At 63.9% G+C, this 45,055-nt stretch carries 40 protein-coding genes and 2 pseudogenes (1 of these 42 only partly in view); 25 read left to right on the top strand and 17 right to left on the bottom strand.

The features are described 5' to 3' along the window. On the top strand, positions 1-2,926 hold a 2,926-nt coding region (locus tag AC2FNY_RS14085), incomplete at its 5' end, for an Ig-like domain-containing protein (RefSeq protein ID WP_496802851.1). Positions 2,927-3,006: 80 nt separating this feature from the next. Here AC2FNY_RS14085 and metG read toward each other — a convergent pair. The 3 genes from metG to AC2FNY_RS14070 all read right to left on the bottom strand — a co-directional run bounded on the left by metG (position 3,007) and on the right by AC2FNY_RS14070 (position 7,343). Next, the gene (metG, locus tag AC2FNY_RS14080; protein ID WP_496802850.1) at positions 3,007-4,725 is read right to left on the bottom strand and encodes a methionine--tRNA ligase; all 1,719 of its coding nucleotides are present in this window, start codon (positions 4,723-4,725) and stop codon (positions 3,007-3,009) included. Between the two features lie 75 nt (positions 4,726-4,800). Next, the gene (locus AC2FNY_RS14075) at positions 4,801-6,033 is read right to left on the bottom strand and encodes an MFS transporter (protein ID WP_496802849.1); all 1,233 of its coding nucleotides are present in this window, start codon (positions 6,031-6,033) and stop codon (positions 4,801-4,803) included. Between the two features lie 95 nt (positions 6,034-6,128). Then, the gene (locus AC2FNY_RS14070) at positions 6,129-7,343 is read right to left on the bottom strand and encodes an MFS transporter (RefSeq protein ID WP_234162953.1); all 1,215 of its coding nucleotides are present in this window, start codon (positions 7,341-7,343) and stop codon (positions 6,129-6,131) included. A gap of 196 nt (positions 7,344-7,539) precedes the next feature. Between AC2FNY_RS14070 and AC2FNY_RS14065 the strand changes: the two genes are divergently transcribed. Next, positions 7,540-9,003: a tyrosinase family protein gene (locus tag AC2FNY_RS14065; protein WP_496802848.1), complete on the top strand. Its 1,464-nt coding sequence runs from the start codon at positions 7,540-7,542 to the stop codon at positions 9,001-9,003. Positions 9,004-9,008: 5 nt separating this feature from the next. Next, the gene (locus tag AC2FNY_RS14060) at positions 9,009-9,770 is read left to right on the top strand and encodes a copper chaperone (RefSeq protein WP_496802847.1); all 762 of its coding nucleotides are present in this window, start codon (positions 9,009-9,011) and stop codon (positions 9,768-9,770) included. Between the two features lie 172 nt (positions 9,771-9,942). Here AC2FNY_RS14060 and AC2FNY_RS14055 read toward each other — a convergent pair whose 3' ends face one another. After that, positions 9,943-10,245, bottom strand: a complete 303-nt coding sequence (locus tag AC2FNY_RS14055; RefSeq protein WP_234137883.1) for a DUF6476 family protein — start codon at positions 10,243-10,245, stop codon at positions 9,943-9,945. Here AC2FNY_RS14055 and AC2FNY_RS14050 point away from each other — a divergent pair. Further along, entirely contained in the window at positions 10,244-11,272 is a 1,029-nt protein-coding gene (locus AC2FNY_RS14050) for an RluA family pseudouridine synthase (protein ID WP_496802846.1), read from the top strand. The genes AC2FNY_RS14055 and AC2FNY_RS14050 overlap by 2 nt on opposite strands. A 150-nt stretch (positions 11,273-11,422) precedes the next feature. Beyond that, entirely contained in the window at positions 11,423-12,319 is an 897-nt protein-coding gene (gene rpoH, locus AC2FNY_RS14045; RefSeq protein ID WP_234137885.1) for an RNA polymerase sigma factor RpoH, read from the top strand. A 132-nt stretch (positions 12,320-12,451) separates the two neighbouring features. Here the strand turns inward: rpoH and AC2FNY_RS14040 are convergent, their stop codons facing one another. Next, entirely contained in the window at positions 12,452-13,630 is a 1,179-nt protein-coding gene (locus AC2FNY_RS14040; RefSeq protein WP_496802845.1) for a dipeptidase, read from the bottom strand. Positions 13,631-13,769: 139 nt separating this feature from the next. Between AC2FNY_RS14040 and AC2FNY_RS14035 the strand changes: the two are divergent. Beyond that, a pseudogene (locus AC2FNY_RS14035) lies at positions 13,770-13,964 on the top strand (TraR/DksA family transcriptional regulator); the annotation flags it as partial. A 102-nt stretch (positions 13,965-14,066) separates the two neighbouring features. Further along, entirely contained in the window at positions 14,067-14,954 is an 888-nt protein-coding gene (locus tag AC2FNY_RS14030; protein WP_496802844.1) for a hypothetical protein, read from the top strand. A gap of 183 nt (positions 14,955-15,137) precedes the next feature. Here AC2FNY_RS14030 and AC2FNY_RS14025 read toward each other — a convergent pair whose 3' ends face one another. The 3 genes from AC2FNY_RS14025 to AC2FNY_RS14015 all read right to left on the bottom strand — a co-directional run bounded on the left by AC2FNY_RS14025 (position 15,138) and on the right by AC2FNY_RS14015 (position 18,346). Further along, the gene (locus tag AC2FNY_RS14025; RefSeq protein WP_496802843.1) at positions 15,138-16,958 is read right to left on the bottom strand and encodes a M3 family oligoendopeptidase; all 1,821 of its coding nucleotides are present in this window, start codon (positions 16,956-16,958) and stop codon (positions 15,138-15,140) included. A gap of 135 nt (positions 16,959-17,093) precedes the next feature. Continuing rightward, the gene (locus tag AC2FNY_RS14020) at positions 17,094-18,056 is read right to left on the bottom strand and encodes an alpha/beta hydrolase (RefSeq protein WP_496802842.1); all 963 of its coding nucleotides are present in this window, start codon (positions 18,054-18,056) and stop codon (positions 17,094-17,096) included. Then, complete coding sequence (locus AC2FNY_RS14015; protein ID WP_234137890.1) at positions 18,056-18,346, bottom strand: SCP2 sterol-binding domain-containing protein; 291 nt, start codon at positions 18,344-18,346, stop codon at positions 18,056-18,058. The genes AC2FNY_RS14020 and AC2FNY_RS14015 overlap by 1 nt, the downstream gene beginning before the upstream one ends. A gap of 79 nt (positions 18,347-18,425) precedes the next feature. On the opposite strand from AC2FNY_RS14015, the gene AC2FNY_RS14010 reads away from it, so the two are divergent. The 6 genes and pseudogenes from AC2FNY_RS14010 (at position 18,426) to AC2FNY_RS13985 (ending at position 24,344) form a co-directional block, all read left to right on the top strand. Continuing rightward, positions 18,426-18,995 carry a tetratricopeptide repeat protein gene (locus AC2FNY_RS14010; RefSeq protein ID WP_234137891.1) on the top strand — a complete coding sequence of 190 codons (570 nt, stop codon included), beginning with the start codon at positions 18,426-18,428 and terminating at the stop codon, positions 18,993-18,995. Between the two features lie 33 nt (positions 18,996-19,028). Further along, on the top strand, positions 19,029-21,875 hold the full coding sequence (locus tag AC2FNY_RS14005; protein ID WP_234137892.1) for a helicase-related protein: 2,847 nt from the start codon (positions 19,029-19,031) through the stop codon (positions 21,873-21,875). Between the two features lie 6 nt (positions 21,876-21,881). Further along, positions 21,882-22,172 (top strand): annotated as a pseudogene (locus AC2FNY_RS14000) (RNA-binding S4 domain-containing protein); the annotation flags it as partial. A 147-nt stretch (positions 22,173-22,319) separates the two neighbouring features. Then, entirely contained in the window at positions 22,320-22,658 is a 339-nt protein-coding gene (gene fdxA, locus AC2FNY_RS13995) for a ferredoxin FdxA (RefSeq protein WP_234137893.1), read from the top strand. Positions 22,659-22,946: 288 nt separating this feature from the next. Next, positions 22,947-23,456, top strand: coding sequence for a CarD family transcriptional regulator (locus AC2FNY_RS13990; RefSeq protein WP_234137894.1), 510 nt, complete (start codon positions 22,947-22,949; stop codon positions 23,454-23,456). 114 nt (positions 23,457-23,570) lie between these two features. Continuing rightward, the gene (locus AC2FNY_RS13985; protein ID WP_234137895.1) at positions 23,571-24,344 is read left to right on the top strand and encodes an ion channel; all 774 of its coding nucleotides are present in this window, start codon (positions 23,571-23,573) and stop codon (positions 24,342-24,344) included. An 11-nt stretch (positions 24,345-24,355) separates the two neighbouring features. Here AC2FNY_RS13985 and cobS read toward each other — a convergent pair whose 3' ends face one another. Further along, positions 24,356-25,120 (bottom strand): adenosylcobinamide-GDP ribazoletransferase, encoded by a 765-nt coding sequence (gene cobS, locus AC2FNY_RS13980; protein WP_496802841.1) that lies wholly within the window; start codon positions 25,118-25,120, stop codon positions 24,356-24,358. 78 nt (positions 25,121-25,198) lie between these two features. Between cobS and cobT the strand changes: the two genes are divergently transcribed. Continuing rightward, entirely contained in the window at positions 25,199-26,209 is a 1,011-nt protein-coding gene (cobT, locus tag AC2FNY_RS13975) for a nicotinate-nucleotide--dimethylbenzimidazole phosphoribosyltransferase (RefSeq protein ID WP_496802840.1), read from the top strand. Between the two features lie 27 nt (positions 26,210-26,236). Here cobT and AC2FNY_RS13970 read toward each other — a convergent pair whose 3' ends face one another. Continuing rightward, entirely contained in the window at positions 26,237-28,117 is a 1,881-nt protein-coding gene (locus tag AC2FNY_RS13970; protein WP_496802839.1) for a monovalent cation:proton antiporter-2 (CPA2) family protein, read from the bottom strand. Between the two features lie 19 nt (positions 28,118-28,136). After that, positions 28,137-28,592, bottom strand: a complete 456-nt coding sequence (locus AC2FNY_RS13965) for an Lrp/AsnC family transcriptional regulator (RefSeq protein ID WP_164129369.1) — start codon at positions 28,590-28,592, stop codon at positions 28,137-28,139. Between the two features lie 144 nt (positions 28,593-28,736). On the opposite strand from AC2FNY_RS13965, the gene hppD reads away from it, so the two are divergent. The 4 genes from hppD (at position 28,737) to AC2FNY_RS13945 (ending at position 34,368) form a co-directional block, all read left to right on the top strand. After that, positions 28,737-29,837, top strand: coding sequence for a 4-hydroxyphenylpyruvate dioxygenase (hppD, locus tag AC2FNY_RS13960; protein ID WP_496802838.1), 1,101 nt, complete (start codon positions 28,737-28,739; stop codon positions 29,835-29,837). Positions 29,838-30,194: 357 nt separating this feature from the next. Continuing rightward, positions 30,195-30,650, top strand: a complete 456-nt coding sequence (locus tag AC2FNY_RS13955; RefSeq protein WP_496802852.1) for an LEPR-XLL domain-containing protein — start codon at positions 30,195-30,197, stop codon at positions 30,648-30,650. A 1,717-nt stretch (positions 30,651-32,367) separates the two neighbouring features. Beyond that, entirely contained in the window at positions 32,368-33,066 is a 699-nt protein-coding gene (locus AC2FNY_RS13950; protein WP_234237901.1) for an SIMPL domain-containing protein, read from the top strand. Positions 33,067-33,150: 84 nt separating this feature from the next. Then, on the top strand, positions 33,151-34,368 hold the full coding sequence (locus tag AC2FNY_RS13945; RefSeq protein ID WP_496802837.1) for an MFS transporter: 1,218 nt from the start codon (positions 33,151-33,153) through the stop codon (positions 34,366-34,368). 34 nt (positions 34,369-34,402) lie between these two features. Here the strand turns inward: AC2FNY_RS13945 and AC2FNY_RS13940 are convergent, their stop codons facing one another. Both AC2FNY_RS13940 and AC2FNY_RS13935 read right to left on the bottom strand, forming a co-directional pair. After that, positions 34,403-35,695, bottom strand: a complete 1,293-nt coding sequence (locus AC2FNY_RS13940; protein ID WP_234137903.1) for an O-acetylhomoserine aminocarboxypropyltransferase/cysteine synthase family protein — start codon at positions 35,693-35,695, stop codon at positions 34,403-34,405. A gap of 204 nt (positions 35,696-35,899) precedes the next feature. Further along, a complete protein-coding gene (locus AC2FNY_RS13935; protein WP_496802836.1) occupies positions 35,900-36,298 on the bottom strand; it encodes a rhodanese-like domain-containing protein in 399 nt (132 codons plus the stop codon). A gap of 114 nt (positions 36,299-36,412) precedes the next feature. Between AC2FNY_RS13935 and AC2FNY_RS13930 the strand changes: the two genes are divergently transcribed. Next, entirely contained in the window at positions 36,413-37,459 is a 1,047-nt protein-coding gene (locus AC2FNY_RS13930) for an aldo/keto reductase (RefSeq protein WP_496802835.1), read from the top strand. Positions 37,460-37,541: 82 nt separating this feature from the next. Here AC2FNY_RS13930 and AC2FNY_RS13925 read toward each other — a convergent pair whose 3' ends face one another. Further along, a complete protein-coding gene (locus AC2FNY_RS13925) occupies positions 37,542-38,528 on the bottom strand; it encodes a GlxA family transcriptional regulator (protein ID WP_496802834.1) in 987 nt (328 codons plus the stop codon). Positions 38,529-38,661: 133 nt separating this feature from the next. Between AC2FNY_RS13925 and bcoG the strand changes: the two genes are divergently transcribed. The 3 genes from bcoG (at position 38,662) to AC2FNY_RS13910 (ending at position 41,892) form a co-directional block, all read left to right on the top strand. Then, positions 38,662-39,579, top strand: a complete 918-nt coding sequence (gene bcoG / locus AC2FNY_RS13920) for a 3-dehydrocarnitine:acetyl-CoA trimethylamine transferase BcoG (RefSeq protein ID WP_234137907.1) — start codon at positions 38,662-38,664, stop codon at positions 39,577-39,579. A gap of 91 nt (positions 39,580-39,670) precedes the next feature. Beyond that, a complete protein-coding gene (locus AC2FNY_RS13915; RefSeq protein ID WP_496802833.1) occupies positions 39,671-41,134 on the top strand; it encodes a carnitine 3-dehydrogenase in 1,464 nt (487 codons plus the stop codon). Beyond that, entirely contained in the window at positions 41,131-41,892 is a 762-nt protein-coding gene (locus AC2FNY_RS13910) for an SDR family oxidoreductase (protein ID WP_496802832.1), read from the top strand. The genes AC2FNY_RS13915 and AC2FNY_RS13910 overlap by 4 nt, the downstream gene beginning before the upstream one ends. A gap of 149 nt (positions 41,893-42,041) precedes the next feature. Here the strand turns inward: AC2FNY_RS13910 and AC2FNY_RS13905 are convergent, their stop codons facing one another. The 3 genes from AC2FNY_RS13905 to AC2FNY_RS13895 form a co-directional block, all read right to left on the bottom strand. Next, positions 42,042-42,608 carry a hemerythrin domain-containing protein gene (locus tag AC2FNY_RS13905; protein ID WP_234166860.1) on the bottom strand — a complete coding sequence of 189 codons (567 nt, stop codon included), beginning with the start codon at positions 42,606-42,608 and terminating at the stop codon, positions 42,042-42,044. 72 nt (positions 42,609-42,680) lie between these two features. Continuing rightward, a complete protein-coding gene (locus AC2FNY_RS13900; protein WP_044028080.1) occupies positions 42,681-42,863 on the bottom strand; it encodes a hypothetical protein in 183 nt (60 codons plus the stop codon). An 87-nt stretch (positions 42,864-42,950) separates the two neighbouring features. Beyond that, positions 42,951-43,814: a helix-turn-helix domain-containing protein gene (locus AC2FNY_RS13895; protein WP_234166859.1), complete on the bottom strand. Its 864-nt coding sequence runs from the start codon at positions 43,812-43,814 to the stop codon at positions 42,951-42,953. A gap of 104 nt (positions 43,815-43,918) precedes the next feature. Between AC2FNY_RS13895 and AC2FNY_RS13890 the strand changes: the two genes are divergently transcribed. The 3 genes in view from AC2FNY_RS13890 to AC2FNY_RS13880 are tightly spaced (at most 20 nt apart) and all read left to right on the top strand, a layout consistent with a single transcriptional unit that may run on beyond the window. Then, the gene (locus AC2FNY_RS13890; protein WP_234137913.1) at positions 43,919-44,122 is read left to right on the top strand and encodes a DUF2061 domain-containing protein; all 204 of its coding nucleotides are present in this window, start codon (positions 43,919-43,921) and stop codon (positions 44,120-44,122) included. Next, on the top strand, positions 44,115-45,017 hold the full coding sequence (locus AC2FNY_RS13885; RefSeq protein ID WP_496802831.1) for a fatty acid desaturase: 903 nt from the start codon (positions 44,115-44,117) through the stop codon (positions 45,015-45,017). The genes AC2FNY_RS13890 and AC2FNY_RS13885 overlap by 8 nt, the downstream gene beginning before the upstream one ends. Before the next feature lie 20 nt (positions 45,018-45,037). Further along, positions 45,038-45,055: the start of an EamA family transporter gene (locus AC2FNY_RS13880; RefSeq protein ID WP_234137915.1), read on the top strand. 885 nt of this gene lie beyond the right edge of the window; 18 of the gene's 903 nt are visible here — the first part of the coding sequence; its start codon is at positions 45,038-45,040; its stop codon lies off the right edge, out of view.

Genomic DNA, 45,055 nt, shown 5'->3' with positions numbered 1-45,055 from the left:
GCTGAGCTATACGCCGGATGCGAATTTCAACGGGACCGACACGTTCACCTACACGGTGAGCGACGGCAATGGCGGTGCCGACACGGCAACGGTGACGGTGACGGTGACGGGTGTGAACGACGCACCGGTTGTTGCTTCGACCATCAATGTGCAGACAAATTCTGAGGATGACGGTTTTGCGGGCATAGTTGCCCCGGACTTTTTCCAATTGAACAATCGCGCCAATGATGTCGACGATGACGACGATCCAAGCACGCTCACGTACCAGTACAGCAATTTCTCGACGACGGCATTCGAGGTCACGACAGGTGGATTGCAGCTCAATATTGCCGGTAATTTCGATCATTTGGCTGTGGGAGAGTCTACGCAGGCTACAGCTACGGTGGTCGCAACAGACAGTCACGGTGCGCAGTCAAACGAAGGCACGCTGATATGGACTATCACCGGCGTCAACGATGATCCGACACTGGCGGCGGGTACTCTGCTGGCCACAGAGGACGGGGGCGCCGTTAGTCTGAATCTTGCCACCCTTGGGGACGATGTCGATAGCGACGATGACGCAAACAGCTTGACCTATGCGGTGACGGGGCAACCTTCGGAGGGAAGCGCCACGGTCAATGGCACGATGCTGACGTTCGACCCAGGCGACGATTTCCAAGATCTTGCCGTTGGGGAGACGCAGCAGGTCAGCATTCAGGTCACGGCAACGGATTCGCACGATGCGACGGCAGTGAACAATGTGACGGTAACGGTGACTGGTGTGAACGACGCACCCGTTGCGACGAATTTCGCGACCACTGTGACCGAGGATTCCGGGGCAAACGCGATCAATGTCTTCAGCAATGTGTCTGATGTGGACGGTGACGATCTGGAGATTGTCTCCGTCAGCACCGCGGGCAGCGGGACGGTCGTTGTCATGAATAACGGCACACCTGGCGACACTACAGATGATTTCATCACGTATCAGCCGAGCGCTGATTTCAATGGTATCGAGAGCATCTCCTACACGGTGAGTGACGGCAACGGCGGCAGCGACACCGGTACGATAACCGTCACGGTCGAGGCGGTGAACGATCCGCCCGTTGCGAATGACGACACTTTCAACGGGACCGAAGATCAGCCGATCACCGGCTCGGTGCTGACCAACGACACGGACGACGGCGACATCAATCCGGCGCCGCTGGTGGTGAGTTCGTACACACAGCCAGGGAATGGTACAGTTACGGTCGCTTCAAACGGAAGCTTTACATATACGCCCAGCCAGAACTTTAGCGGGCAGGACAGCTTTACCTATACTGTTGTCGATGGGGTCGGTGCGACGGATACAGCCACTGTCATACTGAATTTGGCGGAGGCGAACGATGATCCGGTGGCCAAGTCCGACTTTGGCATAACCGACCAGGGCGAAGCGGTCACGATCAACGTCGTTGCAAATGACGAGGACGAGGAAGGCGATACGCTGACGGTCACATCGGTCGGCGGTGCATCGAACGGTACCGTGTCGTTTAGCGGGGGAACGGTAACCTATACGCCAAACGCAAATTTTGACTATGGCGTTGACAGCTTCACTTATACTGTTAGCGATGGAAATGGCGGTACGGACAGTTCGACCGTTACCGTTCTGGTGGAGCAGGACGTATCGACGCTGCCAACCGGACTTCCGGTTTCGATCACATTCAACCCCGAGACGCCCGGGGAACCGCCTGGATCGTTTTTTGTGAACGTCATTCCTGTCTCGTCGAATTCCATCAATCTCGTCATTGCGATGGATAGTTCCGGCAGTATTACCCTGAGTGGCTGGAACGATATGAAGGAGGCCGTCGAAGGGGCGCTGAGTGAGTTGAAGTCGCAGTTCGACAACTCGATTACGGATGTGAATGTCAGTCTGATATCATACAGCAGCGGCGTTCAGCAGTCGGCAACCTACGATTTGGTTGATCAATACTCTTCGCTGATCACCGCATTGGACGGACTACCTTTCCAGGCAGGCAATACCAACTGGGAAGCGGCATTTGACGCGTCGAAAGCTTTCTTTGTCGCGCAGAGCGACGGCGTCAACATTCTGTATTTCATAACTGACGGGAACCCGGTGCCGACGAACCAAGAGTGGCAAGAGGCGCTTTCGGAACTGAATGCCAGCGTTTCCGTTGATATCGAAGCCTTTGCAATCGGTCCGCAGGTCGATTTGGGGAATCTCAATCAGGTCGATTCAGATGGAAGCGCGACGACGGTCACCAGCCCATCGGCTCTTGCGACCGCGTTTTCGGAAACGCCGCTGTTTAATGCCCAGTTGGTCGATTTTTCGCTCGAGCTTTATGTTGACGGAACGGATCTGGGAGAGATCGCAGATGAAGACAGCGATGCCGTCTCCAGCAACGGTTTGAACTATACGGTTACCTTGGAGGACGTTCCCGGGATCGACGATATGTTGGGAGAGATCAATGTCTTCACAGCAACTGCTATTTTCGATCTGGACGGGGTAGTTGAAACCACCAGTGATCGTATAGAGCTGTTTGCCGGTGGAGTTATTCAAGCTGAGCCTGAAGCCGGGGCTAGCTCGGGGTCTGCGGTTGCAGCCTATGTCGACATGTCCGCTGTGTCGGAACCCGGCCTGTTGCCGTCAGATGACACCGTGCCTGTGTTTGATGGGGGCTCTCCGCAGGGATTTGGAAAGGTGGAAGAAACCTCTGAGTTAGAGCCAAGTGTGCTGGCCGGCTTGATCGAAGACGGGAATGACGATCTGCTGGCTGCTTTGGAGTTGCCAGGGCAAAATTCAGAGGTTGGAGGCACCGTGAACGGCGCTGACAATCAAACGTCTGCGACGACACCATCCGGCCCCGATGTTTTTGCCGGGCTTGCCGATATCGGACTATTCGACACTCTCGGCCTCGATCACGAGCTTGCGGGAGCGGCAGCCACTGCCTGAGCCGGAATTGCCGCCCATGGCCTCAAGTGCCGATCCGCCCGTTTCCGGGCGGATCGTGACTAATGAGCAGCGTGCGCGGTTTAGCTCCGCACCCCTGAGAAACGCTGTTGCCAGCCCTCGCGATCCTCATCACTGATCTTGGCGAACAGGACCTCGGGTACCGTGAAGGCGTGACCCGGCGCCAGCACGTTCAGCGCGGCTGCGATATCCTCGGGCCAGCTGTCATCGCCAGTCTGCATCGCCTCAAGCATCCGCGCCGAGGCGGCGGGGATAAAGGGCGCGCTGAGCACCGCATAGAGGCGGATCAGGTTGAGACCCAGCCGCACTTGTGCGGCCGCCTGCACCGGATCGGTCTTGAACAGGGTCCAGGGCGCCGCACTTTGCAGGTATTCGTTACCTGCGGCCCAGATCGCGCGCAGCTCCTGCGCCGACTTACGGACCTCCATCGCCTCCATATGCCCCTCATAGGCGCGCACCCGGGTGGTCAGTTCCGCGATCAGCGCCTCTTCCTGCGGGCCGTATGCGCCACCCTCGGGCACCTCCTCGCCGAATTTCGAGCGGCAGAACTTGGTGATGCGGCTGACGAAATTGCCCAGCACATCGGCCAGATCCTTGTTCACGCTGGCCTGGAAGTTCTCCCAGGTGAATTCGCTGTCGCTGTTTTCCGGCGCATGGGACAGGAGCCACCAGCGCCAATAGTCGGCGGGCAGGATCTCCAGCGCCTGATCCATGAACACGCCACGGCCCTGCGAGGTCGAGAACTGGCCGCCGTCGTAATTCAGGTAGTTGAAAGATTTCAGGTGGTCGACCATCTTCCACGGCTCGCCCGAGCCGATCAGGGTGGCCGGAAAGCTCAGCGTGTGGAAGGGCACGTTGTCCTTGCCCATGAACTGCACATAGCGCACGTCATCCGCGCCCTTGTCGGTGCGCCACCAGCGTTCCCATTCCGCGTCGCTCTTGCCATGCGCCTCGGCCCATTCGCCGGCGCAGGCGATGTATTCGATGGGCGCGTCGAACCAGACATAGAAGACCTTGCCCTCCATCCCCGGCCAGTCCTGCTCGCCCTTCTTGACCGGGATGCCCCAGTCCAGATCGCGGGTGATGCCGCGATCCTGCAAGCCGTCGCCGTCATGCAGCCATTTCTTGGCGATCGAGGTGGTCAGCACCGGCCAGTCGGTTTTCGAGTCGATCCAGGCGTCGAGCTGATCCTTGAGCGCCGATTGCCGCAGGTAGAGGTGCTTGGTCTCGCGCACCTCCAGATCGGTGGAACCGGAGATGGCCGAGCGCGGCTCGATCAGGTCGGTCGGGTCCAGCTGCTTGGTGCAGTTCTCGCACTGGTCGCCGCGCGCCTTGTCGTAACCGCAATTGGGGCAGGTGCCCTCGATATAGCGGTCGGGCAGGAACCGGCCATCGGCATTGGAATAGACCTGCCGCTCGCTCACTTCGCGTATCAGGTCGTTCTCGGCCAGTTTGCCCGCGAAATGCTGGGTCAGCTTGTGGTTCTGCGGGCTGGACGAGCGCCCGAAATGATCGAAGCTCAGGCCAAAGCGCCGGGCGATATCGGCCTGCACCTCGTGCATCTCGGCGCAATATTCGGCCACCGGCTTGCCCGCCTTGGCGGCGGCCAGTTCGGCGGGGGTGCCGTGCTCGTCGGTTGCGCAGAGGAACATCACCTCGTTGCCCCGGCCACGCTGGTAGCGCGCATAGAGATCGGCGGGCAGCTGCGAGCCCACCAGATTGCCGAGGTGCTTGATCCCGTTGATATAAGGGATCGCCGAGGTGATCAGAATACGTGCCATTGTCCCACTTCCGCGAAAATCGTCTGCGGTTCCTTTAACCCAGCCGCGCAGGGGGAGAAATCCCCCTTTTCGCCCTTACCGTTCCTCGCGCTCTTCACGCGAACGTTTCTGGAGCCGACCGATCGTGAACGAGGTGCGCGGCGCGAAGACATAGTTGGTGCGTGCCTCGGGCGTGGGGCGGGCCCGCATCCGGGTCAGGCCAAAGCCGATCAGGAACAGATGCGCGACCGCGATCAGGGCGAACAGGGCGGGCGGGCCAAAGCCTTCGATCAGGGTCGATGCCAGATAGGGTGCCGCGATGGCCCCCAGCGCGTACCAGAACATCAGCGCCGCCGACAGCTCGACCCGCTGTTCCGAGGTGGCAAAGTCATTGGCATGCGCCGCCGAGATCGAGAAGATCGGGAACGAGGTAAAGCCGAACAGCCCGGCCGCCAGCATAACGCCCAAGGTGCCGGTGCCGCCCGCCGCCGCAATCACGGCACAGGACCCCATCGCCGCGACAGAGATCCAGATCAACACCCAGCGGCGGTCGTATTTGTCGGCCAGCCAGCCAATGGGATATTGCGCGGCAACCCCGCCCAGCACAAAGGCGGCCAGGAAAAACGCGATCTGATTCACCGCCAGCCCCACTTCTTGGCCATAAAGCGGCCCAACCATGCGGAACGAGGCAGAGCTGACCGCCGAAACGATCACCCCGGCCACCGCCAGTGGCGAACAGAACCAGGCCAGGCCAGGGCGCAGGCGCGGGGCATCGGGGGTCTCGGGCTGGCTGGCCTTGGTCAGGGTCAGCGGCAACAGCGCGGCGCAACACAGCACCGCCAGCAGGTTGTACGAGACATAATGGGCTGGTGGCAGCACCGCGATGATCAGCTGCGCACAGAGCGAGGCGCCGGAATCCGCGATCCGGTAGGTGCCCATGGCGCGGCCGCGGATCTCGTTGGTCAGCTTGGCGTTCAGCCAGGCCTCGATCACCGTATAGCAGCCCGCGACACAGATACCTGACGCGATCCGCATCACCGCCCAGGCATAGGGATCCTCGGTCAGGGTATGGCCGATCAGGCCCATCGCCCCCAATGCGGTGCAGGCGGCAAAGGCGCGCGAATGCCCGACCGACCCCATAAGGCGGGGCGCCCACCAGCAGCCAATGAAGAAGCCAAAGAAATGCGCCGAGCCCAGCATACCGATCTGGGCCTTGGAAAACTCTAGCGTGATGCCCGAAATCGCATCCAGCGGGCCAACGCCACCGGTCGAGAGCTGCAACAGGATGACCGAGAGAAACAGGGCGGCAAAGGAAATGACTGTACGCATGGGATCGGGTGATATCCGGGCAGGGGACCTTGGTCTGTCGATTTACCGACGATTCGCCGTCGGATACGAGTGCAAATGCCCCTTCTGTTCCGGTTTCAGGCCGGAACCGCCTGACCACGGGGCCGCGAGCGGAGCATGAGCCACAGGATGATCGCGATGTTCAGCCCGTTCCAGATGATGCCGTTGACGAAAGCCAACGTGTAACTGCTGGTGACGTCGTAGATCCAGCCCGACATCCAGCCGCCCAGGGCCATGCCGAGGATGGTCATCATCATCACGAAACCCACGCGTGCGCCCGCCTCGCGCGGGGGCAGATATTCGCGCACCACCAGCGCATAGCTGGGTACGATGCCCCCCTGGGCCAGTCCGAACAGGGTGCTGACCACGTAGAGCGGCACCAGCCCGTCATAGGGCAGGAACAGGAACAATGCCGCGCATTGCAGGACCGAGCCCGCCAGCAGCGTCATCACCCCGCCCAGCCGGTCGGCGACCAGGCCCGAAATCACCCGGCTGACCACACCACCCAAGAGCATCAGCGACAGCATCTCGGCCCCCACCGCCGGGCCGTATCCCAGCCCGACGCAATAGGCGACGATATGGACCTGGGGCATCGACATCGCCACACAACAGCCGATGCCGGCAATGCCCAGCAGGTATTGCAGCGCGCGCGGGCTCAGCCCGGCGCTGCGCGCGTTCAGCTGGGCGGTGGCGGCGGCGGTGCCATGCGCCTCTTCGGGAAGGCGGCGGCGCAGGACCAGCGACAGCGGGATCACCGCGACCAGCGTCACCACGGCAAGCGTCAGATAGACCGCCTGCCAGCCCCGTTCGGCCAGCACATCGGCCAGCAGGGTGGGCCAGACCGCGCCCGACAGGTAGTTGCCGCTGGCCACCAGCGCCACGGCGATGCCGCGCCGGCGCAGGAACCAGTGCGAGATATCGGCGATCAGCGGCCCGAAGCCGACTGCCGTGCCCAGCCCCAGCAACAGATGCGCCGCCGAGAGCCACAGGATCGTGGGCGCCAGCGTGGCCAGCAGATAGCTGAGCGCGCTGAGCAGCGCCGCCCCGATCAGCGCCCAGGTCACGCCCAGCCGGTCCACCAGCCGGCCCAGCCACAGATTGCCCAGCGCAAAGCCGATCATGGTCAGCGTATAGGGCATCGAGGCCTCGGCCCGCCCGGCACCGAACTCGGTCTCGACCGCGGGCATCACCACGATCACCGCCCACATGCCCACATTGGCCACCGTGGCGATGGCCAGGGTGATCAGCAGGCGGAACCAGGAATAGGCGCTGTCGTGAACCGGGTGAGTCATACCGGCACGCTAGGGGCGGTTGCACGCCAAGACCAGTGACAAAATCGGGATCGGTGCGGTCGCAACCGGGCGAAACGCAACAGGTGAGAATCCCGGCAACCTGTGGTAGCATTTCGACATTGATATCGTCCCCGGCTCTATCCCGCCGGAACACCGCACTTTGAATACTCACTTTTCAGCAGACGGAGGCACAGATATGGCCGGAACGCGCAAGGACATCGCCAAACTGAACGGACCCTGGTCCGACGAGATGCTCTGGTACGCCCGCGCGGTGCGCGCATTGCAGGGGCGGGCACCCGCCGACCGCACCAGCTGGTGGTATCTGGCCGCCATTCACGGCATCGACATTCCCGGCTGGGTGCAACAGGGCATCGTGCCTTCGGCCGGCTCGCTGCCGCCGCAGGGCGAGCAGGACCTGATCTTCAACCAGTGCCAGCATGCGGGCTGGTTCTTTCTGCCCTGGCATCGGGGCTATCTGGCCGCGTTCGAGGCCATTCTGGATGCCTGGATATCGGCCCAGCCCGGCGGCCCGCAGGATTGGGCGCTGCCCTATTGGAACTATCTTTCGGACAGCAATCCGAACGGCCGGGCGATTCCGCAGGAATTTCTTGACCCGACCCTGCCAGATGGCAGCGCCAACCCGCTGTCACAGGTGCGCCGCAATGGCATGCAGGTGCTGGGGCCGCGGCCCTGGTTTCCGGGCGATATCAGCCTGTCGGCGCAAACCCGCAGCCTGCCCTTTACCGCCGCGCCGGGGACCGAGGGTTATGGCGGCGCGATCAGCGGTTTTGCCCAGCAGGGCAGCCTGACCGGCGCGGTCGAGGGCGATCCGCATAACCGTGTCCACGTGATGGTGGGCGGGGTGCAACCGGTGGCGGGTTGGATGAGCGACCCGGATTATGCCGCGCTCGACCCGATCTTCTGGATGCATCATTGCAATATCGACCGGTTCTGGGCGGCGTGGATGAGCAACCCGGCCAACCAGCAAGAGGCAAGCGGCGCCTGGTCGAACGGGCCGTTTCCGCGCCAGTTCCTGATGCCGAACCCGGCAGGCGGCGGCGATGTGTTCCTGCCCGGCCAGACCCTGCCCGGTGGCCCGCTGGCCCCCGTTTATGATAGCCTGCATGATGGCACCGGTATTGCCCAGGCGGTGGCCGGTGGCCCGGTGACGGAGGGAGCGATGATCACGTCCAGACAGGCGGGTGGCTCGGCGCTTCTGGGCTCGAACTCTGCGCCGCTGACGGTGGCGGCCACCCCGGCCGCGACCGAGATCGCCATCCCGGCCAGGGCCGCGACCGAGTTTGCCGCGCCGCCGGGCCTGGGGCCCGAGCCGCGTCTTTACCTCAACCTCGAAGGGGTGCGCGGAGCGGCGGCGGCCGGTGTGCTGCAAGTGCATCTGCGGTTGCCGGGCGAGGGCGGCGGGCTGCGGCTGGCCGATACCGTGGCGCTGTTCGGGTTGGGCAAGGCCAGTTCCACCGAGGGCGTGCACGCGGGCAACGGCCTGTCGTTGGCCATCGACATCACTGACCTCGCGCGCGAGATACAGATGGCGGCCCCCGGCGCGCTGGAGCGGCTGTCGGTCGAGTTGAGTCAGCCCGGAGCACCCGAAACAGAGATCACGGTCGAGCGGGTCAGCCTTTACAGGCAGGAAATGGGATGATTCCCGTGCCATTGCGTGCTGTCGCGGCGCATCTGCGGTTGGGGCCGATGCCCTGGCTGCTGGCTCTGGCCGTAACCGCGCTGGGCATGTCGCTCTTGCTGCCCGCCGGGCATGGGCTGGTCGAGCTGTGTGGTCGGCTGTCGCTGGCCCTGCTCGCCGATCCCGCGGCGCGGGCGTTGCTGCTGCCCGCGCCGGGGCTGTTGGCCGGGGGGTGGGTTCTGATGGTGCTGGCGATGATGCCGCCGCTGGTCTCGGCGCCGCTGGCGCATCTGTGGCAGACCACCGCACATGCCGGGCGCTGGGCAGCGGTTGCGCCTTTTGCGTTGGCCTATCTGGCGGTCTGGAGCTTGGCGGGGCTGGTGCTGTTGCCGCTGGCGCTGCTACTGGCCAGCGGCCCGGCGGCCTTGCCACTCTTGCTGGGCGCGGCGCTGATCTGGAGCGCTTCACCCACAGCGCAGGCGGCACGCAACCGCTGTCACCGGATGCGTTGGCTGCCCGCGGGGCGAATCCGTGCGGCCCGCGCCGCGCTGGATTACGGGCTGGCGCATGGCGGCGCCTGCCTGGGCGCGTGCTGGCCATGGATGCTGGTGCCCCTTGCGGTGCAGGGCGGACATGGCGCGGCAATGGTGCTGGTGGCTGTCTTTCTGCTGGTCGAGCGGGCCATGCCAGCGGCACCCGCCCTGTGGAGGGTGCCGCCCGGCATTGTCGCGTTGTACGGTCTTGCGCCGTCTCGACCGCGCCATCTCACCGGTCTGCGCCGGTTTTGACCTGGCCTTTGTGTCGGGCGGGTTCGAAGGGATACCCCCTCCGCCTCGAACCCGTCCGTGAGTGAGTGGTGGATGTCACCTGAGCTTTACACTAGCACAGGCCGCGGCACGTGTCGGCGTGCAGGGGTATAGGCTTTTATACAAAAGTATAGGTATTTCAGGTGACCTGGCGTCAGTTCGTCGTGACCGTCTGGCGCAGCTTGCCGGTGGTCTTGTCAAAGATCAGGATGCGCTCGTCCTCGGTGACCACGGCGAACCAGTTGCTGCCGATGGTGACCGCCACGGCGCGGGCGCCGTCGGGAAGCTCGACCTGATCGGGCAGGGTGGGGGTTCGGTCGCTCAGACGGATGACAATCAGCGCGAATGTCACTAGAACCCCGCCAATCATCACCGCGGTCAATGCCATGACCATGCGCCGCAGCAGTTTCAGTTGCGGGGTTTCCTGCGGTATCTCGGGATCGGAAGGGGCGGTCATGGATAAGGCCAGGCTGGAATTTGTCATCTCGGCGGCACCGCCGCCCCGCCTTGATAAGGCGCTTTCGCGGGATGTGCCAGAGGAGGCGGCGCTGTCGCGCACCCGGTTGGCGCGTCTGATCGCCGAGGGTGCGGTCAGTATCGACGGGCAGGTGGTCACCGACCCCAAGGCGCGCGTCGCCGAGGGCGCGCAGGTGGCGATCACCCTGACCGAAGCCGAGGAAAGCCATATCGCGCCCGAGGCGATCCCGCTGGTGGTGGTCTATGAGGATGACGACCTGATCGTGATCGACAAGCCCGCCGGCATGGTGGTGCACCCGGCGCCGGGCACGCCCTCGGGCACGCTGGTCAATGCGTTGCTGGCCCATTGCGGTGACAACCTGTCGGGGGTGGGTGGGGTGAAACGGCCCGGTATCGTGCACCGGATCGACAAGGACACGAGCGGCCTTCTGGTGGTGGCCAAGAGCGATGCCGCCCATCACGGTCTGGCCGCGCAGTTTGCCGCCCACAGCGCCGAGCGGCATTACACCGCGCTGTGCTACGGGGTGCCCGATGGCAGCGATCCGCGCCTGCGCGGCGTCAAGGGCGCCAGCTTCGAACCGGGCAACATCCTGCGCCTGACCACGCAGCTGACTCGTCACCCGACCGACCGCCAGAGGCAGGCGGTCGTGTTCCATGGCGGTCGCCACGCTGTGACGCGGGCGCGTGTGGTCGAGAGCTTTGGGCAGCCCGCTGCCGTGTCGCTGATCGACTGCTGGCTGGAAACCGGGCGGACCCATCAGATTCGGGTCCATATGGCCCATGCCGGACACGGGCTGCTGGGCGATCCGGTCTATGGCGGGCGGCGCAAACTGTCCCCACGCGCGCTGTCACCCGAAGCGGTCGAGGCCATCGGCGCCTTTCCGCGCCAGGCGCTGCATGCCGCCGTGCTAGGGTTTGAGCACCCGTTGAGTGGTGAAAAATTGAATTTTTCCGCACCTTTGCCGGATGATCTTGAAAGGCTGCTTGAAGTGCTGCGGCGGAGCTGAAACACTTTGCACGGCAAGGTGATGGGCGAGGTCTCACATTTTCTTAATCGAAGCTTAATTTCGGTATCGTAGCCCTTGACCCTTGAATGGGCAAAATAGGCGACCCATATCCTATGTTAAGTCCTTAAACATTTGGGAGGGACATTGATCATGGCGAATTACACCACCCTGCCGGCCCCCACGCCCGAAGGCGGTCTGAACCGCTATATGCAGGAAATCCGCAAGTTCCCGCTGCTGGAGCCGGAAGAGGAATACATGCTGGCCAAGCGCTGGGTCGAGGAACAGGATGCCGAGTCCGCCCACAAGATGGTCACCAGCCATCTGCGTCTGGCCGCCAAGATCGCCATGGGCTATCGCGGCTATGGCCTGCCCCAGGCCGAGGTGATTTCCGAGGCGAACGTAGGCCTGATGCAGGCGGTGAAACGGTTCGACCCCGAAAAGGGGTTCCGCCTGGCGACCTATGCCATGTGGTGGATCCGCGCCGCGATCCAGGAGTATATCCTGCGCTCGTGGTCGCTGGTGAAACTGGGCACCACCAGTGCGCAGAAAAAGCTGTTCTTCAACCTGCGCAAGGCCAAGGCCCGTATCGGCGCACTGGAAGAGGGCGATCTGCGCCCCGAGAACGTCGCCCGCATCGCCCATGACCTGGGTGTGAGCGAGGATGACGTGATCAGCATGAACCGGCGCATGTCCGGCGGCGATGCCTCGCTGAATGCCACCGTCGGATCCGAAGGCGAGGGCACGATGCAATGGCAGGACTGGCTGGAGGACGAAGACGCCGACCAGGCCGCCGATTACGAGGCGCGCGACGAGCTGGAGGCGCGGCGCGAATTGCTGGCCTCGGCGCTGGATGTGCTGAACGAGCGTGAAAAGGACGTGCTGACCCAGCGGCGGCTGATGGACCAGACCGTGACGCTGGAGGATCTGAGCGCGCAATACAATGTCAGCCGCGAACGTATCCGTCAGATCGAGGTGCGCGCCTTTGAAAAGCTGCAAAAGCGCATGCGCGAGCTGGCCCGCGAAAAGGGCATGCTGATCCCGGCCTGACCGGCCTGCGGGTGAGTATTTATGGCGGAATGAAGAGAGGGGCCCGGCGGGGCCCTTCTTGTTGCGCGCATTTCAAAGAAGGCGCGAGATCGCCATGCGCTGCGGCGACCGGGCCCGCGCGCCCGTCAGGAATTACCGCAGCCGGGCGCGCAGGACGCGGACCATGTTGTCGCCCATCACCTTGCGGATCTGATCCTCGCTCACGCCCGCATCCAGAAGGGCGGAGGTGAGCGCGGCCAGTTCCGAGGTGTCAAAGGCGGTTTCCACCGAACCGTCATAGTCGGAGCCCAGCGAGACATGATCGGCGCCCACTGTCTCGATCGCCTTGACGATCATTTTGGCGATACCGGTGGGGGTGATGTCGTCACAGGCGACCTCGGCCCAGTAGCCCATGCCGATCACCCCGCCGGTGGCGGCAATCTCGCGCATCAGCTCGTCGGGATAGTTGCGTTTGACCGGGCAATGGCCGTGCAGCCCGCCATGGCTGACCACCAGCGGCATGTCGGTCATCGCCAGCACGTCGCGCGCCACCTGCTGGCTGGAATGGGCCAGGTCGATCACCACCGGACGGCGGGCCAGTTCGGCCACTACGGCGCGGCCGAATTCGGTCAGGCCGGTATCGGCCTCGCCATGCAGCGAGCCGCCCAGCTCGTTGTCGAAGAAATGTTGCAGCCCATAGACCCGGTGCCCGGCGTCAAAGATCGGGTCGAGATTGGCCAGATCACCCTCGAGCGGATGCGCGCCCTCGATCCCCAGGATGCCGCCCACCACCGCCTCGCCGCGCGCCTTGGCGGCGAGCACTTCTTCCAGATCGGCGGCGGTCTTGATGATCTTGAGGCGGCCACCGGCGGCGGCCTCGACCTTGTGCAGTTTTTCCGCCTGCCAGATCGCCCGTTCGCGCAGGCTGGTCCAGGTGCGCAGCGGCCAGAGTTGGCCCACCGCCAGCAGGGTGATGTTGTCGAACGCCTCGGCCGAGTTGCTGTCATAGTTCTGCCCGGCGGGCGATTTGGTAACTGCGGTAAACACTTGTAGCGCCACGTTGCCCTCGATCAGGCGAGGAACATCGACCTGGCCGCGGGTGCCGCGCTGGCTCAGATCGCGGCTCCAGAGCAGCGGATCGGCATGCCAGTCGCCCACGATCAGGTTCCTGTGCAGGGCGGCGGCGCGGTCGCTCACCGGATAGGGGGCATGGTCGATCACGTTGTTGGACGTGTCCTCGACATATGCAGGCAGAAAGCCGAAGAACACGACCGCCCCGGCAATCGCCGCCAGCACCAGCAGTCGCACCGCCCATTTCAGAACCTTCCGCATGATCAACTCTCCCTGATGCGATCTGGCGCCAGCCTAAGCGTCGAATATGTCAGGGCAAAGACTGACCCTGCGTCTAGCCGGGCAGAGTTGCATCGTCACGTGGCCGCGCTAGGATGATGGTCCCAAGGGAGGAGCGATCATGGCCGGAGGCTGGGCCCGCGTCGGCGCGGTGAGCGAACAGATCGAGGCGTCGATTTCCGACGAGCTGGCGCGGCTGAAGGCGCGCAAGACGCCGGTGGGCGAAAGCCTGACCCATTGCGCCGAATGCGAGGAGGAAATCCCCGAACCGCGCCGAAAGGCGATCCCGGGGGTGAAACTATGCCTCGACTGCCAATGAATCTGGACGGATAAAAGCACAATTTCCAAAAGTGCTTGATCCGAAGACCTACTGGGACGACACTTCCATCTACGACAGCCTGATCGGAGAAGGTTAGCAATGAGAAGACTACTAGAGAATATTTTATTTTTTATTGTTCTGACATTTTCTTGCATCGGCATTGCTTCGACACCAGCGATTTCCGCAGACTACAAAGATTGGCCAAGCAACATTAAGCCGAGCGAAGATCGGGATGTATTGTTCAGTGGTGACGGCATTGAGATAACAAATTCGCCAGAAAGCTGCAAAGGCGGACGCATATGGAGTCGGCAATATATTCTAGTCGTGACAGAGGCTCCGCTACCGAAGGAAATCGTGACATCAAAACATTTGCTCTTTGGCCCTGTAAACGAAGCATGGGTCAAATCGAGAACAATGTGCGGATGGTTCGGTCAGCCGATTAGGTCTCCGGAGTCACCTGAATACGCCATCGCATTTTTCGCACCTTCGGGAAATGGGTACACCAGGTATGCCGGCGGAAATTTTTACGTGGATACTCAGCAAATCAGTCGCAAGCTGAAGTTGATGGAGTACAAAGAGCAGGCGGCGGCCGCCGATCAGGACGTGATTATCTCCAATATCTTAAAGTCAATTAATGAATCTGGAAAAAGACAATTCGCCATCAGGGGCGTTACAGAGCATTTGAGAAAACAATCCGCAGCGATGCTAGAAGCTTGGTGTGCGACTCTTCCCAGAGAAATTCAGCTTAGGGTTGGGCAATACATCGTTCCAAAATTTGAAATCGACAAGTGTGTGATGAGGGGGAAGCACTATCCACTTTATTTCTTTCACTGGAGCGCAGAAACTTTTGTCGAATCGTGCGATTCTAAACTTGAGTCATGTGCGTATACTTTCTCGATAGTTTGTAACGGCGACGAAAAGGGTGGGGGCCGTTCTGAGTATTGTCAGGCCCCACCACCTCTGCGGCAAACGATAGCGCTACGATGATTGAGGTGGCGCTCGGAATCGGTCGCTCTTGTCACCGGATGATAAGCCACCCACAATCAAGCTATTGATGGGGACAAAACCCCTCACCAAAACCTTTGCGGTTTTGGCAGGGCTTTGTCTTGCGGGCTTCGTCTGTTCTGAGCCGCACCACAGGCATCTTCTCCCTGTGGCGCGGGCTGGGCATCAGCCCTCCATCGCTTCCAGCTCGTCGATCATGTCCGAGATCATGCTCAGGCCCTTGTCCCAGAATTTTGGGTCGCTGGCATCCAGGCCAAAGGGCGCCAGAAGCTCTTTGTGGTGCTTGGAACCGCCCGCCTTCAGCATGTCGAAATACTTTTCTTCGAACCCTTCGGCGCCCTCGGCGTAGACCGAGTAGAGCGCGTTCACCAGCCCGTCGCCGAATGCATAGGCATAGACGTAAAAGGGCGAGTGCACGAAATGCGGGATATAGGCCCAGAAGCTTTCATAGCCTTCCATGAAGTCGAATGCAGGCCCAAGGCTTTCGCCCTGCACGCTCATCCACAACGCGCCGATATCCTCGGGCGTGAGTTCCCCCTGACGGCGGGCGGCGTGCAGCTTGCATTCAAAGTCATAAAACGCGATCTGGCGCACCACCGTGTTGATCATGTCCTCGACCTTGCCCGCCAGCAGCACCTTGCGCTGTTCCTGGGTCTCGGCCTTTTCCAGCATCTTGCGGAAGGTCAGCATCTCGCCAAACACGCTTGCGGTCTCGGCGAGCGTCAGCGGGGTCGAGGAGAGCATTTCGCCCTGACCGGCGGCCAGCACCTGATGCACGCCATGACCCAGCTCATGCGCCAGCGTCATCACATCGCGCGGCTTGCCCAGATAGTTGAGCATCACATAGGGGTGCACCTCGGTCACGGTGGGATGGGCAAAGGCACCCGGCGCCTTGCCGGGTTTCACGCCCGCGTCGATCCACCCCTTGGAGAAGAAGGGCGCGGCGATCTCGCCCATGCGCGGGTCAAAGGCGTCATAGGCCTCCATCACCATGCGCTCGGCCTGGGCCCAGGGGATGGTGCGGGTGTCTTCCATCGGCAGCGGCGCGTTGCGGTCCCAGACCTGCATGCGGTCCAGCCCCAACCATTTGCGTTTCAACTCGTAATAGCGGTGGCTCAGCTTGGGATAGGCGGCAACCACCGCCTCGCGCAGGGCCTCGACCACCTCGGGTTCGACGTCGTTGGACAGATGACGGCCGGTCTGGGCGCTGGGCATCTTGCGCCAGCGGTCGATCACTTCCTTTTCCTTGGCGGCGGTGTTGTGGACGCGGGCGAAGGTCTTGATGTTCTCGCCAAAGACGCGCGCCAGTTCGTGGGCGGCGGCCTCGCGCTTGCTCCGGTCCTGTTCGGTCAGCAGGTTCAGCGTGCCCTCGATGTTCAGCTCTTCGCCGTCGATGTCAAAGGTGAGCCCGGCGATGGTCTCGTCGAACAGCCGCTCCCAGGCGTCGCCCACCACGCCCAGATCGTGCAGGAAGCGTTCCAGTTCATCGCTCAGCTGATAGGGTTTCATTGCACGGATGCGGCGGAACACGGGCGCATAGCGGGCCAATTCTTCGTTTTCTGGAAAGCGGGCGGCCAGAGCGTCATCCTCGATCCGGTTCAGTTCCAGGGTGAAGAAGACCAGCGGCGTGGTGAAATTGGTGATCTTTTCCTGGCAGTCGGACATGAACTTGGCCCGGCCCCCATCGATGGTCAGCTGGTAATAGCGCAGGCCCGCAAAGGACATGATGCGGCCCGCGATGGCGCTGATCTTCTCGTTGCGCTGCACGCAGGTCAGCAGGGCGCCCGCATCCAGATCGGCCAGCTTACCCTCGTAATCGGCGGCGAATGCGGCGCATTCGGTTTCCAGCCAGTCGAGGTCGCGCTTCAGCTCCGGCGCGTCCTCGCCGGTATAAAGATCGCTCAGGTCCCATTCGGGCAGATTGCCGAGATCCTTGGAACCGGAACCGGCATTGGCGTCGCGAAGGGGAAAGGGCAGGTGAAACATGTGGGCCTCGTCTTTGCTTGTTGCCCCACACTTAAGGAGCGCAGCCGCCCACCGCAACCGGCAAGACCGCGAGTGTGCGCTTGCGGCAGGCGGCGAGAAAATTCGACGAATTTTCTCGGGCTTGCCAGCGCGCGGTCAGGCGCTGCGTTGCAACCGGTCCGGTGCCGAGAACAGGGCGGCCATCCGGTCATAGACCGGGTCGCGCACTTCTGGGGCCTCCATCAGCACCTCGTGTTCACCGTCCGGGATCTCGACCAGTTCGCCACGCGGCCAGCGCGCCATGCGGGCGCGCACCGCCTTGCGGTCGACGATCTGCTCGTGGGAGCCCAGGAAGGTCAGGCAGGGCAGGTCGGGCGAGGGGCGGTTCTCCAGTGCGCGGCATTCCGCTAGCGCCTCGCGCAGCCAGATATTGGTGGGAGCGCCAAGCGCCAGTTCCGGGTGCGCGGCCAGCTGATCGCGCATCATCTCGTACATCGCCGGGTCGCGGGTCAGCGCATTGCCCTGGAATTCCTGCGCCTGCACATAGGGCTCCAACGTGGTGGTGGCGGGATGCTTGTGCCCCATGCCGATGGCCGGGGCCAGATTGGCGGTTATCCAGCTCAGCGGCTTCATCACCGGGGTAAAGAAAATGCCCCACATCGGCCCGGTAAAGGCGCAGGCTGCGACCGGCAGCCCCTCCATCACCGCGCGCAGCCCGATGGCGCCGCCCATGGAATGGCCGACCATGAACCAGGGCTTCGGCAGTTCCAGTGTGGTGGCCAGTTCCACCGCCGCCGCCACGTCGCGCTGGAAGTCGGTGAAATTCACCACATGCCCCAGGCGGCGGTCCTCCAGCAGCCTGTCGGCCAGACCCTGACCGCGCCAGTCTACGGTCAGCATGGCAAAGCCGCGCGCCACAAAGGCCCGCGCCGCATCGCCGTATTTTTCGATATATTCGGTGCGCCCGGGAAACATCAGCACGGTGCCACGCGCTTCGCCCTCGGGGCGCCAGTGACCGGCGCGGATGCGCAGACCGTCCGAGGTCTGCATCCAATGGGCCGCGCCACCGGCGGGGCCGCCGGCCACATCTTCGAACAAGGGGGCCGGCGTCAGGGTCATCAGGCCAGCACCGAGGCCAGTTTCATCGCGACGCCCATGTCGCCGTCGATGGTCAGCTTGCCGGACATGAACGCGCCGGTGGGATTCAGTTCACCCGACAGGATCTGCTGAAAGGTATCGGCATCCGCCGACAGGGTCACATCGGCCTCTTCGTCGCTGACCCGGGCGCCCGACCCATCCAGCACGATCGCGCCCATATCGGCGATGGCAAATTTGGCTGTGGAATCGAAACCGGCGCCAGACAGCTTTTCGTTCAGCTCGGCTGCGGCCTGTTCAAGAGTGTCGCTCATTGTGTTCCTCGGTCTTTGTTTGGGGCGTGACGCAGCCCTCGTGGACAACGCCGTTTAGCGCGCTAAAGTAAGGTCTGTTATGATCGCATTGCCTGTAAAGCTCAAAGATATCGTTGCGGCACTCTGGCTGATATCCGCCATTTCCGGGGGGGTGTCGGCGCAGGAGGTCGAGCCGAATGACGAAGCCGTCCTGCTGGAGGAACTGGTCGGGGCCGATCCCGTGCGCGCGCGCCAGATCGACCGCGAATTGCAGGCGCTTTGGGCACAATCGGGCTCTGCCTCGGCCGATTTCCTGCTCAAGCGCGGACGCGACGCGCTCGAGGCGCAGGATATCCCCGCCGCCATCGAACATCTGACGGCTTTGACCGATCATGCGCCCGATTTCGCCGAGGGGTGGCATGCACGCGCTTCGGCCTATTTCGCCGCCGACCTCTATGGCGCCGCCGTGGCCGATCTGGAGCGCGCGCTTGCGCTCAACCCGAACCAGTATGATGCGATCTTTGGGCTTGGGTTGATCTTCGAGGCGCTTGAGCGGCCTGAAACGGCCTATGCCGTCTATACCCGGGCGCTGGCTATACATCCGCATCACGAGGAAGTAACCAGTGCCGTGACTCGACTGAAATCCCGGATCGAGGGCCAGGCGCTCTGACGCGCCGCACCGGGCCGGGCAGGGGGCAGACAGGTGAGCGGATCAACGCGGATCGTGGCCGTCCTCGGCCCGACCAACACAGGCAAGACGCATTACGCGATCGAACGGATGCTGGGCCATCGTACGGGGGTGATCGGCCTGCCGCTGCGCCTGCTTGCGCGCGAGGTCTATGACAAGATCGTGGCGCTGCGCGGCCCCTCGGTGGTGGCGCTGGTCACCGGCGAAGAGCGAATCGTGCCGCCGCGCACCCAGTATTGGGTTTGCACGGTCGAGGCGATGCCCGAGGGGCTGGGCGCCGATTGCGTTGCCGTGGATGAAATCCAGCTCTGCGCCGATCCCGAACGCGGCCATGTCTTTACTGACCGCTTGCTCAGGGCGCGCGGGCTGCACGAAACGCTGTTTCTGGGCTCCGACACCATGCGCGGACCCATCGCGGCGCTGGTGCCCGAGGCGCAGTTCGTCCGCCGCGAGCGGATGAGCCAGCTGGTCTATACCGGCTCGAAAAAGATCACCCGGATGCCACCGCGCAGCGCCATCGTCGGGTTTTCTGTCGAAAACGTCTATGCCATCGCCGAGCTGATCCGCCGCCAAAAAGGGGGTGCTGCCGTGGTGATGGGGGCGCTGTCCCCGCGCACCCGCAACGCGCAGGTGGATCTCTATCAGAATGGCGAGGTCGATTACCTGGTCGCCACCGATGCCATCGGCATGGGGTTGAACCTGGATATTGACCACGTGGCCTTTTCCGCGCTCAGCAAGTTCGACGGCCGCCGCATGCGCCCGCTGGCGCCCAACGAGTTGGGCCAGATCGCGGGCCGGGCCGGGCGTGGCATGGCCAGCGGTACCTTTGGTGTGACCGGCGAGGCGCGGCCGCTTGACGAGGGCATGGCGCAGGCGATCATGGAGCACCGCTTCACCCCGCTCAAGAAACTGAACTGGCGCAACAGCGCGTTGCGCTTCAACTCGGTGGATGCGCTGATTTCCGCGCTGGAAGAGGCGCCAAGCGGCGAACACCTGCTCAAGGCGCGCGAGGCCGACGACCTGATGGCGCTGAAATCGCTGGCGGGCGAGGCCGAGGTCATTGCCCGCGCCAGCGATGGCGCTTCGGTCCGGCTGCTCTGGGATGTCTGCCGTATTCCAGATTTCCGCGGTATCAGCCATGCGGAACATGCTGGCCTCTTGCAGGTCATTTTTGGTCACCTGCACGAGGGCGGGCATATTCCCGACGATTTCATGGCCCGGCAAATCCGTCGCATCGACCGCACCCATGGGGACATAGATACTCTGTCCAAACGGCTGGCATATATCCGCACGTGGACATATGTCGCGCAGCGGAACGGCTGGGTTCGTGACGAAAGCCATTGGCGCGGCGAAACCCGCGCTGTAGAAGACAGGGTGTCGGACGCCCTCCATGAACGTCTGACACAGAGATTTGTGGACCGGCGCACCAGCGTGCTGCTGCGCCGGCTCAAGCAGAAGGAGGCCCTTTTGGCCGAAGTGAACGACAAGGGTGAAGTGACGGTCGAAGGTGAATTCGTCGGCCGTCTCGAGGGATTCCGCTTCATGCCGGACAAGTCCGCGCAGGGGGCCGAGGCAAAGGCGCTGAAATCGGCGTCGTTGCAGGCGCTGGCGCCGCAGTTCCATCTGCGCGCCGACCGGTTCTATAACGCACCCGATACCGAGATCGACTTTACCGAACAGGGTGGTCTGATGTGGGGCGAATATGCGGTGGGCAAGCTCACCGTCGGCGCCGATCCGCTGAAGCCGCAGGTCGAGGTCTTTGTTGACGAGGCCGCAGGCCCCGATGTCGAACAGAAGGTGCAGCGCCGCCTGCAGCATTTCATCGACCGCAAGGTCGCGGCCCTGTTCGAGCCGCTGCTCGCGCTGTCACGCGACGAGGCGCTGAGCGGGCTGGCGCGTGGCTTTGCCTTCCGCATGGTCGAGAATTTCGGCATCCTGCCGCGCGCCGATGTGGCGCAAGAGGTCAAGGATCTGGATCAGGAAGCGCGTGGCGCCCTGCGCAAGCATGGCATCCGCTTTGGCCAGTTCACCATCTTCATGCCGCTCCTGCTGAAACCGGCGCCGACCCGTTTGCGGCTGGTGCTGTGGTCGCTGGCCCGGGGCCTGTCGGAATTCCCCGAGGCGCCGCCGCCGGGGCTGGTGACGGTGCCTTCGGTCAAGGATGCCGAGCCGGGCGTCGATACGATGTGCGGCTATCGCATCTCGGGCGAGCGGGCGATCCGCATCGACATGCTGGAACGTCTGGCCGACATGCTGCGCGCCAAGGACAGCCGCGCCGGGTTCGAGGCGACGGCGGACATGCTGTCGATCACCGGCATGACGCTGGAGCAGTTTGCCGACCTGATGCAGGGGCTGGGCTACAAGGCCGAGCGCGGCGAACGTGCCAAGGTGAAACCGGCGCCTGTCGAGGCCGCTGCCGAAGGAGCGGCCGCCCCGGCAGAGGGGACCGTAGCCGAGGCCGCCCCGGCACCCGAGGTCGCCGAGGCAGAGGCAGTGCCAGTGGAGCCGGTCGAAGCCCCCGCAGAGACCCCCGCAGAGGCCGCCGACGCGGAGCCCGAGCTTGAGGTCTTTTTCACCTTCACCTGGGCCCGTGCCGCCCGCCAGCAGCAGGGCCGTGGCCCGCGCCGCGAGGGCCGGGGCCAGCCGGGGCAGGGCGAAGGCCGCGCCAAGGACCGCCCGCGCGGTGGCAAGCCGCAAGAGGGCGGACGCCGCCGCGATGGCAAGCCCCAGGGCGGCAAGGGTGGCAAACCCGGCCAGCAAGGCGCCAAGACCTATTCCTCGCGCCCGCCGAAGAAGGAAAAGGCGATCGACCCCGACAACCCCTTTGCCGCCGCGCTGATGGGGCTGAAAGAGGGCAACTGAGCGGACATGACAGAGGCGCCGACCCGGCTGCGCATCGACAAATGGCTCTGGCACGCGCGTTTCTTCAAAACGCGCGGGCTGGCAGCCGAGGCGGCCGGATCAGGGCGTATCCGTGTCAATGGCAATCGCGTCTCGAAACCGGCGCATGCGGTGGGGCCGGGGGATGTGCTGACCTTTGGCCAGGGCCGTCAGGTCCGGGTGATCCGGGTCGAGGCGCTGGGGACACGGCGTGGTCCGGCGCCCGAGGCGCAAACGCTGTATACCGATCTGGATGCGGAGCGGAACGATGCTCCTCCCGCCGAAGCCTGACCGGAACGCTGTCGCGCCTCACCCGCCTGCGGCGGGATGCCCGGCCTTTCCGGACACCGCCAGGGGCGATCCTCCCTTGAAGAACACGCCACTCTGATTTAGCTAGTCGGGCAACGAACCAGTGGAATTCAACTCATGACCTATGTCGTCACCGAAAACTGCATCGCCTGTAAATACACCGACTGTGTCGAGGTATGTCCGGTGGACTGTTTCTACGAGGGCGAGAACACGCTGGTCATCCATCCCGACGAATGCATCGACTGTGGCGTGTGCGAACCCGAATGCCCCGCTGATGCGATCCGCCCCGATACCGAGCCGGGGATGGAGCAATGGGTCGAGTTCAACCGCAAGTATTCCGAAATGTGGCCGGTCATCGTGACCAAGAAGGACCCGCTGCCCGACGCTGAAGAGCGTGACGGCGAGTCCGGCAAGATGGAGAAGTATTTCTCCGAGGCGCCCGGCGAGGGCGGCTGAAACGATATAACGATTCGCGCGCGGACCCGGGTCCTTGGCGGGGCGGATCGGTTCAAGACCCTGATCAGAAAGGGTGAATGGGTCGTTGTGACGTCTCGCCCTTTAAGGGGGCGTAATTTTATGGTATATTCTCTTTACATGATGCCAATGATCGGGATGAGCACCAAAAGCTGGCTCGCTTTTGGGCAGCAGCATTTGTGATGAAATTCAACGACTCGCGGGAGCCATCGTTCCCGAGCGTCTAATTTTGTTGCGGCGACCCCGGTCAGCAACCAAGGAAAGACCTGAATGACCAAGTCGAAAAAGCTCGAGTTCCGCCCAAACGATTACGTGGTCTATCCGGCGCATGGCGTCGGACAGATACTCTCGATCGAAGAGCAGGAAGTCGCCGGGTTCAAGCTCGAGCTGTTCGTGATCTCCTTTGAAAAGGACAAGATGACCCTGCGGGTGCCGACCAACAAGGCCACCGAATCCGGTCTGCGTTCGCTCAGCTCTCCGGATGTGATCAACCAGGCGATGAAGACGCTCAAGGGCAAGGCCAAGGTCAAGCGCGCCATGTGGTCGCGCCGGGCGCAGGAATACGAGCAAAAGATCAACTCGGGCGACCTGATCTCGATCGCCGAGGTGGTCCGTGACCTGCATCGAACCGATGATCAGCGCGAGCAGTCCTATTCCGAACGTCAGCTCTACGAGGCGGCGCTTGAGCGTCTGACGCGTGAAGTTGCTGCCGTGTCGGGCGCCGATGAGATGGCCGCCGCCAAGCAGGTCGACGATGTGCTGACCTCGCGCGCGGCCTGACGCCGGATGCGACATTTTGCGGGCCGTCCCCTTGGGGCGGCCCGTTTTTTTGCGCGGCATTCCCGGGCGTAGGGTACTAGTCTGACAACAGATCGGTCAGGACAGAGAGGGCAGATGCATACTGTCAAGGCAGCAGTCCGCAAACTCTATGTCGGGCGGGAACCGGGGTCGGTTCGGTTTCGCTATGGGCTGATCCTGTTCGACCTGTCGACCATCCTCTTTTTTATCGCGACCGCGCATCTGCCGCATGGCCGGCTGTTGACCGCGCTGAGCGTGGTGATCGGGCTCGTCATCCTGTGCGACTTCAGCGCGCGATTGTGGATTGCCAGGCAACGGCGCGAGTTTCTGACCCGTATCTATACCATTGCCGATATCATCGTGATCCTGTCGCTGCTGCTGGATCCGTTCCTGACCCAGAGCCTCGCCTTTCTGCGCATCCTGCGCGGGCTGCGGCTGATCCACTCCTATCATCTGCTGCACGACCTCAGGCGTGACAGTCAATTCTTCCGCACCCATGAGGATGCCATTGTGGCGGCGGTCAATCTCTTGGTCTTCATCTTTCTGACCACGATGGCGGTGCTGGTTTTCTTCATCCCGCCGGGCAGCCGCGAGACCCCCTATATCGACGCGCTCTATTTCACCATGGCGACGCTGACCACAACCGGGTTCGGCGACATCACCCTGCCGACCCCGGCGGGCAAGCTGTTTTCGGTCTTTGTCATGGTGGTGGGCGTGGCGCTGTTCGTGCGTCTGGCGCAGGCGATCTTTTCCCCGCAGAAGGTGCGCTATCGCTGTCCGGATTGCGGCCTGTTCCGGCATGACCCGGATGCGGTGCATTGCAAGCATTGCGGCGGTTTGCTGAATATCGAGACGGGTGGGGCCGGGTAGGGCGGGGATGTCTAAAGCGCGGCTGACAGCGCCAGCAGGCAAGTGATCTCGGCCAGTTGCTGCGCCGCGCCCAGAATGTCGCCGGTCTGGCCGCCGATCTTGGCCCGGGCAAGTACGGCAAGACCCGTCACCGCCAGCGCCGCCAGCAGCGCCGGGATCAGCACCGTCCAGCCGGCCAGCAAGAGCGTCAGCGCCGCCGCCAGCCCAAGGCCGAGCACCACCGCGTGCGGGGCCGGGCGCCCCACCGACTGGCTGAGGCCCGCGCCGCGCGCATTGGGCAGGACCCGCATCAGCACCGGCATCAGCGCCCGCGACCAGACCGCCGCCGCCACGGCCGCACCAAACGCACCGCCCGCGACCAGTGCCGCCAGCGCCGCCAGTCGCAACCCCTGTGAAAGGATCAGCGCCAGCACGCCATAGGTGCCGATATGGCTGTCCTTCATGATCTCCAGCCGCCGCTCTGGTGTGAAGCCGCCCCAGAGCCCGTCGGCGGTATCGGCCAACCCGTCCTCGTGCATGGCGCCGGTGGTCATCACCAGCACCACCAGCATCAGCCCGGCCACAGCGACCGGCGCCAGCCCGGCGGCAAGTGCCAGCGCGCCGGTGACCCAGGCCAGCTCTCCAACCACCAGCCCCGCCAGCGGAAAGGCCCAGACGGCCGCGGCCTGCCGGGCAAAGGCGGGTTCGGGCAGGGCGGGCAGCGGCAGGCGGGTCAGCAACACCAGCGCCAGCAAAGGATCCCGGGGTGAAATGGCCGCAATGTCGTTTTTGCGCATCTCTCCGCCTTTCAAGGTCTTGTCGTGTCGGGTGCATTGGTTAAACACGGGCGGACCCAAGATGCAAAGAGGCTTTCCATGCTGCTAGCGCTTACCGATCTCGCCCAGTTCCGCGGCCTGCTGGCCTCGGCGCCCGGTCCCGATACCGCCGCTCGCACTGGCGCCGAAGAGCGCAATGGTCAATTGACCAAACCGCCCGGTGCGCTGGGGCGGCTCGAGGATCTGGCGATCTGGTATGCGGGCTGGCGCGGCGATGCCCGGCCCCGGATCGAGGCGCCGCAGGTGATCGTCTTTGCCGGCAATCACGGGGTGACGGCACAGGGCGTTTCGGCATTTCCGGCCGAGGTGACGGTGCAGATGGTGATGAATTTCGAACATGGCGGCGCCGCCATCAACCAGTTGGCGCGTGCCGCCGGGGCGCGCATGGATGTGCACGCGCTGGAACTGGACCGTCCGACACAGGATTTCACCCAAGGCCCGGCAATGACCGGGGACGAATTGCTGACCGCGCTGCAAACCGGCTGGGCCGCCGTCGATCCGGCGGCGGATCTGCTGGTGGTGGGCGAGATGGGCATCGGCAACACCACCCCGGCGGCGGCCATCGCGCACGCGCTGTTCGGGGGCGCGGCGGGCGACTGGACCGGGCGCGGTACCGGGGTTGACGACGCCGGGCTGGCCAACAAGACGCGCGTCGTGGCCGAGGGCGTCGCCCTGCACACCAGCCGCGACGGGCTCGAGGTATTGCGTTGCCTGGGCGGGCGCGAGATCGCCGCCATGGCGGGTGCAATTGCCGCCGCGCGTCAGCTGCGCATCCCGGTGATCCTGGACGGGTTCATCTGCACGGCGGCGGCAGCGACGCTTGCGGCGGTTGCGGCAGACGCGCTGGATCATACCGTTGCCGGTCACCAGAGCGCCGAGGGTGCGCATAAGGCGCTTTTGAAGAAGCTGGGCAAGGAAGCACTTCTTTCGCTCGGCCTGCGTCTGGGCGAGGGCTCGGGCGGGGCGTTGGCGATCAATATCCTGAAAAGCGCGGTGGCTTGCCATTCCGGCATGGCCACCTTTGCCGAGGCCGGCGTTTCCGACGGCTGAACGCCGCTCTTCCGGCCCTTGCGTGAATCAGGCAGAGCGTCGCTCTGCCAGTTCCTCGCTCAACTCCATCAGCGCTGTCTCAAGGTCCTTTTGCAGCGCCTGCGAGCGCTCCACATAGTCTGTGTTCTCGGCGGTGGGTATGTTCGGGTCCCAGACCTCTGCCAGATCACGCACCGCCTTACGGTCATGCTGATAAAAGGTCTGCGCTGCCTGTGCCGCCTCGTATTCGCTGAGGCCGACATTCTCCAGCACATAGCGCCCGGCGCGGACCGAGCTGTCGAACATCTCGCGCACGATGTCGTCGGCCCCGGCGCGGTAAAGCTCATAGACATGGTTGCGGTCGCGCGCGCGGGCGATGATATGCAGGTCTGGGCGCTGGCGCCGGGCATAGGCCACCAGTTTCGTCACCTGATTGTCATCATCCAGCGCCGCCACCAGCACCTGCGCCTTGGCCAGTCCCGCCGCCTTGAGCAACTCGGGCCGGGTCGGGTCGCCCAAGAACCCCTTGACGCCAAAGCGCCGCATCAGCTGGATCGTCTCCATGTCGTGGTCCAGCACGATGGTCTTGAACCCGCTGGCGGTGACCAGACGGTTGACGATCTGGCCGAACCGACCGATGCCCGCGATGATCACCGGCCCCTGTTCGTCGATCGTGTCGGGCGCATGGGTCGGGGCATGCTCGCGCATGTTGCGTGACAACAGGTCGTAAAGGATGAACAGAAGCGGCGTGATCATCATGGTCAGTGCGATGATCATCAGCAGTTTCTGTGACAGATGCGCCGGGATCACGTTCTGCTGGGTGGAAAAGGCCAGCAGGACAAAGCCGAATTCGCCCGCCTGCGCCAGCCCCAGCGTGAACAGCCAGCGGTCGCGGCCCTTGAGCCTGAACGCGCGCCCGACAATATAGAGGATCACGCCCTTGAACAGGATCACCAGCAGCGCCAGCCCGATCAGATCCAGTGGATCGGCAAGGAAGAAACCCACATCGATCCCGGCGCCCACGGTGATGAAGAACAGGCCCAGCAGCAGCCCCTTGAACGGCTCCAGATCGCTTTCCATCTCGTGCCGGAATTCCGAGTTGGCCAGCACCACGCCGGCCAGAAAGGCGCCAAGCGCGGGCGACAGGCCCACCAGCGTCATCAGGAACGAAATACCCACCACGATCATCAGCGCCAGCGCGGTATACATCTCGCGCAGGCGGCTGGCATGGATGAAGCGGAACAGGGGCCGGGTCAGGTAGATGCCCGCCAGCACCACGAAGACGACGGCGCCGATGGTGACCAGTGTCACCGCCCAGCCGGGCAGCCCCTCGACCAGCGACAGGCTGGCCTCGTGCCCCGCGCCCGATTGATGCGCGCGGTTGATCGATCCGTCGCCTGCGAAATGCGCCACCGGCGCGCTGGCCAACAGCGGCAGAAAGGCCAGGATCGGGATCACCGCGATATCCTGCGTCAACAGGACCGAGAAGGTCGCCCGCCCTCCATTGGTCTGCATCAGCCCCTTTTCCGACAGCGTCTGCAACACGATCGCGGTCGAACTGAGCGACAGCGTCAGGCCGACGGCCAGTGCCACGCTCCAGGGTTGGCCCGCCACCATCGCGATCACCATGATCGCCAGCGTCGAGACCCCCACCTGCAACCCGCCCAGGCCCAGCAGCTTGTCGCGCATGTCCCAGAGCGCGCGCGGCTCCAGCTCCAGCCCGATCAGGAACAGCATCATGACAACGCCGAATTCGGCCACATGTTGCAGATCGGCGGTTTCGGCGCCGACCAGCCCCAGAACCGGCCCGATGATCAGCCCCGCCGCCAGATAGCCCAGAACCGAGCCGAGGCCCAGACGGGCCGCCAACGGCACGGCGATGACGGCCGCCGCCAGGTAGATCGTCGCCTGATACAGAAAGCTTTCCATCTCTCTCCCTTGTGCCGCCTCAGGTCGGCAGCGGTGCGTCGCGCTTCAACTGGTCCATCACGATCTGGCTCTGCACCCGGGCCACCGCCGGATGCGGCAGGATCACCTCGTGCAGCAGCCGATTCAGAGCAGGCAAATCGGCGCAATAGACATGCAGCAGATAATCCGCTTCGCCGGTCATCGTCCATGCGCTTGTGATCTCCGGGCGGGAATTCACCATCCGGGCGAATTTGGCCGATTGTTCCGGTCCATGCGTGCCCAGATGCACCTGGATGAAGCCCTGGACATGCAGGCCCAGTTTCAGCGGGTCGAGCTTGGCGGCATAGCCGGTGATGTAGCCCTCGGCCTCCAGCCGCTGGCGCCGGCGGCCCGCCTGGCTGCTGGACAGGTGCAGCATCTCGCCCAGCTGCTGGGCTGTCAGATGCGCGTCCTTTTGCAGGGCATCGAGCAGGCGCAGATCCATCGAATCCAACATGTGCGCGTTTTCCTCGTTTTCTTTGAGATTAGTGCGAATTTCGCGCGCGTAAACGGTGGAAGGCCAAAAACAATGCGCAGAATCAGCGTGGCTGAAGTCGTATTCTCGACTCAGCAAATGTTTCGCCGCATCAGGAGACGCACCATGGGTCCTTTCCCGCATAACGCCCCGAAATCCGAGATCACCCCTGAAAATCCCGCCGGTACCGACGGGTTCGAATTTGTCGAATTCGCCCATCCCGAGCCGCAGGTGCTGCGCGACCTGTTCGCGCAGATGGGGTTCGACATGGTCGCCCGCCACAAGGACAAGCCCGGCATCGAGCTGTGGCAGCAGGGGGATGTCACCTATATCCTGAACGCCGAAAAGGGCTCGTTTGCTGAAAAATTCATCGAATTGCATGGTCCTTGCGCCCCCTCGATGGGCTGGCGCGTGGTGGATGCGCAGGCGGCCTTCGATCATGCGGTCAAGATGGGCGCCGAACCCTATGAGGGCGACGACAAGACCATGAACGTCCCCGCGATCAAGGGCATCGGCGGCTCGCTGCTCTATTTCATCGATCAGTATTACGACACCTCGCCTTACAATACCGAGTTCGAGTGGCTGAAGCAGTCGAAGCCGCGCGGCGACGGGTTCTTCTATCTCGATCACCTGACCCACAATGTCTTCAAGGGCAACATGGACAAGTGGTTCAAGTTCTACGGCGACCTGTTCAACTTCCGCGAAATCCGCTTCTTTGACATCCAGGGCAAGTTCACCGGGCTTTACAGCCGGGCGCTGACCTCGCCCTGTGGCCGCATCCGTATCCCGATCAATGAAGACCGCGGCGAGACCGGCCAGATCGTGAGCTACCTGAAGAAATACAATGGCGAAGGCATCCAGCATATCGCCGTGGGCACCGACGACATCTACGACTCGGTGGATGCCATCGCGGCCAAGGGGCTGAAATTCATGCCCGGCCCGAACGAGGCCTATTACGACATGTCCTATGACCGGGTTGCGGGCCATGACGAGCCCAAGGATCGGATGATGGAACACGGCATCCTGATCGACGGCGAAGGCGTGGTGGATGGCGGCGAAACCAAGATCCTGCTGCAAATCTTCTCGAAGACCGTGATCGGGCCGATCTTTTTCGAATTCATCCAGCGCAAGGGTGACGATGGTTTCGGTGAGGGCAACTTCAAGGCGCTGTTCGAAAGTATCGAGCGCGAACAGATCGAAAGCGGCGAGATCGAAGCCGCCGAGTGAGGCAGCGGGGAGGGGGGCTCTGCCCCCCGATGACAAAATTCGACGAATTTTGTCCTCTCCCCCCGGAGTATTTTGAGCGAAATGAAGGGCGGGGCCGGAAGGCTTCGCCCTTCTTAGTCTCAGCCGCTGGGGATGCGCAGGGTCAGGTTGCGCGAGCCCTTCTGATAGCGCAATTCGCTGTCGCCGATGGCGGTGATGCGGCCACCGTCGATACTGTCGCCGACCTTGACCTTCTTGTAGCGGCCCGAGGGCAGGCGGACCAGCGCGCGCCGGTTGGCGGGCGTGCCGTAGACGCCGATCAGGTTCAGGTTGCGCAGGTTGATCGCGTTGTCGAGCGTGGCCTGACGGGCGACCGATGTGGGCGAGGGCGCTTTGGGTTTGACCGTCGCGGCGGCGAAACTGCCGCTCTCATCGGCATCGGCGCTGCGGTTCAACCCGGCGGTCGAGCCGAGATTGCTGCTGGATGCGGCGGCGGCGGTTGCGGCCGCCGCCAGTTTCTCGGGGCGCATCCGCGGTTTGCGCGCGCTGGCCACCGCCAGAGGGCTGACGGCCTGGGCGGTATCCTCCGCCGATTCTTCCTGCAGGGCGGCCAACTGCTCCTGCGCCGATTCTGGGCGCGCCTTGGGCCGCAGGCCTGCAAGCTCGGTGCGAGATCGGCCTCCGAATTGCGTACGTTCAGACTGCTCAACCAGATCTTCGGGGCGGGGTTTAGGCCGGATGCTAGCCAGTCGCTGTTGCGCAACATCCACCTCCGGTGGGGCCTCGAATCGGAGCGGCGGCGCCGGTGGCACCTTGGTAGGACGTCCGGCATAGACCAGAACACCATCAGGGTTGAGCGTTCCGCTGGGCGTTGCCTCAACCAGACCGCGTGTGTCCAGATCGAAGCTTTGACCCGGAGAGGCCGACGGTGCGCTTCCATCTGGGGCGGTATCGGTGTCGAAACCCGTGGCTGGAGGCAGCGCTATCGCGTCCTGGAACAGGTCGGTCCGGTCAATCGAGGCGACGAACAGGTCGTTGAGGCCAATTAACTCGGGTACTTCCGGCGGCGGCGGCGCTTCGGACAGGGCCAGTTCCACGGCTTGGGTTCCGCTGGGTTCGGGCTCGTAGTCCAGGTCCTCCACCTGTTGCGGATCGATCCGCAGTGCTTCGAGCACGGCACTGTCGGTTCCACTCAGGCCGGGCAGGCCTGGCGTGTCTTGTGGCGCCACCAGAACCTGGGGGTCCTCGTCGATGGAGGCCGGAGCCTGCGGTGCAGTTTGTTCCGGCGCCGCGTCGGGTGTGGTCGCCGGGGCCTCAATGGCGGAGACAGGCGGTTCGGCCAGAGGATCGGGGTCGCGAAAGAACCCCGTCAGGCCGCTTTGAGTAAACAACGAGGCAAAGGCAGCGACAGCGGCAAGAAACAGCAGTAGTCCTACCGTGAGCATCACACCCAGATAGCGGGGCTTGCCGCCAATGCCACCGGTGCGCGCGCCAAAGATGGTCAGGCGATCCGCCTCTGTTTGGGGCACCTGATCGGGGCGTCCGGCTGCGGCAAAGGTGGTGGTCGGACGCTCGCCGGTAATCGGGAGCGCCACATTCGAGTCGGCCTCTCGTTTCGCTTCGATCCGGGGCTCGGGCAGCGCTCGCTCCGCTGGGGGCTGCGGAGCGGGCAGTGGCACGCCTTGGGCCGCGGTTACGGGGGTGCTGGGCGCAATGTCTAGGGGCTCGACCTCGGTGGCATCCTGGGCCTGTCGTGATCGGCGGCTGGAGAAACTGATCGCCTTGCCGGCAGTGGCTTCGACAGGTGCGGGCGGAACAGGCGGGTCTGTATCGGGAAAGATCACCGGACCGACCACCACCACAGCGATTCCATCCGGGTCGACGGCTTCGGAACCGGTGTTGTCGGCGGTGGCGCTGCTCGGACCAAAGAAAGGTTCACCCAAAAAGGGATTGTCGCCTGGTGCAGCTACAAAACTGACCGGGTTAAACCCGTGTTCGGTGGCAAAGTCTTCGGCCTCGCGCAAGGTCTCGCGGGCCACGGCGGCTACATGGGTAATTTCTCCGTCGGGAGAGGTGTCGTAAACCAGCTCGTCCAGCGCATAGGGAGTTGCGGCGCCGACCTCCTGCTCGATCAGCGTATGGCGGGCCTCGCCCTTGAACGGGCCGGTTTCGACGGTCAGATAGCGGATCTGTTCGTTGGGGAGGATCAGCTTGCAGTGGAGATCGGGTTCCAGACGCAACGCCTCTTGGCGAAGCTTACGCAAAGCGCCAGCCAGATCGGGCGCGTCGAGCGCCACCGCTCCCACCTGTCGCCAGCCACCAGCGGCACGATGCAAGAGCGTGATCCCCTCGAAGGAAAGCGACAGCGCAAAGGCGGGTTTCATGTGACCAGTCTAACCGTTCCTGAATGGCTTGGGGCACCCACTGGCGAGCGCCACGGCGCGACATTAAAGCAGAGATCTGCCGAGGGAAAGAATTACTCCGGTTTTCCCCTTGCCGCGCGACATGCCGCCACCCCATCTTTGATGGCGAGGATAGCAGGAGAACATAAATGAGAACATTGATTTTTCTGGTGGCGGCCTTGCTTTTTGCGGCGGTCGGGCTGGCCCGCGCGGACGAGCAGCCCGGCCATATCACCGTGACGGGGAGCGGCACCGTCGAAACGGTGCCCGACATGGCGGTGATCACCCTTGGCGTCACCCACGAGGCCAAAGAGGCGCGCGCGGCGCTGCTGGCCACGTCGGAAGCGGTGCAGCAGGTCTTTGACCGGCTGGCCGAAATGGGTATCGAGGCGCGCGACATGCAGACCAGCGACCTGTCGCTGTCGCCGGTCTGGTCCAACCGCGCCTCCAGCAGCGAGCCGCCGAAGATCACCGGCTTTCAGGCCTCGAACCGGGTGACGGTGCGGGTGCGTGACCTGGCGGCGCTGGGCGGTATCCTGGACGCGGTGGTCAGCGACGGGGCCAACACGTTCAACGGGCTGGAATTCGGGGTCAAGGAACCCAAACCGCTGCGCGACCAGGCACGCGCCAAGGCGGTGGCGGATGCGCAGGACCGCGCCCGCCAACTGGCCGAGGCGGCGGGGGTCGAGCTGGGCCGGGTGGTGTCGATCTCGGAACAGTCCCATGACCCGCAGCCGCGCCCGATGATGCGTATGGCGGCCATGGCCGAGTCCATGGATGTGCCGGTTGCCGGTGGTGAAATCGGGCTGAGCGGCAGCGTCACCATGGTGTTCGAAATCCGGCAATGATCCGTGCTGCGGGCGGTGTGCCGCCCGCATTGACCTCCCCGCGCGGCGGCGCCACTCTGAGCCCGACCTGACCCGGAGACAGACATGGCCGCACCGCTGGTAATCCGAAATCGCAACTTCCGCCTGCTCTTCACTGCCGGGGCGCTTACCAATCTGGGCGACGGGGTGCTGGTGCTGGCGCTGCCCTGGCTGGCGGCGCTGATGACGCGCGACGCGGTGGCGATTGCCGCCGTGGCGGCGGCGGCGCGACTGCCCTGGCTGCTCTTTGCCCTGCCTGCGGGCGTGATCATCGACCGCAGCGACCGGCGCAAGCTGATCGCGCGGGCCGATCTGATGCGGGCGGGGATCGTGCTGGCCATCCTGCTCTTGGCCTTGGGTGATCCGGCGCCGGGCGCGATCTGGGCGCTGGCGGGGCTGGCCTTTCTTTTGGGGTCGGCCGAGGTGCTGCGCGACAATGCCGCCCAGACCATCCTGCCAGCGCTGGTCGAGCCACAGGATCTTGAGGCCGCAAATGGCCAGCTCTGGAGCACCGAGCAGCTGACGGGCCAGTTCATCGGCCCGCCGCTGGCTGGCGTGCTGATCTCGACCGGTATCGCGGTGCCCTTTGGCCTCGACGTGGCGGTGCTGGTGCTGGCCGCCGGTCTGGTCTGGCTGATCTCGCTGCCGCCACAGGTGCCCAGCCGGGCGCGGTTCCGTCAGGCATTGGCCGAGGGTATCGCCTTCATGCGCGGCGACGCGCTATTGTTGCGGCTGGCGGTGGTGCTGGGGCTGGCCAACTTCATCGCCATGGCGACGATCACGGTGCAGGTCCTCTTCGCGCAAGAGGTGCTGGGCCTCGGGCCCTCGCAGTACGGGCTGGTGCTGTCGGCGGGCGCGGTGGGCGCGATCTGCGGCAGCCTTCTGGCACCACGCGCGATGCGGTTGATCGGTACGCAAGCCTGCCTGTTCCTGTCGATCGCGGTCTGGGGCGCGGGTTATGCCAGCATTGGCCTGTCAAGCAACGGTTGGATCATGGGGCTGGCGCTGACCGCGATCATGGCGGCGGCGATGTTGTGGAACGTGATCACCGTATCCTGGCGGCAACGGCGCATCCCGCCCGCCATGCTGGGCCGCGTGAACAGCATCTATCGCTTCTTCGGTTGGGGCTCGATGCCGCTGGGGGCGCTGGCAGGCGGCGCGGTGGTGGCGCTGGCCGAACAGCAGATGAGCCGCGAACTGGCGCTGCGCGCGCCCTTCCTGTTGGCGGGCCTGTGCTGCCTGGCGCTGCTGGCCTATGCTCTGGCGCGGCTGCGGCTGGACTGAAAAGGGCGGCCGCTGTGGGCCGCCCCGCTTCCGGTCAGGCGGTGGCCTTGGCCAGCGCCTGATCCAGATCGGCGATCAGGTCATCGGCATCCTCGATCCCGATCGAGACGCGCACCACGTTCGGCCCGGCGCCCGCCGCTTCCTGCTGCTCGGGTGTCAGCTGCCGGTGGGTGGTCGAGGCCGAATGGATGATCAGCGAGCGCGCGTCGCCCAGGTTGGCCACATGGCTGAAGATCTCGAGCGCATTGACCAGCTTGACGCAGGCCTCGTACCCGCCCTTGACCGCAAAGGTGAACAGCCCGCCAGCGCCCTTGGGATAGCAGCGCTCTGCCCGTTCGGCATAGGGCGAGGAGGGCAGGCCGGCATAGGTGACATAATCGACGCGCGGATCGGCCTCGAGCCAGGCGGCGACCTTCTTGGCGTTCTCGACATGGCGCTGCATCCGCAGGCTCAGTGTCTCGATCCCCATCAGCGTGTAATGGGCGGCCTGCGGGTTCATGGTCATCCCGAGGTCGCGCAGCCCGATGGCAATGCCATGGAACGTATAGGCGAGCGGGCCAAAGGTCTCGTGGAACTTGAGCCCGTGATAGGCCGGTTCCGGCGCGCTGAGCGAGGGGAACTTGTCACTGGCCGACCAGTCGAAGCGACCGGAATCGACAACGCAGCCGCCGGTGACGGTGCCGTTGCCGGTCAGGTATTTGGTGGTGGAATGCACCACCAGCGAGGCACCATGTTCGAACGGGCGGCACAGATAGGGGGTGGCGCTGGTATTGTCGATGATCAGCGGCACGCCGGCGGCATCGGCCACATCGGCCACCGCGCGGATATCGGTCACATAGCCGCCCGGATTGGCGATGGATTCGCCGAATACCGCGCGGGTATTGTCATCGATGGCATCGCGCAGCGCGTCGAGATCGTCGAAATCGACGAACTTGGCCGACCAGCCGAACCGTTTGATGGTCTGGCTGAACTGGGTGACGGTGCCGCCATAAAGCCGGGTCGAGGCCACCACGTTGCAGCCCGGCTGCATCAGCGGGAACAGCGCCATGATCTGTGCCGCGTGGCCCGAGGAACAGCAGACCGCACCGACACCGCCCTCGAGCGTTGCGATACGCTCCTGAAGCACGGCCACGGTGGGGTTGGTCAGGCGGGAATAGATGTAACCCACCTCTTGCAGGTTAAAGAGGGCTGCGGCGTGATCGGCATCGCGGAACACATAGGCCGTGGTCTGATAAATCGGCGTCTGCCGCGCGCCGGTGGCCGGGTCGGGCCTGCTGCCGGCGTGGATCTGCAAGGTGTCGAAGCCGTAGCTGGGGGTATCGGACATGGGTGATCTCTCCCTTTGAAACTCACTTGCACCGATCTCTAGGCGATAGATGAACGCCAGACAACATTAGCGCGCATGCGTCAGGCGCGGGACCAAGGATTTCCTGAAATCCTTGTCCACAGGATTTTGGAAAATCCTGTGCAAGCGCCTGGAACAGGCGCTTGGTCAAAGTGTCTTTCGACACTTTGGATCGTTGCCGTGCGCTCAGGTCTTTTCGGCGACGGGGCCATCCTGTTTCACCCATTCGGTGAAACCGCCTTCGAGATGCATGACCGGGGCAAGGCCCATCTCCTGCGCGGCCTGGGCCGCCAGCGCCGAACGCCAGGCGCTCGCGCAGTAGAACACGTAAGTCTTGTTCTGGTTGAAGACGGGTTTGTGATAGGGGCTGTCGGGGTCGATCCAGAATTCCAGCATGCCACGCGGGCAGGAAAAGGCACCCGGGATCATGCCGCTGCGCTGCACTTCGCGAATATCGCGCAGATCGACGAACACATGATCCGGATCGTCATAGAGCGCCTTGGCCTCGGCCACCGGCAGGGTTGCGACCCGCGCATTTGCCTCTGCCAGCAAGGTCTTGATTCCCTTTGTGATCTTCTGAGCCATCATCTACCCCTCCGGTTGCCGCTCAGGCTGGCGCAAATGGTGACAAAGCTCAAGAGGGGTTGCCGCCGTGTGTCCCTCCGCTAGGGTCTGGCGCGGACAAGAGGGAGCCGAGACATGAAAACGAGACCGCTGGGCCGCACCGGCATCGAGGTAAGTACGCTGTGCCTGGGCACCATGACCTTTGGCAGCCAGACAAGCGAGGCCGACAGCCATGCCCAGGTCGAGCGCGCCCTGGCTGCCGGGATCACCTTTGTCGATACCGCCGAGATGTATCCGGTGAACCCGGTCCGCAAGGAGACGGTGGGCCGCAGCGAAGAGATCATCGGCAGCTGGAACCGGGCCAACCCGGCCCGGCGCGGCGACTATGTACTTGCGACCAAGCATTCCGGCGCGGGCATGGCGCATTTTCGCGATGGGGCGCCGATCTCGGGTCAGACCATCGCCGGGGCGGTCGAGGGCTCGTTGAAACGGTTGGGGACCGATCATATCGACCTTTATCAGTTCCACTGGCCCAATCGCGGCAGCTACATGTTTCGGCAGAACTGGCGCTATGACCCGTCGGGGCAGGATGCGGGTTCGGTGCTGGGGAACATGACCGATTGCCTTGAGGCGCTGCAACGCGAGGTCGATCGCGGCACCATCCGCGCCTTTGGTCTGTCGAACGAAAGCGCCTGGGGGACCGCGCAATGGCTGCGGTTGGCCGAGGCCGGGCAAGGGCCTCGGGTGGCGTCGGTGCAGAACGAGTACTCGCTGCTTTGCCGCCTTTACGACACTGACATGGCAGAGCTGAGCGTGAACGAGGATGTGGGGCTGATGGCCTTTTCACCGCTTGCGGCGGGGTTCCTGACCGGCAAGTATCAGCGCGGTGCGGTGCCCGAGGGCTCTCGCATGTCGCTGGTGCCCGAGATGGGCGGACGCAAATCCGAGCGGGTGTTCGATGCGGTCGACGCCTATCTGGACATTGCTCGCCGGCACGGGTTGGACCCGGTACATATGGCTCTGGCCTGGTGCCAGACCCGGCCCTTCATGATGTCGGCGATCTTTGGAGCCACCACGCTGGGGCAGCTCGATCACGTGTTGGCCGGTGCCGATCTGACCCTGTCGGATGAGGTGCTGGACGAGATCGCGCGCGCCCACAAGGCGCATCCGATGCCCTATTGAGCGGGGCGGGGGCGCTGCCCCCGGCCTACAAAATTCGTCGAATTTTGTAGGCTCCCCCGGAGTATTTGTTGCGGAATGAAAATCAGGGTGTCGCGGGTTGGGCGCGGGCCTGCCGCAGGTCGCGGGCGGATTGGCCGTGCTGGGTGCGAAAGGCGCGGGCAAAGCTTGATTGCGAGGTAAAGCCGGTGGCCTGTGCCACTTCCATCAGCGGCATGTCGGTGTCGGTCACCAGCCGTCGTGCCTCGGCCAGGCGCAGTTGCAGGTAGTGATCCTGTGGCGTGGTCCCCAACCTCAGGCGGAACTGTTGTTGCAGGGTGCGCGGGCTGGTGCCCAGCGTCTCGGCTATTTCGGCCAGCGACAGCGGCTCGTCCAGTGCCGCCTCCATCAGCGCATTGGCCCGCGCGGTCAGCTTGTTGTGGCGGTGCGGGGCGCCGGTGCGGCGCTGCGGGGTGCCGGGTTGGGGGGCGCCCTCGTAAAGGAACAGCCCGGCCACCCGCGCGGCAAAGCCCGCACCGTGGCGCGCGGCGATGATATGCAGCATCATCTCGATCGCGGGCATCGCTCCGCCCGAGGTGAGCCGGGTGCCCGAGACGGCAAAGCGGTCGTGGCGCACGTCGATCGCCGGGAACCGGCTGGCGAAATTGTCCAGATCCTCCCAATGGGTGGTGGCGGCGTGACCGTCGAGCAGGCCAGCCTCGGCCAAGAGCCACGGGCCGCCGTCGATCCCGGCCAGCGTGGCGCCGCTCGCCGCGATCCGGCGCAGCCCGGCGAGCAGGCTGGGCGTGGCGTGGCGTGCCAGCTGGAACCCTGCCACCACGATCAGCAGATCGCAGGTTTCGAGCCGCGCCAGCGGCAGGCCCGGCACCATCAGACCGCAGGTGAGCCGCGCGGGCACGTCGGTTGCGGTGACATAGTCCCAGTCGAAGGCATGGCGGTCGGCCAGCCGGTTGGCGGCGCGCATCGGATCCACCGCGGCGGCAAAACTGAGCGTGTTGCAATCGTCCAGCACCAGAAGCGCGCATTTCAGCGCGCGGTGTTCCGGCTGGAGAATGTTTTTTGCGGATTTCATCAAGTTCGATTCGCATTCTGGCAAGTGGTCGCCGCAAGGCTGCGCCAGAGTCGCACACAACGCAAATCGGAATCCGGGGACAAATCTGGGGACAACCCCGGGGAGAAACCGGTAAAAACAAGGGAAAACCGACATGCCTCTGGAAATGAACCGCGAGGTCTTCATCACCTGCGCCGTCACCGGCTCGGGCGGCACCCAGGATCGCAGCCCGCATGTGCCGCGCAGCCCCAAGCAGATCGCCGAGAGCGCGATTGCGGCGGCCAAGGCGGGGGCGGCGGTGGTGCATTGCCATGTGCGCGACCCCGAGACGGGGGCGCCCTCGCGCCGGCTGGACCTCTATCGCGAGGTGACCGACCGCATCCGCGACGCCGAGGTCGATGTGGTGCTGAACCTGACCGCCGGCATGGGCGGCGACATGATATTCGGCGATGTCGAAAACCCGCTGCCGCTGCGTGAAAAGGGCACCGACATGGTCGGCGCCACCGAGCGCGTGGCGCATGTGGCCGAATGCCTGCCCGAGATCTGCACGCTCGACTGCGGCACCATGAACTTTGCCGAGGCCGATTACGTGATGACCAACACGCCCGGCATGCTGACCGCCATGGGCCGGATGATGACCGAACTGGGCGTCAAGCCCGAGATCGAGGCGTTTGACACCGGCCACCTGTGGTATGCCAAGCAACTGGTCAAGGATGGTGTGCTGGACGGCCCGGCGCTGGTGCAGCTCTGCATGGGGGTGCCATGGGGCGCGCCCGATGACCTCAACACCTTCATGGCGATGGTCAACAACGTGCCCGACGACTGGACCTTCAGCGCCTTCTCTTTGGGCCGGAACCAGATGGCCTATGCCGCGGCGTCGGTGCTGGCGGGGGGCAATGTGCGCGTCGGGCTCGAGGATAACCTCTGGCTCGACAAGGGCGTGCTGGCCGAGAACTGGCAACTGGTTGAACGGGCGGCAGGCATCGTGTCGAACATGGGCGCTCGGGTGATCGGGCCGCAGGAGGTGCGCGAAAAGCTGGGCCTGGTGAAACGCGCGCCAGTGGCGAAGTAAGTCTTTTTCGGAGAGGCGGGGGCGCTGCCCCCAGACCCCCGGAGTATTTCCGGCGAAATGAAGAGCCGGGTAGCGACAAGGAAAATCGGGAATGACAACGGCTGCAATCATCGGTGGCGGCGTGATCGGCGGCGGCTGGGCCGCGCGCTTTCTGCTCAACGGCTGGGATGTTCGGGTGTTCGACCCCGACCCGCAAGCCGAACGCAAGATCGGCGAGGTGCTGGCCAATGCCCGCCGTTCGCTGCCCGGTCTCAGCGACATGCCGCTGCCGCCCGAGGGCAAGCTCAGCTTTCACACCGATCTGGCTGAGGCGGTGGCAGGGGCCGCGTGGATCCAGGAGAGCGTGCCCGAGCGGCTGGACCTCAAGCTCAAGGTCTATCGTTCGATCCAGGAGGCCTGCGATCCGGATGCGATCCTTGGCTCCTCGACCTCTGGCTTCAAGCCTAGCGAATTGCAGGAGGGCGCGCTGCGCCCCGGTCAGATCGTGGTGACGCACCCGTTCAACCCGGTCTACCTGTTGCCGCTGATCGAACTGGTGACGACGCCGGAAAACAGCCCCGAGATGATCGAGCGCGCCAAGGAGATCATGCGCGGACTGGGTCAGTTCCCGCTGCATGTGCGCAAGGAGATCGACGCCCATATCGCCGACCGCTTTCTGGAGGCCGTCTGGCGCGAGGCGCTGTGGCTGGTCAAGGACGGCATCGCCACCACCGAAGAGATCGATGAGGCGATCCGCATGGGGTTCGGCATCCGCTGGGCGCAGATGGGCCTCTTTGAGACCTATCGCGTGGCGGGCGGCGAGGCAGGCATGAAGCATTTCATGGCGCAGTTCGGCCCCTGCCTCAGCTGGCCCTGGACCAAGCTGATGGATGTTCCCGAATTCACCGACGAGTTGGTCGACCTGATCGCGGGTCAGTCGGATGCCCAATCGGGGCACCATACGATCCGCGAATTGGAACGCATCCGCGACAACAACCTTGTCGGCATGATGCGGGCGCTGAAAGCGCAGAACTGGGGCGCGGGTGCGGTGCTGAACACGCATGACGCGGCATTGAAGCCCCGCGCGCTGCCCGATCTGGAGACCGCCGACCTGAGCCAGCCGATCCTGACCTTGTCGCGTGCGGTGCCGCTCGACTGGACCGATTACAACGGTCACATGACCGAGTCGAAATATCTGGAAGCATTTGCCAATTCCACCGACCGGTTCATGGAGATCATCGGTTGCGATGCTGACTATATCGCCGCAGGCGGTAGCTATTTCACCGCCGAGACCCATATCCGCCATCTGGACGAAGCCCATGCGGGTGCGCGGATCCGGGTCGAAACCCAGATGTTGCTGGGGCAGGGCAAGAAGCTGCACCTGTTCCATCGCATGTACGAGGGCGACAAGCTCTTGGCCACCGGCGAGAGCTTCCTGCTGCATGTGAGCCTGGAAACCCGCAAACCCTGCGCGCCTTCGCCCGCGATCGAGGCCGCCATGGCCCGCATCGCAGAGGCGCAGGCGGGCCTGCCATACCCCGAAGGCGCGGGCAGCGCGATCCGGAAACCGGCATGAGCGCGCGCGTTCTGATCACCGCTGGTGCCGGCGGCATCGGCCGCGCCATGGCCGAGGCCTTTGACGCGGCGGGGGCGCGGGTCTGGGTGGCGGATGTGGACAAGGCGGCGCTGGCCGCCTGTCCCGCCCACTGGCGGCAGACTGTGGTCGATGTGGCGGATGAGGCCTCGGTTGCGGCGCTCTTTGCCGACATCGAGGCCGACTGGGGCGGGCTTGATACGCTCTGTTCCAATGCGGGCATCGCCGGGCCGACCGCGCTGGTCGAGGATATGCCGCTCGACGGCTGGCGTGCCTGTATCGCCGTCAATCTGGACGGGGCGTTTCTCTGTGCCAAATACGCCTCTCCCCTGCTGAAACGGCAGGGCGCGGGCAGTATCGTCATCACCTCTTCCACCGCCGGGCAATACGGCTTTCCCTATCGCGGGCCCTATGCGGCGGCGAAATGGGGGGTGATCGGCCTGGCCAAGACGCTGGCAATGGAACTGGGCCCGCACGGGGTCCGCTGCAACGTGATCTGTCCCGGTTCGGTCGAAGGACCGCGGATGGAGGGCGTGCTGGCGCGCGAGGCAGCGGCCAAGGGCATGACCCGCGATCAGGTCTATGCGGGTTACGCCTCGGGCACCTCGATGGGCCGCTTCGTCGAAGCGGCGGACATCGCCAACATGGCGGTGTTTCTGGGCTCTGACGCGGCGCGGCTGGTGTCGGGGCAGGTGATAGCGGTCGATGGCCATACGGTGAACCCCGACCCCAAGGTCTGACCGGGGCGCACCCGCGCAACCGCGCGGGGACAAGGTTTGGTACAAACCTTGTGGACACGATTTCTTTGAAATCGTGTGACCGTCGCGCCTTGCTGAGAGGCCATCGGGTACAAGGACCACATGTTGGTCCCCAACCACGGTTTCCATGGCTATCCCAGAGTGTCGGCGCCGTGTTTCAGGATGATCGGTACGATCAGGTCCTCTTCATCCTCAAGATGGCGGCCGATCATCCGCTCCAGATTACCCAACCCAGTCAGCAGCGCCCCGGCGCTGGTGCGGGCGTCTGGGCCATTGGCCGCCTGGATCGCCCCATTGGCCTGTTCGACAAACCGGTTCAGCAGCCCGTCCAGCGCATGGTGGTCCGCGTCCAACAGGTCGAACCCCGTCTCGATACGGCGGTCCTTGGTCCTGAGCAGGGGAAAATAGTGCTGGTCCTCGATCTGGTGATGCCCATGCAACTGGTTCACGAACATGCCGCCATAGCGCGCGATGCCCTGCGCGAACCGTGCCGCGTCCCGCTCGGCATCCAGGAAGGCGCGCGTCTCGGCCTGCATATGCGCCATGATCTGGCGGAACATCATATGGCGCTCCAGCCAGAAACTGACCAGACCGTGAAAGTTGGGATCGGCCTGCCAACTCTCGCGCGGATGCGCCTCAAGCAGCACCCGCAGCGCCTCGGGGAGGCCTGTCCTGTTATCGAAATGAAAACTGTTCATGTCGGCCGATATAGACCATCTGCCGAAAGCCGGTAGCCTTTCGACGGATTCGCGACCGAGAAATAATCAGGTCTAGCTCTGGTTGGCGCCGCGCATCTGGCGGATGGCGCGGCGTACCGCCTGCCAGCTCTGCGCCTCGTCCCGGTTGCCCAGGGCCTTGCTGTGCTGTTCCTTCTGAGCCGCTTCGGCCTCGGCCTTGTCGCCATGCGCGGCATAAAGCGCGCGGGCATATTCTGCGGTTCGGATGGTGTCCATTCGGGGTTCCTCCGTCTGTGGATTCGAACTGCGTCGGGCAACCAGTGTAACACAAATCCATGCCAGGCGCAGACCGCCTGCGCGCAATCAGCCGGCAACCGCCTCTCGCAGCCGACGCAGATGGGTCGGTAGATGCCGCGCGGTCAGGTCCGCTTCGCGCACCAGCGTGTCAAACTGGCGGGTGAAGATCTCGATCCGGTCACGGTCGCGGAATGCCATGTAATGACCGCCCGCGTAGAACACGCAGAGTAGTGGGCCAAAGATCGTCATCGGCGCCGAATAGAGCCGCTTGGCATCGTAAAGATAGATGCGCAGTCGCGGATAGAGCTGTTCGCTGAGCACCAGCAGGTGGTCGATCTGTTCGTGCCGGACCGCCGGGTCAAGGCCTTCGTAGTAACCCACCCCGTGGGCAAAGCTCTCCAGTTCGAACAGGGGCATGGCGATCTCGTAATCCGACTGGGCGCTGCGCATCCAGGCCAGCCGGTCCTCGGACGCGCCGATGGCCTGATCGGCCGTCCGGCCCAGATGTGGCGCATATTCCCATTCCAGCACCGCGCGGGTCTTGAGCATGTCGGGCAGGGCGGCGGGCACATAACGGATCTTGTAGCCTGCCGCCTCGCGGTGCCATTCATAGATGCGCTCGTCAACCAGCGCGCGCGGCGCCTCGGTCATGGTCAGCGAACTGGCCAGCAGTTCCGCCGCGCTTTCCGGTCGGTCCGACAAACCCAGCAGCCAATCCGTAGATACCCCAAGCGCCGAGGCACAGGCGCCCACCACATGGCCATTGGGCAGCCGCGCGCCGCTATCGGTCAGCAGTTGCGAAATCGTGGACCGGTCCACCCCCACATCGCGAGCCAATGCGCTTTGCGTGATCTGGCGGAGTTCCATCGCGCGGATCAGGCGCTGGCGGAACTGGGCGGCGCGATCTCGTTTGTCCATTCTATCCAACATGTGTTTACAAATATCACATTCGATGAATTTTGTTAATCATATTCAGAATTCTCACGCTGCGCGCCACCGGATAACAAATTCGTGAACGTGACAATGGAGGACATATGGACACGCGGCAGAGATCGGTGGTCAAGGCAGTGGTCTGGAACCTGCTGGGGCTGGTCACCATGACGCTGGTGGGGCTGGTGGCGACCGGTTCGGTGGCGTTGGGCGGTACACTGGCACTGGTGAACACGGCACTGGGCTTCACCCTCTACCTGGTTTACGAGCGTGTCTGGGCCGGCATCCGCTGGGGCCGCCATGTCTGAGCCGCGCCTGCCCGAGCGTGCCGAATGGGGCACATTTGCGCTGATCCTCGCCTGCTATGCGGCCTGGCTGCTGGTGATCTTTGGTTTGGCAGGTCTTTCGCTCTGGCTCGCCATCCCCGCGATGGGGCTGGTCGCGGCGCTGCATTCCTCGCTGACGCATGAGGCGCTGCATGGCCACCCGTTTCGCTATCGCTGGCTGAACGAGGCGCTGATGGTGCTGCCGCTTACGCTGTGCATCCCCTATAACCGGTTCCGCGACCTGCATCTGGCCCATCACCTGGATGCAAACCTGACCGACCCCTATGACGACCCCGAGAGCAACTATCTCGACCCCGCAATCTGGTCGCGCCTGCCGGGCTGGCAGCGGCGCCTCTATGCGCTCAACAACACGCTGGCGGGGCGTATGGCGCTGGGTCCGCTGATCGGAACCGCCTGTTTCCTGCGCGACGAGGCGCGCGGCGCGCTGCGCGGCGACCGCGCGATCCTCTTGGCCTGGGCGCTGCACCTGCCCGGCATGGCGGTGGTGCTCTGGGTGGTAACCCTGTCACCGATGCCCATTTGGGCCTTTGCGCTCTCAGCCTATATCGGGCTGGGCCTGCTCAAGATCCGCACCTTTCTGGAACATCGCGCGCATGAGAAATCGCGCGCCCGCACCGTGGTGATCGAGGATCGGGGGCTGTTGGCGTTCCTGTTCCTCAACAACAATTACCACGTGGTGCATCACATGAACCCGGGCGCCCCCTGGTATGCGCTGCCCGCGCTCTACCGGGCGGGCAAGGAGCGGTATCTCAGTTGCAACGAGGGCTACAGCTACGCCTCTTATGCCGAGGTGTTCCGCCGCTATTTCTGGCGCGCCAAGGATCCGGTGCCGCATCCGCTCTGGCCAAAACCCTGATTTGAGGCCACAAGAGGCGCATGAGCCTCTGGATCCCC

The sequence above is a fragment of the Ruegeria sp. BHSC223 genome (genome assembly GCF_059613025.1).
The sequence above is the reverse complement of the archived record's forward strand: the minus strand, read 5'-3'. Positions and strand labels throughout refer to the sequence as shown.

Excerpts from the sequence above, each read along its gene's own strand:
- metG (WP_496802850.1), bottom strand. The coding sequence starts at position 4,725 with ATGGCACGTATTCTGATCACCTCGGCGATCCCTTATATCAACGGGATC.
- AC2FNY_RS14075 (WP_496802849.1), bottom strand. The coding sequence starts at position 6,033 with ATGCGTACAGTCATTTCCTTTGCCGCCCTGTTTCTCTCGGTCATCCTG.
- AC2FNY_RS14070 (WP_234162953.1), bottom strand. The coding sequence starts at position 7,343 with ATGACTCACCCGGTTCACGACAGCGCCTATTCCTGGTTCCGCCTGCTG.
- AC2FNY_RS14065 (WP_496802848.1), top strand. The coding sequence starts at position 7,540 with ATGGCCGGAACGCGCAAGGACATCGCCAAACTGAACGGACCCTGGTCC.
- AC2FNY_RS14050 (WP_496802846.1), top strand. The coding sequence starts at position 10,244 with ATGGATAAGGCCAGGCTGGAATTTGTCATCTCGGCGGCACCGCCGCCC.
- AC2FNY_RS14055 (WP_234137883.1), bottom strand. The coding sequence starts at position 10,245 with ATGACCGCCCCTTCCGATCCCGAGATACCGCAGGAAACCCCGCAACTG.
- rpoH (WP_234137885.1), top strand. The coding sequence starts at position 11,423 with ATGGCGAATTACACCACCCTGCCGGCCCCCACGCCCGAAGGCGGTCTG.
- AC2FNY_RS14040 (WP_496802845.1), bottom strand. The coding sequence starts at position 13,630 with ATGCGGAAGGTTCTGAAATGGGCGGTGCGACTGCTGGTGCTGGCGGCG.
- AC2FNY_RS14030 (WP_496802844.1), top strand. The coding sequence starts at position 14,067 with ATGAGAAGACTACTAGAGAATATTTTATTTTTTATTGTTCTGACATTT.
- AC2FNY_RS14025 (WP_496802843.1), bottom strand. The coding sequence starts at position 16,958 with ATGTTTCACCTGCCCTTTCCCCTTCGCGACGCCAATGCCGGTTCCGGT.
- AC2FNY_RS14020 (WP_496802842.1), bottom strand. The coding sequence starts at position 18,056 with ATGACCCTGACGCCGGCCCCCTTGTTCGAAGATGTGGCCGGCGGCCCC.
- AC2FNY_RS14015 (WP_234137890.1), bottom strand. The coding sequence starts at position 18,346 with ATGAGCGACACTCTTGAACAGGCCGCAGCCGAGCTGAACGAAAAGCTG.
- AC2FNY_RS14010 (WP_234137891.1), top strand. The coding sequence starts at position 18,426 with ATGATCGCATTGCCTGTAAAGCTCAAAGATATCGTTGCGGCACTCTGG.
- fdxA (WP_234137893.1), top strand. The coding sequence starts at position 22,320 with ATGACCTATGTCGTCACCGAAAACTGCATCGCCTGTAAATACACCGAC.
- AC2FNY_RS13990 (WP_234137894.1), top strand. The coding sequence starts at position 22,947 with ATGACCAAGTCGAAAAAGCTCGAGTTCCGCCCAAACGATTACGTGGTC.
- AC2FNY_RS13985 (WP_234137895.1), top strand. The coding sequence starts at position 23,571 with ATGCATACTGTCAAGGCAGCAGTCCGCAAACTCTATGTCGGGCGGGAA.
- cobS (WP_496802841.1), bottom strand. The coding sequence starts at position 25,120 with ATGCGCAAAAACGACATTGCGGCCATTTCACCCCGGGATCCTTTGCTG.
- cobT (WP_496802840.1), top strand. The coding sequence starts at position 25,199 with ATGCTGCTAGCGCTTACCGATCTCGCCCAGTTCCGCGGCCTGCTGGCC.
- AC2FNY_RS13970 (WP_496802839.1), bottom strand. The coding sequence starts at position 28,117 with ATGGAAAGCTTTCTGTATCAGGCGACGATCTACCTGGCGGCGGCCGTC.
- AC2FNY_RS13965 (WP_164129369.1), bottom strand. The coding sequence starts at position 28,592 with ATGTTGGATTCGATGGATCTGCGCCTGCTCGATGCCCTGCAAAAGGAC.
- hppD (WP_496802838.1), top strand. The coding sequence starts at position 28,737 with ATGGGTCCTTTCCCGCATAACGCCCCGAAATCCGAGATCACCCCTGAA.
- AC2FNY_RS13950 (WP_234237901.1), top strand. The coding sequence starts at position 32,368 with ATGAGAACATTGATTTTTCTGGTGGCGGCCTTGCTTTTTGCGGCGGTC.
- AC2FNY_RS13945 (WP_496802837.1), top strand. The coding sequence starts at position 33,151 with ATGGCCGCACCGCTGGTAATCCGAAATCGCAACTTCCGCCTGCTCTTC.
- AC2FNY_RS13940 (WP_234137903.1), bottom strand. The coding sequence starts at position 35,695 with ATGTCCGATACCCCCAGCTACGGCTTCGACACCTTGCAGATCCACGCC.
- AC2FNY_RS13935 (WP_496802836.1), bottom strand. The coding sequence starts at position 36,298 with ATGGCTCAGAAGATCACAAAGGGAATCAAGACCTTGCTGGCAGAGGCA.
- AC2FNY_RS13930 (WP_496802835.1), top strand. The coding sequence starts at position 36,413 with ATGAAAACGAGACCGCTGGGCCGCACCGGCATCGAGGTAAGTACGCTG.
- AC2FNY_RS13925 (WP_496802834.1), bottom strand. The coding sequence starts at position 38,528 with ATGAAATCCGCAAAAAACATTCTCCAGCCGGAACACCGCGCGCTGAAA.
- bcoG (WP_234137907.1), top strand. The coding sequence starts at position 38,662 with ATGCCTCTGGAAATGAACCGCGAGGTCTTCATCACCTGCGCCGTCACC.
- AC2FNY_RS13915 (WP_496802833.1), top strand. The coding sequence starts at position 39,671 with ATGACAACGGCTGCAATCATCGGTGGCGGCGTGATCGGCGGCGGCTGG.
- AC2FNY_RS13910 (WP_496802832.1), top strand. The coding sequence starts at position 41,131 with ATGAGCGCGCGCGTTCTGATCACCGCTGGTGCCGGCGGCATCGGCCGC.
- AC2FNY_RS13905 (WP_234166860.1), bottom strand. The coding sequence starts at position 42,608 with ATGAACAGTTTTCATTTCGATAACAGGACAGGCCTCCCCGAGGCGCTG.
- AC2FNY_RS13900 (WP_044028080.1), bottom strand. The coding sequence starts at position 42,863 with ATGGACACCATCCGAACCGCAGAATATGCCCGCGCGCTTTATGCCGCG.
- AC2FNY_RS13895 (WP_234166859.1), bottom strand. The coding sequence starts at position 43,814 with ATGTTGGATAGAATGGACAAACGAGATCGCGCCGCCCAGTTCCGCCAG.
- AC2FNY_RS13890 (WP_234137913.1), top strand. The coding sequence starts at position 43,919 with ATGGACACGCGGCAGAGATCGGTGGTCAAGGCAGTGGTCTGGAACCTG.
- AC2FNY_RS13885 (WP_496802831.1), top strand. The coding sequence starts at position 44,115 with ATGTCTGAGCCGCGCCTGCCCGAGCGTGCCGAATGGGGCACATTTGCG.